This is a genomic window from Streptomyces sp. DSM 106670 (genome assembly GCF_055792845.1).
In genome coordinates, this window is the sequence record NZ_CM147704.1 from 3468314 (window position 1) to 3525303 (window position 56990).

52 protein-coding genes (2 of these 52 running past the window's edge) are annotated in these 56990 nt (G+C 71.8%); 29 read left to right on the forward strand and 23 right to left on the reverse strand.

Annotated features, from left to right (window positions below; genetic code table 11):
- The 3 genes from ACSMXR_RS15270 to ACSMXR_RS15280 form a co-directional block, all read left to right on the forward strand.
- On the forward strand, positions 1-1075 hold the 3' portion of the coding sequence (locus tag ACSMXR_RS15270) for a hypothetical protein (RefSeq protein WP_473172110.1). It extends 122 nt beyond the left edge of the window; 1075 of the gene's 1197 nt are visible here — the last part of the coding sequence; its start codon lies beyond the left edge, outside the window; it ends in the stop codon at positions 1073-1075.
- Positions 1076-1649: 574 nt separating this feature from the next.
- Positions 1650-2462, forward strand: coding sequence for a hypothetical protein (locus ACSMXR_RS15275; protein ID WP_473172111.1), 813 nt, complete (start codon positions 1650-1652; stop codon positions 2460-2462).
- Between the two features lie 100 nt (positions 2463-2562).
- Positions 2563-3582: a hypothetical protein gene (locus ACSMXR_RS15280; RefSeq protein WP_473172112.1), complete on the forward strand. Its 1020-nt coding sequence runs from the start codon at positions 2563-2565 to the stop codon at positions 3580-3582.
- A gap of 264 nt (positions 3583-3846) precedes the next feature.
- Here the strand turns inward: ACSMXR_RS15280 and ACSMXR_RS15285 are convergent, their stop codons facing one another.
- The 7 genes from ACSMXR_RS15285 to ACSMXR_RS15315 all read right to left on the reverse strand — a co-directional run bounded on the left by ACSMXR_RS15285 (position 3847) and on the right by ACSMXR_RS15315 (position 12670).
- Complete coding sequence (locus ACSMXR_RS15285) at positions 3847-5019, reverse strand: peptidase M16 family protein (RefSeq protein WP_137234191.1); 1173 nt, start codon at positions 5017-5019, stop codon at positions 3847-3849.
- Entirely contained in the window at positions 5009-6004 is a 996-nt protein-coding gene (locus ACSMXR_RS15290) for a hypothetical protein (RefSeq protein WP_473172113.1), read from the reverse strand. Before ACSMXR_RS15290 ends, ACSMXR_RS15285 begins: the two co-directional genes overlap by 11 nt.
- A complete protein-coding gene (locus ACSMXR_RS15295) occupies positions 5988-7247 on the reverse strand; it encodes an MFS transporter (RefSeq protein WP_473172114.1) in 1260 nt (419 codons plus the stop codon). The genes ACSMXR_RS15290 and ACSMXR_RS15295 overlap by 17 nt, the downstream gene beginning before the upstream one ends.
- The gene (locus ACSMXR_RS15300; RefSeq protein WP_137234255.1) at positions 7244-7951 is read right to left on the reverse strand and encodes a hypothetical protein; all 708 of its coding nucleotides are present in this window, start codon (positions 7949-7951) and stop codon (positions 7244-7246) included. The genes ACSMXR_RS15295 and ACSMXR_RS15300 overlap by 4 nt, the downstream gene beginning before the upstream one ends.
- Entirely contained in the window at positions 7948-8721 is a 774-nt protein-coding gene (locus ACSMXR_RS15305; protein WP_137234192.1) for a hypothetical protein, read from the reverse strand. The genes ACSMXR_RS15300 and ACSMXR_RS15305 overlap by 4 nt, the downstream gene beginning before the upstream one ends.
- A gap of 349 nt (positions 8722-9070) precedes the next feature.
- Positions 9071-11818 carry an AfsR/SARP family transcriptional regulator gene (locus tag ACSMXR_RS15310; RefSeq protein WP_473172115.1) on the reverse strand — a complete coding sequence of 916 codons (2748 nt, stop codon included), beginning with the start codon at positions 11816-11818 and terminating at the stop codon, positions 9071-9073.
- A gap of 207 nt (positions 11819-12025) precedes the next feature.
- A complete protein-coding gene (locus tag ACSMXR_RS15315; RefSeq protein ID WP_137234194.1) occupies positions 12026-12670 on the reverse strand; it encodes an MBL fold metallo-hydrolase in 645 nt (214 codons plus the stop codon).
- Positions 12671-13064: 394 nt separating this feature from the next.
- Between ACSMXR_RS15315 and ACSMXR_RS15320 the strand changes: the two genes are divergently transcribed.
- Complete coding sequence (locus ACSMXR_RS15320) at positions 13065-13415, forward strand: hypothetical protein (protein WP_473172116.1); 351 nt, start codon at positions 13065-13067, stop codon at positions 13413-13415.
- Here the strand turns inward: ACSMXR_RS15320 and ACSMXR_RS15325 are convergent.
- Positions 13339-13923 carry a TIGR03086 family metal-binding protein gene (locus tag ACSMXR_RS15325; RefSeq protein WP_473172117.1) on the reverse strand — a complete coding sequence of 195 codons (585 nt, stop codon included), beginning with the start codon at positions 13921-13923 and terminating at the stop codon, positions 13339-13341. The genes ACSMXR_RS15320 and ACSMXR_RS15325 overlap by 77 nt on opposite strands.
- 84 nt (positions 13924-14007) lie before the next feature.
- Between ACSMXR_RS15325 and ACSMXR_RS15330 the strand changes: the two genes are divergently transcribed.
- Positions 14008-14829, forward strand: a complete 822-nt coding sequence (locus ACSMXR_RS15330; RefSeq protein WP_473172118.1) for a DUF6597 domain-containing transcriptional factor — start codon at positions 14008-14010, stop codon at positions 14827-14829.
- Positions 14830-14925: 96 nt separating this feature from the next.
- On the forward strand, positions 14926-15660 hold the full coding sequence (locus tag ACSMXR_RS15335) for a Mut7-C RNAse domain-containing protein (RefSeq protein WP_473172119.1): 735 nt from the start codon (positions 14926-14928) through the stop codon (positions 15658-15660).
- 73 nt (positions 15661-15733) lie between these two features.
- Here the strand turns inward: ACSMXR_RS15335 and ACSMXR_RS15340 are convergent, their stop codons facing one another.
- Positions 15734-16348, reverse strand: coding sequence for a hypothetical protein (locus ACSMXR_RS15340; protein WP_473172120.1), 615 nt, complete (start codon positions 16346-16348; stop codon positions 15734-15736).
- 174 nt (positions 16349-16522) lie between these two features.
- Between ACSMXR_RS15340 and ACSMXR_RS15345 the strand changes: the two genes are divergently transcribed.
- On the forward strand, positions 16523-17281 hold the full coding sequence (locus ACSMXR_RS15345) for an SDR family NAD(P)-dependent oxidoreductase (RefSeq protein WP_030088106.1): 759 nt from the start codon (positions 16523-16525) through the stop codon (positions 17279-17281).
- Positions 17282-17356: 75 nt separating this feature from the next.
- On the opposite strand, the gene ACSMXR_RS15350 is transcribed toward ACSMXR_RS15345, so the two are convergent.
- The 5 genes from ACSMXR_RS15350 to ACSMXR_RS15370 are packed head-to-tail and all read right to left on the reverse strand — an operon-like array spanning position 17357 to position 22406.
- The gene (locus ACSMXR_RS15350; protein ID WP_376186760.1) at positions 17357-18346 is read right to left on the reverse strand and encodes an endonuclease/exonuclease/phosphatase family protein; all 990 of its coding nucleotides are present in this window, start codon (positions 18344-18346) and stop codon (positions 17357-17359) included.
- A 19-nt stretch (positions 18347-18365) separates the two neighbouring features.
- Positions 18366-19439, reverse strand: a complete 1074-nt coding sequence (locus ACSMXR_RS15355) for an ABC transporter ATP-binding protein (protein WP_473172121.1) — start codon at positions 19437-19439, stop codon at positions 18366-18368.
- Positions 19436-20293 (reverse strand): ABC transporter permease, encoded by an 858-nt coding sequence (locus tag ACSMXR_RS15360; RefSeq protein WP_137234201.1) that lies wholly within the window; start codon positions 20291-20293, stop codon positions 19436-19438. Before ACSMXR_RS15360 ends, ACSMXR_RS15355 begins: the two co-directional genes overlap by 4 nt.
- Entirely contained in the window at positions 20281-21255 is a 975-nt protein-coding gene (locus ACSMXR_RS15365; RefSeq protein WP_170994654.1) for an ABC transporter permease, read from the reverse strand. Before ACSMXR_RS15365 ends, ACSMXR_RS15360 begins: the two co-directional genes overlap by 13 nt.
- A gap of 2 nt (positions 21256-21257) precedes the next feature.
- Positions 21258-22406, reverse strand: a complete 1149-nt coding sequence (locus tag ACSMXR_RS15370) for an extracellular solute-binding protein (protein ID WP_376186756.1) — start codon at positions 22404-22406, stop codon at positions 21258-21260.
- Between the two features lie 323 nt (positions 22407-22729).
- Between ACSMXR_RS15370 and ACSMXR_RS15375 the strand changes: the two genes are divergently transcribed.
- The 4 genes from ACSMXR_RS15375 (at position 22730) to ACSMXR_RS15390 (ending at position 25985) form a co-directional block, all read left to right on the forward strand.
- A complete protein-coding gene (locus ACSMXR_RS15375) occupies positions 22730-23470 on the forward strand; it encodes a GntR family transcriptional regulator (RefSeq protein WP_137234203.1) in 741 nt (246 codons plus the stop codon).
- Positions 23471-23554: 84 nt separating this feature from the next.
- On the forward strand, positions 23555-24202 hold the full coding sequence (locus ACSMXR_RS15380; RefSeq protein WP_473172122.1) for an HAD family hydrolase: 648 nt from the start codon (positions 23555-23557) through the stop codon (positions 24200-24202).
- An 88-nt stretch (positions 24203-24290) separates the two neighbouring features.
- Positions 24291-24908 (forward strand): dihydrofolate reductase family protein, encoded by a 618-nt coding sequence (locus tag ACSMXR_RS15385; RefSeq protein ID WP_376186753.1) that lies wholly within the window; start codon positions 24291-24293, stop codon positions 24906-24908.
- Positions 24909-25091: 183 nt separating this feature from the next.
- The gene (locus tag ACSMXR_RS15390; protein ID WP_473172123.1) at positions 25092-25985 is read left to right on the forward strand and encodes a hypothetical protein; all 894 of its coding nucleotides are present in this window, start codon (positions 25092-25094) and stop codon (positions 25983-25985) included.
- A 54-nt stretch (positions 25986-26039) separates the two neighbouring features.
- Here the strand turns inward: ACSMXR_RS15390 and ACSMXR_RS15395 are convergent, their stop codons facing one another.
- Complete coding sequence (locus ACSMXR_RS15395; RefSeq protein WP_137234207.1) at positions 26040-27233, reverse strand: RtcB family protein; 1194 nt, start codon at positions 27231-27233, stop codon at positions 26040-26042.
- A gap of 172 nt (positions 27234-27405) precedes the next feature.
- On the opposite strand from ACSMXR_RS15395, the gene ACSMXR_RS15400 reads away from it, so the two are divergent.
- The 4 genes from ACSMXR_RS15400 (at position 27406) to ACSMXR_RS15415 (ending at position 31808) form a co-directional block, all read left to right on the forward strand.
- Complete coding sequence (locus ACSMXR_RS15400; protein ID WP_364889621.1) at positions 27406-28284, forward strand: DUF3558 domain-containing protein; 879 nt, start codon at positions 27406-27408, stop codon at positions 28282-28284.
- A 193-nt stretch (positions 28285-28477) separates the two neighbouring features.
- Positions 28478-29332, forward strand: a complete 855-nt coding sequence (locus ACSMXR_RS15405; RefSeq protein WP_137234209.1) for a DUF3558 domain-containing protein — start codon at positions 28478-28480, stop codon at positions 29330-29332.
- 202 nt (positions 29333-29534) lie between these two features.
- On the forward strand, positions 29535-30230 hold the full coding sequence (locus tag ACSMXR_RS15410) for a hypothetical protein (protein WP_473172124.1): 696 nt from the start codon (positions 29535-29537) through the stop codon (positions 30228-30230).
- 216 nt (positions 30231-30446) lie between these two features.
- Positions 30447-31808, forward strand: coding sequence for a DUF2637 domain-containing protein (locus ACSMXR_RS15415; protein WP_137234211.1), 1362 nt, complete (start codon positions 30447-30449; stop codon positions 31806-31808).
- An 88-nt stretch (positions 31809-31896) separates the two neighbouring features.
- On the opposite strand, the gene lysS is transcribed toward ACSMXR_RS15415, so the two are convergent.
- Entirely contained in the window at positions 31897-33660 is a 1764-nt protein-coding gene (gene lysS / locus ACSMXR_RS15420; RefSeq protein WP_381851961.1) for a lysine--tRNA ligase, read from the reverse strand.
- 135 nt (positions 33661-33795) lie between these two features.
- Between lysS and argS the strand changes: the two genes are divergently transcribed.
- Positions 33796-35568, forward strand: coding sequence for an arginine--tRNA ligase (gene argS, locus ACSMXR_RS15425; RefSeq protein WP_218525963.1), 1773 nt, complete (start codon positions 33796-33798; stop codon positions 35566-35568).
- Positions 35569-35648: 80 nt separating this feature from the next.
- On the opposite strand, the gene ACSMXR_RS15430 is transcribed toward argS, so the two are convergent.
- From ACSMXR_RS15430 to ACSMXR_RS15445, 4 genes are all read right to left on the reverse strand, one after another.
- On the reverse strand, positions 35649-36005 hold the full coding sequence (locus ACSMXR_RS15430) for an antibiotic biosynthesis monooxygenase family protein (RefSeq protein ID WP_473172125.1): 357 nt from the start codon (positions 36003-36005) through the stop codon (positions 35649-35651).
- Positions 36006-36066: 61 nt separating this feature from the next.
- Positions 36067-37305 (reverse strand): phospholipase D-like domain-containing protein, encoded by a 1239-nt coding sequence (locus tag ACSMXR_RS15435; RefSeq protein WP_473172126.1) that lies wholly within the window; start codon positions 37303-37305, stop codon positions 36067-36069.
- Between the two features lie 112 nt (positions 37306-37417).
- Positions 37418-38239 carry a GntR family transcriptional regulator gene (locus ACSMXR_RS15440; protein WP_218525960.1) on the reverse strand — a complete coding sequence of 274 codons (822 nt, stop codon included), beginning with the start codon at positions 38237-38239 and terminating at the stop codon, positions 37418-37420.
- A 244-nt stretch (positions 38240-38483) separates the two neighbouring features.
- Complete coding sequence (locus tag ACSMXR_RS15445; protein WP_218525959.1) at positions 38484-39110, reverse strand: ATP-binding cassette domain-containing protein; 627 nt, start codon at positions 39108-39110, stop codon at positions 38484-38486.
- 59 nt (positions 39111-39169) lie between these two features.
- Here ACSMXR_RS15445 and ACSMXR_RS15450 point away from each other — a divergent pair, with 59 nt between their 5' ends.
- From ACSMXR_RS15450 to ACSMXR_RS15485, 8 genes are all read left to right on the forward strand, one after another.
- Positions 39170-40261, forward strand: coding sequence for an ABC transporter substrate-binding protein (locus ACSMXR_RS15450; protein WP_473172127.1), 1092 nt, complete (start codon positions 39170-39172; stop codon positions 40259-40261).
- Positions 40254-41093, forward strand: coding sequence for an ABC transporter permease (locus ACSMXR_RS15455; RefSeq protein ID WP_473172128.1), 840 nt, complete (start codon positions 40254-40256; stop codon positions 41091-41093). The genes ACSMXR_RS15450 and ACSMXR_RS15455 overlap by 8 nt, the downstream gene beginning before the upstream one ends.
- Positions 41094-41210: 117 nt before the next feature.
- Positions 41211-42560 carry a hypothetical protein gene (locus ACSMXR_RS15460; RefSeq protein ID WP_473172129.1) on the forward strand — a complete coding sequence of 450 codons (1350 nt, stop codon included), beginning with the start codon at positions 41211-41213 and terminating at the stop codon, positions 42558-42560.
- 115 nt (positions 42561-42675) lie between these two features.
- Positions 42676-44670, forward strand: coding sequence for a CoA transferase (locus ACSMXR_RS15465; RefSeq protein ID WP_473172130.1), 1995 nt, complete (start codon positions 42676-42678; stop codon positions 44668-44670).
- Positions 44667-47783 carry an AMP-binding protein gene (locus ACSMXR_RS15470; RefSeq protein WP_473172131.1) on the forward strand — a complete coding sequence of 1039 codons (3117 nt, stop codon included), beginning with the start codon at positions 44667-44669 and terminating at the stop codon, positions 47781-47783. The genes ACSMXR_RS15465 and ACSMXR_RS15470 overlap by 4 nt, the downstream gene beginning before the upstream one ends.
- Positions 47780-48979 carry an acyl-CoA dehydrogenase family protein gene (locus ACSMXR_RS15475; RefSeq protein ID WP_473172132.1) on the forward strand — a complete coding sequence of 400 codons (1200 nt, stop codon included), beginning with the start codon at positions 47780-47782 and terminating at the stop codon, positions 48977-48979. Before ACSMXR_RS15470 ends, ACSMXR_RS15475 begins: the two co-directional genes overlap by 4 nt.
- Positions 48976-50037, forward strand: a complete 1062-nt coding sequence (locus ACSMXR_RS15480) for a methyltransferase (RefSeq protein WP_473172133.1) — start codon at positions 48976-48978, stop codon at positions 50035-50037. The genes ACSMXR_RS15475 and ACSMXR_RS15480 overlap by 4 nt, the downstream gene beginning before the upstream one ends.
- A 233-nt stretch (positions 50038-50270) precedes the next feature.
- Entirely contained in the window at positions 50271-50813 is a 543-nt protein-coding gene (locus tag ACSMXR_RS15485; protein WP_473172134.1) for a flavin reductase family protein, read from the forward strand.
- A 27-nt stretch (positions 50814-50840) separates the two neighbouring features.
- On the opposite strand, the gene ACSMXR_RS15490 is transcribed toward ACSMXR_RS15485, so the two are convergent.
- Complete coding sequence (locus ACSMXR_RS15490; protein ID WP_473172135.1) at positions 50841-52208, reverse strand: helix-turn-helix domain-containing protein; 1368 nt, start codon at positions 52206-52208, stop codon at positions 50841-50843.
- A gap of 195 nt (positions 52209-52403) precedes the next feature.
- On the opposite strand from ACSMXR_RS15490, the gene ACSMXR_RS15495 reads away from it, so the two are divergent.
- From ACSMXR_RS15495 to ACSMXR_RS15505, 3 genes are all read left to right on the forward strand, one after another.
- Positions 52404-53099 carry a DUF4232 domain-containing protein gene (locus ACSMXR_RS15495; RefSeq protein ID WP_473172136.1) on the forward strand — a complete coding sequence of 232 codons (696 nt, stop codon included), beginning with the start codon at positions 52404-52406 and terminating at the stop codon, positions 53097-53099.
- 156 nt (positions 53100-53255) lie between these two features.
- Positions 53256-54041, forward strand: coding sequence for a helix-turn-helix domain-containing protein (locus ACSMXR_RS15500; protein WP_473172137.1), 786 nt, complete (start codon positions 53256-53258; stop codon positions 54039-54041).
- Positions 54038-54280, forward strand: coding sequence for a DUF397 domain-containing protein (locus ACSMXR_RS15505; protein WP_137234227.1), 243 nt, complete (start codon positions 54038-54040; stop codon positions 54278-54280). The genes ACSMXR_RS15500 and ACSMXR_RS15505 overlap by 4 nt, the downstream gene beginning before the upstream one ends.
- A 19-nt stretch (positions 54281-54299) precedes the next feature.
- On the opposite strand, the gene ACSMXR_RS15510 is transcribed toward ACSMXR_RS15505, so the two are convergent.
- On the reverse strand, positions 54300-54866 hold the full coding sequence (locus ACSMXR_RS15510) for a dihydrofolate reductase family protein (RefSeq protein WP_473172138.1): 567 nt from the start codon (positions 54864-54866) through the stop codon (positions 54300-54302).
- Positions 54867-54897: 31 nt separating this feature from the next.
- Positions 54898-55584, reverse strand: coding sequence for a DNA alkylation repair protein (locus ACSMXR_RS15515; RefSeq protein WP_218525947.1), 687 nt, complete (start codon positions 55582-55584; stop codon positions 54898-54900).
- Positions 55585-55751: 167 nt separating this feature from the next.
- Here ACSMXR_RS15515 and ACSMXR_RS15520 point away from each other — a divergent pair, with 167 nt between their 5' ends.
- Entirely contained in the window at positions 55752-56645 is an 894-nt protein-coding gene (locus tag ACSMXR_RS15520) for a DUF4253 domain-containing protein (protein ID WP_473172139.1), read from the forward strand.
- Positions 56624-56990: the 5' end (the start) of a hypothetical protein gene (locus tag ACSMXR_RS15525; RefSeq protein WP_473172140.1), read on the forward strand. The gene runs 1673 nt beyond the window's last position; only the first 367 of its 2040 coding nucleotides appear in the window; its start codon is at positions 56624-56626; the stop codon falls past the right edge of the window. Before ACSMXR_RS15520 ends, ACSMXR_RS15525 begins: the two co-directional genes overlap by 22 nt.

The following is a 56990-nucleotide window of genomic DNA, read 5'->3' on the forward strand; positions in this document are numbered from 1 at the left end:
GTTTGATGAGTTCCGCCACGGCGTGCGCAAGAGTGTGGGGCCCAAGGCCAATGAGACGGATGAGGACGGAAATCCCTGGTGGCACGGCCGTCGAGGGGTAGCACTCCGCCTTGCACTGGCATCCCTGCTCATGTTCTACGGCTGGCTCGCGTACGACCGTTCCCTGGTCGGCCAGCTGGCCATGTTCGCGCCGCTCGCCGTCGCCGCGTGGTTCGTCGGCAACTGGTACACGAGCAACCAGCGCCGCCCCTGGCCCCTGCGCTGGGCGGCCGGGGCCTTGGTCCTCGTCGGCAGCGCAATGCCCGGGTACATGTGGCACCAGCAGAACCCTTACGGCGTCGCCGCGCAGATCAGAAGCGTTCTGCTCACGTTCGCCTGTCTGGCTCTGCTGTGGTACGTACCCCGAGGCTGCTGGTTCGCCGTTCGCCAAACCTGGATTAGCAGGCACGCCGTCGGCCTGCTTACCGTGCTCGTCCTGCCCCTGCCGTGGGTTCTGCCGTTCGTCGGCTCGTTCTTGCAGTTCCTGTACGTGGAGGACGCTTTCGGAATCCCCGCTGACTCGGCCTCCACCCCCGTCTATTGGACCGGTGCAGCTGCACTGCTCCCTACTCTCGGCTGCATAGGGCTACTCCTGCCGCCTCTGGCCCTCTACGGGTGGGCTCGCCACTTCCACTGGGCCTGGGAGAAGAGCATTGTGAGCGTCGTGTCCACTGGTGCCGCAGTCGCGCTCGTCGTCACTGGAGGAGTTGCGTTCATGAGCCGGACCTCCGATGCAGCCCACCGCGCCGCCCGTGACGTAGTGAACGCGACTGCACCGGATTCCTACTTCGGCATCCAGGGCGAGCGGATCTGTGTACAGCCGCTCAAAAGCAAGCTTTCCGTGCACAACGGACCACTCCCGACCGATCGTCCACTGCTCGCTTTCAGCACGGATGGCGATGTCCTATACCTGTGGGACCCGGCGCGCTTCCGGGAACATGGCGGACCCGATCCCGTAATGTCGGTGCGCTCGGCGGAAGTCTCGACATACGCAGTGAGCGACGGTGAGGGCCGCTGCCCCCCGAGCCGGACTTGAGGCGCAACAAGCAGAACACAAGACATCCCGGGACTGATCTCTCCTCGTCCAGATTCTGGAAGAAAATGGTCGGCAGTTTAATGCGCATGAACCGACGTGCGGACAGGAATCCGGACGAAGTAGTCACTGCACCGACGGAAAGCACACTGGTCAGACGATCGAGACGCGTGCGCGATGCGTGAGCGGACAACAGGGCGCCAGCCGGCACGGGCAGGCTCAAACGACATGCCGGATAGCGCTGGTCTGCAAGGACAGCACCGTCCGGCGCGTACGAGCACCCTCGATCAGGGATTCCGCCCACTCCTAAAGCGGGTGTCGCAGGTTCGGATCCCGGCGGAGACACAGGAAGAAGAGTCGGCTCAGGAAGGCTTTCCTCCCAGCCCTGGTCCTTCGTCGCGTTCGACACCGTGCCACCGGAGACCACGCAGTGTCCCTATCCGCTGAGTCAGCGGTCGCTGGCCCTGTGCTGGCGGACCAGCGCAACGTCAAGCTGCCCCGCTACTCTGAACTTGACGATTGACTCACAAACGTAAATACCGCGCACCCCCACGACCAGCCCCCATACGCTCATGCCATGGCAACCACCTCTGCGGAAGACCAATACCTCAGACGGACACTGGCGTTGCTGGACAGCGCCCGGCCGTACGAGAGTCTCACGCAATCGGACTCCAAGCAGTGGCAGGTCCAGCCCGGCAGCGTCCTGGCCGGGGACGACGCCAAGACCGACCCCTACCAGGTCTCCCACAGCGCCTGGAACGCGCTCGGTGTGGCCGTCGACCACCTCCACTGCTTCCGCTCGACGTTCGCGGGCGACCCGCAGGACAACTCGGTGTCAATCACCCTCCACACTCATGGGCAGTACTCGCTCCTGCGCGGCGCCTTCGAGAACAGCGCCCGCGCGGTTTGGATGCTCAGTCCCGCCCAGCGGCTCGAACGGATTCAGCGGCGGCTCTGCATCCAGGCCGGCGAGCACAAGAACGCCGACCGCATGACCGCCCTTCTCAAGCAGGAGCCCAAGCGTCCGCTGGACCTGCGGATGCAGCAGCTGACAGAGCTCGTGGTCAATGCGGGCACGGCACCGGACGACGCCAAGAAGGCCCTCAAGCCCGCACCGTACTCGGAAATCGTGCGGGAAGCAGGCGCACTGATGCCCATGGGTGCCGGCGAGGCCGAGGTCGTGTGGAGCAGCTGCAGCTCGCTGGCACACGGAGACTTCTACGGCACCCTCAGTATTCTGGAGCGCAACATCGTGGACACCCAGGGCCGCGTGCATCTCGCCCAGATCACCAGCTCTCCCAAGGTTCTGTTCTGGGTCACGGACCGGACCGTCGCGATGATGCAGCGCGGCTTCGAGCTCTTCAAAGCCCGGGCCACCTGCCACCGCTGACCGGCTCCTCTTACGCCGGGACGCCGCCGTACCCCCTCACCGGGTACCGCTCATCACACAGCCAGACGGCAGTGTCAGTGCAGAGGAGAACAATCAACTCATGGGCGACAACCGCAGATACAGAATGGCCGACGGCGTGAAACTCATCGGCCAGCAGGGCGACTCGATCCAGATGCAGGTCAGCATGCCCCCCGACGATCGGGGCTTCTTCGGCCGTCAGTGCCCTGAGTGTTCGTTGATCTTCCGCATGGACGGCCAGCAGTACAAGGCGCTGCCTGACGACCTCACCCTGTGGTGCGTCTACTGCGGCCATCACGCAGACCACTCGGAGTTCACGACCGAGCAGCAGATCGACCGAGCCCGAGAGGCCGCGAGCGACTTCGGCCACCAGCTGATCCACCATGAGCTGGAGCGGATGTTCAAGGGTCTATCCCGTGGCTCGCGACGTACCGGCCTCTCCTTCTCATTCACATCGCAGCCCTTCCACCCTCGACCGCTGCCCGGGATCGCCGAGGAGAAGCTGGTCCGCGTCCGCACGTGCTCGGGCTGCCACACCAACTACGCGATCTTCAGCGAACACCGGTACTGCCCTGTCTGTGGGCAGCTCCCGGCCACATCGGTCGCCTTCGACACGCTCCAGGCGGAGGCTGCTCGCCTGGACGCATTGGAAGCCCTTCCCTCGGAGGCGAAGGCGCTGCTCCGCGAGCAGGGGGTCTTCACACGCAACTGGGTCGACACCGTCGAGAACGTGGTGGGAGTCGTGGAAGCCCTGGCTTCGTCCCTCTTCCGAGCGGCCGTACCGAATGCGGATGCTCTCCTGAACGGCAAGGGAGCGATCTTCCAACGCCCCGACTCCATGGCCGAGCTGATCGCCAACGCCGGCTTCTCCGATGTGCGCTCCGCCCTCGGCCCGCAGACATGGCAGCGCCTCCTCGAAACCTGGGCGGCCCGGCATCTCTTCACCCACAACGACGGCATCGTGGATGAGAAGTACCTGATCCGAGTGCCCGGTTCATCTGCACGGATCGGCCAGCGCCTGGTGCTTACCGAGGACATGTGTCGCCAAGCCCTGGACGACGCGAAGACTTTGTGCGAGACACTCATCGACGTGGTGCGCTAGCCGTCCCCAGGGCGCATCCAGGGCACATGAGCTTGGGAAACAGCGTTGACCCGTGAGAACTACCGAAAGGGGTTTTCCCAGGTCAACGCACATTCCCTTGCGAAACCCCAGGTCAGCGCTTTCCCGTCACCAATCGCTCCACGAGTGGCAGGACTTCTCCCACCGCCTGCACGACGCGGGGCACCAGGCGTACTGCCTGGTGTGGCCCTGACCCCGAAGTCCACGCGTTCGGGGCGGGTCTGCGGGTCTGCGGGTCTGCCGGGATCAGAACGGATCGCTGCGGGCGGGGCGGGCGCCGACGAGCACCGACCGCTCCCATCCGGTCCCCACGATGTGCTGGACCTCGTCCACGTCCGGCCCGGTGGCGCCCGTCGGGCTGATGCCGTACCCGCACCGCCACGCGTCGACCGCCTCGGCCAGCGTCACGGAGGTGGCGGCGAGGGCACGGCGTCGCTCCGGCACCGCGTCCGCCAGCGCTCCGAGGACGGCCGGCGGGACACGTCCTTCGAGCTGCCTCACCGCGATGCCTATCGCCTCCCGCTGCCGGGAGTTCTCCAGGAGCCAACTGCCGGTGACGACGACGCAGCCGGCGGTGGGAACGACGGAGCCGCCCCGGAAACGAGCGCCGACACGGTCACCCACCTCGGCGAGCGGACCACGCCCGTGCAGCACGGCCTCGGCGGCGAGCTGGAGGGACTCGGCCTTCTCCGCGGTGCTCAGGGGCAACGGGATTCCGATGTAGACCCGGCGGTCCGCGCCGGGAACGCTTCCCCTCGACCCGAGACACCCCCACCCGGAGGAAGAGGTGACGTGCACGACCGGCGGGGCGAGCGGCCCCAGCAGGTTCGCCAGGGGCAGCCATTCCTCGGCCGGGCTCGGACCGACGATCACCAGCCGCTCCGGAGAAGCGGCGCCCTGCAGGGCCGCGTGCGCCTGCAGTTCCCGTGGCGCGATGGCCGCGCACGCCCCGGCGCGGCACTCGTCGAAGCGGGCCGGCTGAGTCCGCCGCGTGGCCAGCGCCGCCAGTTTGTGGCCGGCGACGAGCAGCGGGTTCCCGAACCATTCGGACAGTTCGACATCGATCGCACGGCACTCCCGCAGCCGGACGTCGTCGTCGATCGGTCCCGCGGCCAGTGTCCGGGGGGTGGCGGCCAGCGCCGCGATCAGCTCCTGCCCGGCCTCGGCCGGCACCGTGGCCGACACGCTCATGGTGTCCGCGTCGGTCTGGGCCCGAGCCATGACCGGCGCTGTCATGAGCGCGCGCAGCGTCGCCAGGAAGAGGTGCTCGTACAGGTGGGCCGTTCCCGGAGCATGGGTGGGGTCGAGGCCGAATCCGAGCGCGTAGGTGGCGATCACGGACGTCGTCGGCGAGCCCGGCCGATGCACCACGACGACCCTGCCGTCCTGGCCCGGCAGCCGGAAGATCTCACCATTCACGAACGATCTCCCGCAGTCGGGCGAGGGCCGCATCGGACGGTCGGCCCACCACGGCCACGGCGGGGGTGAACGGGCCGGCGGCCCCGGCGGGACGTTCCGCCCGGCACTGGAAGGGGTCGAGCGAGGGATTGACCGCCTCATGGAGTGCGGCGCCCGCCCGGAGGAAGGGCACCCGTGTGTCGGGCACCCCGGCGTCGAGGACGCGGTGCAGTTCGTCCCGCACGACGTCGAGCAGCGTGGCCACGTGGTCGGCCACGGTACTGAGCCCGATACGCAGGCAGTCGGCGCCGTGCTCCAGGACCGGCATCGTGGCCGCCGCGTAGTAGGGCACACGGTGCCGCGCGAGCGCCTGGACCAGAGTGCCGGGCGTACCGACACGTCCCAGAAGGACGGCCGCGAGCTGTACGGAATCGACCCCGCCGAACCCGTCGGGCCAGGGCAACTGCACACCCACGCCGATACGTTGCAGATCCCGGGCGCCGTAGTAGAAGCCGCCGCGCCAGGCGAGCGCGTCCGGCCGGCCCTCCGGCCGCGCCGGGGCGTCGAGGAGGTCCAGGATCTCGTGGGCATGTTCGACGATCTGCCGGTCGGTGATCGCGGCCGCAGCGGCCGCGTCGAGCCCGGTGTCGACGCAGGTCTCTCCCCAGCCGACCCGGTGCAGGGCGCGTTGGACCAGCCGGCCGCGGTCGTTCATCCGGACGGCTCGCCGCGTGACGAGCGTGCGCCGGAGCGCACCGAGATCGACGTCGCTCAGCAGCCGCTCCAGCAGGCCCCGGGAGACGTCCGGCGGCACGCCGAGCGCCGACCAGCGGTACCCCACCCGATAGGCGTCGATGCCGAAGAGAGCGGCGCAGGCGATGTCCGTCAGTCCGGCCGGCCGGGACGGTTCCGCGGCCGTGCCCAGGGGCACCCACCGCACCTCGACGGAAGGCGGCGGCGCGGCGGTCACCCGCCCCAGCGATACGAGGCTAGGGGGTGTCGTCACCGGTGCCGTCCATGCTCGCTCCGAGGTGTCGCAGCAACAGCCAGGTGGTGGCCGCCAAGTTGACCGCGCCCGCGACCAGGAGGACGTGGGCCGGATGTCCGGTGACATCCCCGACGAGCGGGATGCTGACGTAGGAGACGGTCATGAGCAGGTTCAGCGTGCCGCGGCGGAACGCGAAGATCCGCCCCATGAAGTCGTTCGGGGTCAGGGCCTGATAGACCACGGTCGCCGCCCCGGCGATCATCACGTTGCCGGCCCCGCCGAGAAGTCCGACGACCACGACGGCGGCCCAGCTCCAGGCCTGGCCGCTCAGCACCAGTGCGACCGTGGCGACGGTGGACACCGCGGCCCCTGCCCAGATGAGGAGCGGCTGCCGGTTGAACCTGCGGACGAACAGGTACGACCCGACGACCCAGCCGAGCCCGGCCAGTGTCTGGTACACGGCCGCCGCGGCGACGCCCACCGTTTCCTTGAAGACCGCCAGGGCGATGACCGTCTCCGCGCCGAGGAAGAGGAAGTACGACGCCTCGGCGACCGCCACGCGCCGCAGCCGCGGGTCGATCACGCTCCAGCGAAGGGGTTCCAGCCGAGTCTTCGGCCGGTCGGCCCCAGGCTTCTCCGCCCGGTCCCCGACCACCGCCGACGGACGCAGCGTCATCGCGATGAGCCCGGAGACGACGAACGACGAGAAGTTCACCCACAGGGCCGCTTCGATCCCGATGCCCGTCGAGAGCGCGGCGCCGATGATGGGCCCGAGGCTCATGGCGGCGCCGAAGATCACCTCGAACTTGGCGATGACCGGCCGGGCCTCCTCGGCCGAGATGCGCTCCTTCAACAGGGCCTGCACCGCCGGGATCGCGGCGCTGCCGACGGCCTTGAGCAGGGCCGACACCACGTAGACGACGGCGAGGCTCTCCGCCCGCACGCCCATCACGAGGACCACGACCAGCAGCGCGCAGAGCAACTCGCAGATGATCAGCACCCGCAGCCGGTTGAACCGGTCGACGATCCGTCCTGCCAGCGGAGCGCAGAGGACCACCGGCAGGGTGCCCACCGCGAAGGTGATGCCGGTGGCCGTGTAGGACCCGGTCACCGCCAGGACCCACAGCGGCAGTGCGAGGTTCTGGACGTAGTTCCCGAGCAGGGAGCACGCGTTCGCGAGCAGCAGGATGCGCCACCGCTGCCACGGCCCCGCCGGCCGGTCCCGCACGTCGGGCGCGGGCGCCCGGCTGTCGGTCGTCAAGGCCGGCTCCAGCCCAGGCGAGCAGCGGCGAACTGCGGTTTGGTCGTCTGCGCGGGAGCGGCCCCGAAGTGCGCCGAGAACTTCTCGGCGACTCCCGCGAGTTGGTCCAGGTCGACTCGGCTCGCCTGGTTCGTCTCCACCTCCACCACGGAGAACGTCTCCACCAGGCGTGACGCGGCGTCCCGCAGTTCGACGTCGTCGCAGCTGAGGGCGACGAGCGCCCCCTGGTCGGTGAACAGGGCTGCTTTGGTGCGGCGTTGGGAGAGATATCCGAACACGCGCAGCTCGCCCACCGAGGGCACCCTGCGCGCCACGTACTGCCCCGGCCTCCCCGCCAGCGCGCCGTCGCTGGACAGGGCCTTCATGTCGGGAACGTATTCCGACATCTCCAGCACATCGCGGCGGCCGTCGACCCAGTGGACGGTCTCCTTCGCCACCAGCCACGACGGTCCCCGGCCGGTGTTGACCAGCGCGGTCAGGGAGCAGTCGGCGGCCGACAGCGACCACGCGCCGTCGTCGAAGCACAGCGTGTGCTGAAGGATCGACGCCTGCTCGTCGAGGCGTAACCCGGAGACCTCGACCAGTTGGTCGCGCAGTCTGTCGTGCGCTCCCCTCTCGGCCGGCGAGAGGCCCGGCGACACCCACCGGTACTCGTGTTCCACCCCGACGCGCGGTATGCGCAGAATATGTTCAAGATCCATCATGATGTCGCTTTCACCAGTCGGTGGGTCGATCCCGCGTACTGCTGGTCGGTGAGGCCTCCCACGGTGAAGACATGGACACGCTGGGCCGGCACGCCGAACAGTTCGGTGCACGCCTCGCGTACGACAGCACCGGTGGAGGGCGGCGGCCGGAAGTGGCCGGACTTGGTGTTCGCCACCACCGCGTGCACCCGCGGTGCGCCGATCAGAACGATCTCGCCCGCCGTGCGTACGCGCAGCCGGTCCGGGACGAGCATCGGGTGGGCCACGGGAACGCCGTCGACCTGCGACTTCGCGCGCCCGAAGATGAGTTCGCGGAAGCTGAACCGGCGCCGCCAGACGAGGAGTCGTCCCTCGTCGTCGATCACGAACATGTGCGGCGCGCCCGTGGCGAAGTCGGCCGGAAGCTCGGCGGAGCGGACGTGCCAGGTCTCACGGCTCGCCGTCCGCGCCGCCACGGCATAGCGCTCCTGGAACACGGCGCGATCGAATTCGATGACGAGCGGATCCGCGCCCACCACACGGGTGGGGTGGTCATGACGTACCGTCAGTTCGCGTGCGTAGGCCGTACGGATGTCCTCGGCGGTACGGGCCAGTCGGTCGCGCAGACCGGGAACGGGCCCCGCGCCCAGGTGCGCGTGCCACAGCCGGATCAGCTCCTCGTACCGGAGGAAGACCACCGCCTGCGAGGACGGACCGTACTTCGCGGCTGCCCGCACGGCAGCGGCGTGCAACGCGTCGGCTTCGGCGAGATACGACGTGTCGGCGACCATTGCTCCAACCCTCCTTGGGCGGCAGAAGGGCACCCGGCCCCAGGTAGGGGCCGGGTGCCGGTGAGAGGCTACGTACGCCTGCTCGACGTGCCCGGGACCATCAGGTCCAGGTCTCGCCCGCCTGCACGGACGTCAGTGCGTCCAGGCCGTCCTCGGTCCCGTCGAGCGACTCGATGACCTCGATGATCTCCACGACCTGCTCCATGGTGACTTCCTCCCTCGAAATATGCGATTTCATCGGAAACGGAACCGATGGGGATGGAGGCGGTGAATCCCCCGTCGCGCTCCGCCCCTCCGGTCCGTCACCGGTCAGCTTCGTCAGAGCTTGCATCGCGCTGTCATCCACCTTTCATCCACCGGTGCGGCCGATCAGACGCGCCATCTCGGCCTCGCCCGTCGCGTCGCTGTTCCGGCGGTAGACCTCCTGCGCCTTGCGGAACCACTCGACGGCGGTGGCGGCGTCACCGGACCCCATGACCGCATGCCCGATGCGGGCGAGGGTGTCCGCCTCGGCCGTACGGAACCCGGACTTCCGCATCAGCACGAGCCCTTCGTGCAGATGGGTCAGTGCCCGCGGGTAGTCGCGCTGCCGGAGGAAGAGCGCACCGATGCTGCTGAGGATCGCGGCCTCGTGGTGCCGAAGGCCGTGCTCCTGGGCGAGTTCGCGTCCGGCCCTCAGCCGCTCCAGCCCTGCCTCGATGTCGTCGAGGGCCATCAGCGCGTCCGCCGAGTTGTTGAGCGCGTGCACGACGAGCGTGATGTTCCCCGCCGTCCTGGCGAGACCGAGCGCCAACTCGTGCTCGGCCAGAGCGTCCTGGTACCGGCCCTGCAGCTCATAGGCGAACCCGAGGCCCAGACGGGAACCGGCGGCCCCGGCCGGCTCCCCCTGGCCCTCGTAGAGCTCCGTCGCCAGGAAGAGCTGCCCGATCGCGGCGTCGAGGTCGTGCGTGACCACGAGCGCACCCCCCAGCGCATGGTGCAGATGCGCACGGAGCAGCGGATCGCGGACCCTGGACGCGTTGTCCCCGCAGTGCTTCCAGGCGTCCATATCGGCACTGGAGAAGCCGGTCCGAAGGAAGTAGCTGTGCAGGTGGTAGAGCAGTTCCACGGCCCGGTCGATGTCGTGGCGGACCGCGGCGGCTATGGCCGGCGCCAGATTCTCCTTCTCCTGGTCGAAGAACGTGATCGCGTCGACGTCCTTGGCGAACTGCTCGACGAAGGACTCGGTCCGTTCCCCGCGGCCGGCGAAGGCGTCGCGATCGGGCCGCAGCACACCGTTGGCCATGGCGGCCACCGACAGATACCAGTTCAGGAGGCGGTCCAGGGCTTCGGCCGGCCGGTCCTCCCGCGCCTGTGCGGCCAGGCGTTCAGCGGCGAAGGACTGAACCAGATCATGCATGGCCAGGTGGTTCTCACCGGCCTTGGTGACCAGGTGCAGCGCGAGCAGGTTGCCGAGGCCGCGCCGCACGGCCGGCAACGGGACCGCCGCCATGGCCGCCACCGTCTCGGCCCGCATCCGGCGTCCGGGGTGCACCGCGAGCAGCCGGAACAGCCGTGCGTCGTCCTCCGACAGCGTCGCGCAGGTGTTCGCCAGAACCGATCGGACGCTGCGGGTGTCGCCGTCGATGGCGAAGCCGTCGAGGGGCACACCGTCGCGGGCGAGGCCGGCGGCCAGTTGCTCGACCGTGAGGGAACGGTCCGCCATCATCCGGGCGGCGAGGATACGCAAAGCCAGCGGCATCCCGTCGCACAGATCGAGCAGCCGGTCCAGCGCCGCCCCTCGCCCCTGCCCCTCCGGCACCCCACCCGCTGCTCCCGAGGCTCCCGAGGCTCCGGTGATGATGGAGCGGCTCTCCGCCCGGCTGAGCCCGCCGAGGGCCACCCCCTTGACCGCGACACGGGTGTGGAGAGCGGCAAGGCTGTTGCGGCTGGTCACCACCAGTTGTGAACCGCCGCCGGTCGGCACGGCGGGCAGAATGTGATCGATCGTCCCGGCGTTGTCCAGAACGATCAGCAGCTTCTTGTCCGCCACAGCCGATCGGTACAGGGCGACGCGCTTCTCCGGCGGGACGGACGTGTTCGGCGGCGAGAGGTCCAGACTTTCCAGAATGTGTTCGAGCACGCTGTCCGCCGAACTACTGCTGTCCGCACTGTGACCGCGCAGATCGAGAAAGATCTGGCCGTCCGGGAAACGGTCCCGGACCCGGTGCGCCCACTCCACGACGAGCGATGTCTTTCCCATGCCCGCCGCGCCGGCGACCACGAGAACCTGAGCTTCGCCGCAGTGCTCCGAGAGCAGCGCCAATTCGTCCCGGCGTCCGGTGAAGGACCCGTCCGGCGGAGGAATCTGGCTCGGCGCCGGCGGCGCGTTCCCGACACCGGCCGCAGGCGCGGCGACTTCGGCCCTCCCCTCCGCCGTCGGCCCGAGGAGCGTCGGATCGCTCCGCAGGATCCTTGTGTGGAGCTCCTGCAACTCGGGGCCGGGGTCGATTCCCAGCTCGTCGTTCAACCGGGCGCGAGCCTGCTGATAGGTCTGCAGGGCGGCCGCCTGCCGGCCCGTGCGGTAAAGGGCCGTCATGAAGAGTCCGGTGAGCTGCTCGCGGAAGGGGAACTCCGCGACGAGGGAGGCGAGTTCGGTCACCACGCGGCCGTGCAGACCGGTCTGCAGCTCCAGCCGCATGCACTCCTCCCAGGCAGCCGGTCGCTCTTCGTCGATGAGCAGCGCGTTCCCCTGGATCACCTGGGTGTCGATACCCGCGAAGGCGGGCCCCCGCCACAGCGCCAGCGCCTCTCGCAGCTTCCCCGCCGCCGCTGCCGGATCGCCCGCATCGCTGAGACCGGCGGCCCGGGCGACCAGACCGCGGAAGACATGCAGATCGATGCGGTCCAGGTCGATGTCGAGGGAGTATCCCGCCCGGCCGGTACGCACGACCTCGTTGGCCTCGGTCACACCGGCGCCCAGCCACGCCTGACGCAGCTGCGACGCCACGTTCTGGACCTGCCGTTCCGCCGACGCGGGCGGCACACCGTCCCAGAGCGCCTCGGTGAGCGCACCGATCGACACGAGGGTGTTCGGACTCAGCAGCAGACGTGCCAAGAACCGTGTATGGCGGGGACGGAGAGAGGGAAGCCGACGCTCGGATGCTTCTACCTCCAGATGCCCGAGCACCTGAAATCTCATTGACCCTACCTTCGGCAGATAAACTCAACGACACTTTCACGAGGAGGAATCTGCCGCGTGGTCCGGTGGCCCACGATCCCGGCTCGGCGATGCCCCCCGCACTCGCCGAAATACAAGAAACGCCTACCAGCCGCGCGCCCGCCATTCAGGGAGCGAGGGCCGCTCGACGCCGATTTCCGTATCCTTTCCGTGCCCCGGGTAGACCCATGTCGAGTCCGGCAGCCTGTCGAAGATCTTCTCCTCCACGTCCTTCAGGAGGGAGGCGAATGCATCGGGGTCGCCGAAGGTGTTTCCCAGGCCGCCGGGGAAGAGCGAGTCGCCGGTGAAAAGGTGCGGATGGCCTTCCGGGTCGTCGTACAGCAGCGCGACGCTGCCCGGAGTGTGGCCGGTCAGCCGGATCACCCGCAGTTCGAACGCGCCGCAGGTGATGATGTCGCCGTCGTGCAGAGCAACGTCCGTGGGCACCTTGATGCCCGGCACATCGGGCTCCCCGGCGTAGGTCGTGGCGCCCGTGGCGTCGACCACCGCGGCGAGGCCGTTCTCCCAGTGGTCCCAGTGCTGATGCGTGGTCACGACGGCGTCCAGCCGTCGGTCGCAGAAGTCGAGCAGCACTTCCGGCTCATTCGCCGCGTCGATCATCAACCGCTTTCCGGTCGAATGACAGTGCAACAGATAGCAGTTGTTGTCGCCGGGTCCGACCGCGACCTTGCTGATGGTCAGCGCGGAAAGCTCGCGAACCCCCGGTGCCACACCCGAGTATGCCGTCATATTCACGATCCTAGACGGCTACGGGAGAGAGCGCGGGGTGTTATGGCCTGAAGTATTCGATGGGCGGCCCGGATTCAACGCAATTCGGAGGATTGCGAAGGAGTGGCATACACCGGCCCACCGACCGGCTTCACCGGATAGCAGGACCTTTTCCCCACGCTCATCTCGATATTCCCGGATCCGACCGAAGGGCTTCGGCCGGATCCGGGAGAACTGGCCGAATGTCCCTTGTGTACGGCCGTACAGCCGGTCGAACCGTTCAGACAGGCGCTCTCACGTGCACACATTCGGTCGGATCGAGCCATGTATCACGGCGAATTTGGCCGAAGCCGGTCTTCAGCGCCACCACCTCACACGCCGATGCACAGGACACCGACCATCGAGGAGGTCCGCCGTGGGCGACGTTCTGCTGGCCCTGTCCATCCCCGTGCTCGTCTTCGGCGGCGGCATCTACGCGGCCTGCGACTGCTGGTGGCGCCGCAGGCACCCGGCGCCACCGTCCCCGTACACCCACCGGGCCGCCCGGCTGGCGGAGCAGGACATGCTGGTCCTGGCCGCGGACGTCGTCGACGACGCGTACGCCGCCCTCGGCCCCCTCTACGACGCCCCGGCCACCACCCCGTGCCCCGCCGGACCGCCCGCCGGGCTCGGCGGACCGCCCGCCAGGTTCAGCCCCCGCCCGTCCCGGCCGGACGCCAGCCCGGATCGCGCCCCGTCACCGCCAGCAGCCGCTCGAAGGCGCTAGCCCCCTCACCCACCGGGAACGGCTCGCCGAACACCTTCATCGCGCGGGCCTGCGGGGCCATCGCCGCGAGCCCCGGGCCCACCTCGTCGAGCACGCTCCGGTCCGGCTCGAAGTCCGTGCCGGTCGCCCGCGCCAGGTCCCAGGCGTGCACGGTCAGGTCGCCGAGCACCATCAGCCCCACCGTCCGGGCCGGCAGCCCCATCTGCCCGGTCGTGCCCTCCTCGGCGCCCGGCGCGTCCCACGCCGCCGCCAGCCGGTCGGTCTCCTCGGCGAACCTCGCCCGCCAGTCGCCCGTCACGAACTCCGGCTCCTGGCCGAAATCCACCTCCTCACGGGCCGCGAGCGCCTGGAAGTTCACCACCACCAGGAACAGGTGGTTCAGCAGCGCCCGTACGTCGTACTCGGCGCACGGCGTACGGTCGCCCAGCCGGCTCTCGTCGATGCCCCGGACCACGGGCAGCGCCCGGGCCGCGGCGGCTTCCAGCAGTTCACTGATCTTCTGCGTCATGCCGTCCAGCCTGCGCCGCGCCCCACCCCACGTCTTGAAGAAACACGACAGGCGGCCACCGATCGGGAGTCCTAGGATCGTGGCATGGCCGCCGGACCCCGCCGCGACACCCGGGGCATCGTCGACGCCCCGGACCTCTTCGCCCACGTACGCTTCCGCCGCCGCGAGCCCGCCGCCGCGCTGCGCCCGTACCTGGAGCACTACTGGCTGATCGACTGGGACCTCACCGAGCCGTACGCCGCCCATGTCGTCCCGCACCCGTCGGTGAACCTGGTCCTCCAGCGGTACGAGGCCGGGGCGACGCCCGAGGAGCGGTCCGGGTACGCCGAGGTCGCGGGCGTCGACCCGGGGCTCTTCACCCGGAAGCTGGCCGGGCGCGGGCGGGTCTGCGGGGTGCAGTTCCGGCCCGGCGGCTTCCGCCCGTTCGCGCCGGAGCACGACGTCTGCGACCTCACCGGGCGCCACGTTCCCGCCGCCGAGGTGCTGCGGTCGCCGCCGCCCGTCGACGCGGTCCTGGGCCCGGACGACGAGGACGCGCGGGTCGCGGCGCTGGACGCCTTCCTGCTGGGCCTGGAACCCCGCCCCGACCCCCGGGCGACGCTGGCGATGACCGCCGTCGACCGGGTGCGCACCGACCGCACGGTGCGCCGGGCCGATCGGCTCGCCCAGGACACGGGGCTCTCCGCCCGCTCCCTGCAACGGCTCTTCGCCGCGTACGTCGGCGTCGGACCCAAGTGGGTCATCCTCCGCTACCGCATCCACGAGGCGCTGGAGCGCGCCGGATCCGACCCGGCCGTCGACTGGGCCCGGCTCGCGACGGACCTCGGCTACAGCGACCAGGCCCATCTGGTGCGGGACTTCACCGCGACGGTCGGCGTCCCCCCGACCGCGTTCGCCCCGCGCTGACGGCGCGCGGTCGCGCCCCCGCACGCCCCCGGGCCCCCCGCCCGCCCCCTGCCACATGCCTGGCCGCCCGTCCCGCCCCGGTGGCATCCTGGCCGGGTGAACGGACCCGAGATCACCCTCGAAGTAGCCCCTGAGCTGCGGCTCTTCGTCCCGCACGACCGCCGTGGCGGGCCCACGCCCCTCGTCACGGACGGCTCCTCGACCCTCGGCCATGTCATCGAGTCCCTCGGCGTCCCGCTCACCGAGGCCGGAACGCTGCTGGTGAACGGCGGTCCGGTGGCCCGCTCGCATGTGCCGGGCCCCGGCGAGCACGTCGAGGTGCGTGCCGTGGAACGCCCGCAGCGGGTGCCCGGCGCGCCGCTGCGCTTCCTCCTCGACGTCCATCTCGGCACGCTGGCCCGCCGGTTGCAGCTCCTGGGCGTCGACGCGGCGTACGAGAGCGAGGACATCGGCGACCCCGCCCTGGCCACCCTCTCGGCACGGGAGCGGCGCGTCCTGCTCTCCCGGGACCGCGGGCTGCTGCGCCGCCGTGAGATCTGGGCGGGCGCGTACGTCTACAGCGACCGCCCCAAGGAGCAACTCCGCGACGTCCTCGGCCGGTTCGCTCCGGTCCTGGACCCGTGGACCCGCTGCACCGCGTGCAACGGCACCCTGGCCGGGGCCGCCAAGGACTCCGTGAGCGCACTGCTGGAGCACGGCACGCAGCAGGCGTACGACGTGTTCGCCCAGTGCACGGAGTGCGACCGGGTGTACTGGCGCGGCGCCCACCACGGCCACCTGGAGACGATCGTGTCCGAGGCGGTCCGCGAGTTCGGGGGCGCGGCGGCGTAGCGGCATGACCGCGTGACGGCGAAGGCCCGCCACACCGAAGACGCCAGAAGACACCAGAAGATGTCAAAAGGCGTCAGAAGGCGTACGGGTCACCCGTCGAGGGCGCCAGCACCGTGTGCGTGTCGTTCCCGGAGTCCGCGTCGCGCGCCCCGCCGCTCCACACCGTATCGACCCGCACGACCACCTCGGCCGGGCGGCCGGCCAGCCGCAGGTCCAGCGCGGTCCGCCGGGTCTGCCCGCCCTTGGCCAGCGCGCCCGTCTCGCACAGCACCGCCGCCCTGCCGCCCCACAGGCAGCCCGGCGGAAGCTGCTGCCGTACGGCCAGCGGCTCGGAGAACCGCAGCCGCACCGTCGAGGCGGACACATCGGCGGGCCCCCGGTTCGCGGTCCGCAGCCGGATCTCCAGCTGGTCGCTCCAGAAGGCGACGTGCCCGTGATGGGCGATGTCCGCCTCGGACACGGCGGACGCGGCGGACGCGGCCGACGAGACGGACGCGGCAGGGGCGGCGGGAGCGGCCGGGGCCACCGGCTCGGCGGCGAAGGTGACGGGGTCGGTGTCCGCCGCCACCGCCGGCCGCGGCACCGGCATCCGCACCGGCACCGCCGTCGCGGCCGGCACGGTCGTCGCCGCGGCCACGGCGACGGCGACGGACAGCGGCATCAACAGTCTTCGGCTCAGCATCAGCATGCCCGGAACATACCGATCACACCGATTAGTCCGATGAACGTACCGCCCTGACGCGCTCTCCCCCACCCGCACAGCCCACGGCCACACAGCCCACGGCCGCCCCGCGCGCCCGGGTGCCCCGCGACGCCTGCCTATCCTTTCCCGGTACCCGATCAGCTGTCCGAGGAGATCGCCATGGCCGCCACCCCCATCGCCGTCATCACCGGCGCGAGCAGCGGCATCGGCGCCGCGACCGCCCGTACGCTGGCCGCCGCCGGCTTCCGGGTCGTGCTGACCGCCCGCCGCAAGGACCGCATCGAGGCACTCGCCGCCGAGCTCACCGAGGCCGGTCTCCAGGCGACGGCCTACGCGCTGGACGTCACCGACCGGGCGGCGGTCGACGAGTTCGCCACCGCGTTCCGCTCGCTCGCCGTCCTCGTCAACAACGCGGGCGGGGCGCTCGGGGCCGACCCGGTCGCGACCGGCGACCCCGCCGACTGGCGGCAGATGTACGAGACCAACGTCATCGGCACCCTCAACGTCACCCAGGCCCTGCTGCCCGCCCTCACCGCGAGCGGCGACGGCACGATCGTGATCCTCTCCTCGACCGCGGCGCTGTCCTCGTACGAGGGCGGCGGCGGCTACGTGGCGGCCAAGCACGGCGAACACGTCCTGGCCGAGACCCTGCGCCTGGAGATCGTCGGCACCCCGGTCCGCGTCATCGAGGTGGCCCCCGGCATGGTCAGGACCGAGGAGTTCGCCACCACCCGCTTCCGCGGCGACACCGAGAAGGCCGCCAAGGTCTACGCGGGCGTCGACGCCCCGCTGACCGCCGAGGACGTGGCCGACACGATCGGCTGGGCCGTCACCCGCCCCAGCCACGTCAACATCGACCTCCTGGTGGTCCGCCCGCGCGCCCAGGCCTCCAACACGAAGGTCCACCGCACCCTGTGAGCCGGTGAGCCGGTGAGCGAAGGGGCCCGGGACCCGGCGTACCGGTCCCGGGCCCCCGTCGGCCGCGCCTCGGCCTCAGCCCACCGTGAACGTCGTCAGGACCGCCGCGTGGTCCGTGGGCCACACGTTGCCCGCCTGGTCCGGGACCGGCTTCGGGTCGCCGTCGACGAAGGACACCGACTCCTTCACCGTGAGCTTGTCGCCCGCGTAGTCGATGAAGTCGATCCGGTCCTGCGGCTCGTCGACGCCCGTGGAGCCCTCGTGCTTCGGGTAGACGGGCGACCAGGTGGTGCCGGGCACCGCCGCCGGGTCCGGGTTGGCCTCCCGGAAGGAGTCCTTCAGACCGGCGCCCTCGAAGATCTTGGTGACGGGCCAGTCGACCTGTCCGTAACCGCAGTGGCTGTCCTTGGTCGCCTCGGTCCAGTCCAGGTGCGAGGGCGTGTTGAAGTCGCCGACGAGCAGCACCGGCGTCTCGTCCGCCGCGGCGATCTTCGGCGCGAGGTCCTTGGCGATGGCCTCGGCCTGCGGGGTGCGCCCGGACTGCGCCTCCCGCAGGAAGATCTCCTCGACCGGCATCTCGTCGAAGCAGGCGTCGTACGGGCCGTACGGGTCGTAGCCGAGGTGCGCCGTCCAGAGTTCGACCTCCTGGCCGGTGGCCTCGTCGATCCGGATGCGGACGCCCGCCGCCGCCTGGCTGGTCTCCACCTCCGAGCTGAACGGGAAGCGGCTGATGATGCCCAGGTCGGCATCGGACTGCCAGTGGTCCCAGCCCAGCTCCTCCGCCAGCTCCTTCGCGGAGTGCCCGGAGGTCTCCTGGAGTCCGACCACATCGGGCCGGTGCTTCTTGATCACGGCGACCTGCTTGGCCAGACCGTCGTCGACCTTGGCCCCGCCGTGCCACAGGTTCAGGGTCATGACGCGCAGCTCGCTCGCGGCGGCCGGCCGGCCGGGCTTCGTGGCCTCGTCGGGCCGGTCCGCCGGACCGGCGACCGCCACGGCCGCGGTCGCGGCGAGGGCGACGGCCGCTCCGGTGGCGGACAGGAACACACGGCGCTTGGCACTCACTGGTTGCTCACTCCTTCACTTACACCTTCGGGGACGGGAGGACGGCGCGCTCGGCGACGAGCACGGGGTTCTCGTGCGGGGTGATCGTGCAGCGTGCTCCCGGCGTCAGCGCGGTCGCCTCCCAGCTGGGCAGGTCGGCCTTGCACTCGACGCCGGAGTCGGTGGTGAGGTGCAGCCGGGTGGTGGGCCCGAGGAAGGTCGCCACCCGTACGGTCGCGGGGGTGCCCGCCGTGTCGTCGGCGGCTCCGACCGCCAGCCCCTCGGGGCGCAGCAGTACGTCGACCTCCGCGCCGGCGGCGGGGGTCGCGCCGTGGATGGGCAGCCGCCGCCCGAACAGCTCGACGATCCCGCCGTCCCGCACGGTGCCCGGCAGCCGGTTCATGGTCCCGACGAACTCGGCGACGAAGGGCGTGGCCGGGCGGTCGTACAACTCACCGGGCGCGGCGCACTGTTCGAGCCGGCCGTCCTTCATCACGGCGACGCGGTCCGCCATGGACAGCGCCTCCTCCTGGTCATGGGTGACGAAGACGGTGGTGATGCCGAGGTCCAGCTGGATGCGCCGGATCTCCTCGCGCAGATTCAGCCGCACCTTGGCGTCGAGCGCGGACAGCGGCTCGTCCAGGAGCAGCACCTTGGGCGAGATCGCCAGCGCGCGGGCGAGCGCCACACGCTGCTGCTGGCCGCCGGACAGCTGGTGCGGATAGTGGCCCTCGCGGCCGGGCAGGCCGACCAGCTCCAGCAGCTCCCCCGCCCGCTGCTTGCGCTCCGCGGCGCCCCGGCCCCGTACCCGCAGGCCGTACGCGATGTTCTCGGCGGCCGTCATGTTCGGGAAGAGGCTGTACGACTGGAATACCATGCCGATGTCACGGCGGTGGGCCGGGACCGAGGTGACGTCCTGGCCGTCCATCAGCAGTTCGCCGCCGTCGGCGCTCTCGAACCCGGCGATGATGCGCAGCGCGGTCGTCTTGCCGCAGCCGGACGGGCCCAGCAGAGCCACCATCTCGCCCGGGGCGATGTCCAGATCGAGTCCGTCGAGAGCGACCGTGGAGCCGAACTTCCGGCGCAGTTGCTTGAGTTGCACGGGGACGGTCATGACACGGTCTTCTTTCGGTTCTCGCGGTTCTCGCGGACGGAGCCCGGGCGCGTACGACGGCGGCTGCGGCCACCGGCCAGGGTGGTGAGCAGGAGCAGCAGCCCCCAGGTGATCAGCAGGCTGAGCATCGCGGCCGCCACCGACAGCTGGGCCTCGGAGTCCTTGATCTCCACCATCCACACGGAGAACGGGCGGTAGGAGAGCACGGAGGCGACGGTGTACTCGCCGAGCACCATGGCCAGGCTGAGCACGGCCCCGCCCACCACGGCGGTCCGCAGGTTCGGCACGATCACCTGCCACAGCGTCTGCAGGCGGGACGCGCCCAGGCTGCGGGCGGCCTCGACGAGGGTGCGCAGGTCGACGGCGCGCAGCCCGGCGTCCAGCGAGCGGTACAGGAACGGCAGGGACATCACCGTGTAGACGAGCACGAGGATCAGCGGGAAATCCTCGTCCCGCAGCACCTGGAAGGTCATGTACAGGGGCGTGTCGGCCAGGTCCTGTTCCCAGGACAGCACCGTGGTGACGCCCGCGACCAGCGCGATCGGCGGCACGACCAGCGGCATCATGCAGAGGATCTCGACGATCCGGCGCAGCCTCGGCAGATAGAGCGAGATCGCGACCAGCGTCGGCACCATCAGCAGCAGCCCGCAGACGATGGTGGCCAGCCCCAGACGCACCGAGAGCATCAGGCTGGTGGTCAGCCCCTCGGTGCCGAGACCCTTGGTGTACGCGTCGAAGCTGATGCCCTCGACCTCGTTGACGCTGAACCAGACCGAGGCCCCGATCGGAACCAGGAAATACAGCGCGGCGAGCGGCAGGACGACGCCCCGCGAGGTGAACTTCATCCGAGCCATCGGGTGCTCCTGCGCTGCAGCGGTATCTGTACGGCCATCACGAGCAGCGCGATCACGACCATGTTGAGGCTCATGGCGAGGGCGAGGTTCTCCTGGCCCACCAGGACGTTGCCGTTGAGGGCGTTGGCGATCTGGATGGTGATCAGCGGCTGCGAGGAGCCGACCATCACGGCGGCGGTGGCGTGCGAGGCGAACGCCGTGCCGAACATCAGCACCGCGCCGCCGAGCAGCGACGGGGTCAGCACCGGGATGCCGACGTGCCGCCAGTACTGCCCCCGGGTCGCCCCGCAGGACGCGGCGGCCTCCTGCCACTGGGAGCGCAGCCCGTCCAGCGCGGGCAGGACGGTCACCACCATCAGCGGCACCATGAAGTAGAGGTAGGCCAGCACCAGGCCGGTGAAGCTGTAGAGGCTGAAGCCCGTCCGGTCCAGGTGGAGCAGCTGGGTCACCGTGCCGGTGGTGCCGAGCGTCGCGATGAAGGCGAAGGCGAGCGGCGCACCGGAGAAGTTGGCGAGCACCCCGCTGGCCGAGACGACGACGCCCCGCAACGCCGGGCGCGGCGAGCTGACGACGGCCTGCGCGATCAGGGTGCCGATCACGGTCGCCAACAGGGCGGTCACGAGCGAGAGTTCGACGCTGCCGGTGAGCCCGGTCGCGTACGCCCCCGACAGCGAACCGCCGACGTTCTCCGTGGAGAACCGGCCCTCGCCGCTCGCCGGGTCGACGACGGTGAACGCCCCGTACACCATGGTCCCGGCGGGCAGCCCGAAGCACACGGCGAGGAACGCGAAGAAGGGAACGACGACGGGCCACCGGTGCCGCCGCGCGCCACGGCGGCGGCCGCCGCCGTCCCGTACCGGAGGCACGGAGCCGGCGGGGGCGGCCGGGCCCGCCGCGGGCGCGGAGGCCGCCAGGACGGCGGCTCCGCTGCCCGCGGGGGAAGGTGCGGTCTGATCGGCCATGCTCAGCTGACCGCCTTGCCCCAGCCCTGCACGACCGTCTCCTTGGCCTTGGCCTCCTGGTCCACGGTCGGCTCCTTCGGCGTTCCGTGGACCTCGGGAATCTTGGCCAGGGCGGCGTTGTCGGCGGTGCCGTCCTTCTTCATCGCGTCCAGGAGCGCCGGGCGGGAGAAGCCCTTGAGCCAGATGTTCTGGCCCTCGGGGCTGTAGATGAACTCCAGCCACAGACGGGCGGCGGCCGGGTGCGGGGCGTACTTGTTGACGCCCTGGTTGTAGTAGCGCGAGTACAGCCCGTCGGAGGGCACCGCGACCTGCCAGTCGACGCCCTTGGACGCCAGCTTCTGGCCGTACCCCAGGTTGAGGTAGTCCCAGTCGATCGAGATCGGCGTCTCGCCCTGCTGGATGGTGGCGAGCGTCGACTTCGCGGGCACGAAGTTGCCCTTCTTCTTCAGCTGCTGGAAGAAGTCGAGACCGGGCTGCGCGTCGTCCAGGGAACCGCCGTTGGCCAGCGACGCGGCGACGACCGCGGCCAGCGCGGAGCTGGACTCGGTCGGGTCGCCGTTGAGCGCGACCTTGTTCCGGTACTCGGGCTTGAGCAGGTCCGCGAACGTCTCCGGGCAGTTCTTCACGGCCTTGGCGTCACAGCCGATGGAGATGAAGCCGCCGTAGTTGTTCATGAAGGAGGCGTCCGGCTGCTTCTGCGCGTCCGGGATGCCCTTCCAGCCCGCGACCTTGTACGGCGCGAGCAGACCCTGCTTCTTGGCGTCCTGCATGTACGAGGTGCCCAGGTCCAGCGCGTCGACGGCCCGGTCCTGGCCCTTGCGCTTGGCCGCGGCGTTCAGCGCGCCCTGGCTGCTGCCGCCCGGATCCTCGTTGTTGACCTCGATGGCGTACTTCTTCTCGAAGGCCGCGATCATCTCGCCGTAGTTGGCCCAGTCCGGCGCGAGGGCGTAGACGTTGAGCTTGCCCTCCTTCTCCGCCGCCGCGACGAGCTTCTCCATACCGCCGAGCGCCGCGGCCGACTCCGCCTTCGCGGCCTTGCTGTTCTTCGCACCCTCGTCGTCGGGTGCGGAGCCACAGCCGGTGGCCACCAGGGCGGTGAGGCCGGCGAGGGCCGCGGCGGTCAGGACGCGGCGGGGATGGTGTGCCTTCACGATGCGTACTCCTGGGTCTGCGGCGAGCCACCTGTATGGACAAGCCATCGTCAGTAAGCCAGGTGAAGCTAGCAGCCAAGTGAGCGGCGGGTAAAGCTTTATGGAGGTAAAAAGTGCAGGTCAGAAGCGTTATCAAGACGTAGGTTTACCTACTCCCAAACCGGTTAGACGCAGAGTTCGCACTTCGGGCCCCAGCGACCGCGGACCACCGATTGCGCGCAGTTCCAAGATGCGTCGCACCCCGTGCGGATGACATGATCGTCCCTGCTCACCCGGACCGCACCGCGCGTCCGGCGCACCCCACGGAAGCCCCAAGGAGAGACGTGACCCGACGGCACCAGCAGATCGCCGAGGAGCTGCGCCGCGCCATCGCCGAAGGCATCCACCCCGTGGGCTCCGAGCTGCCGTCCGAGTCCGAACTCGCCCTGGCCCACGGCGTGTCCCGGGGCACCCTCCGCCAGGCCTTCGGCACGCTCCAGTCGGAGGGTCTGATCGGCTCCCGGCAGGGCGCCCGCCGGACCGTCCTGTCCACCACGCCCAGCCAGAGCTTCACCGAGCTGCGCAGCTTCGCCGAGTGGGCCAGGGCGGGCGACCGCACCCCCGGCGGCCTGGTGCTCCGCTCCCGCCGCGGAAAGGCCACCGAGGCCCAGGCCGCCCTGCTCCAACTCGCCCCCGGCGAACCGGTCCTGCACATCCTGCGGGTACGCACCCTGGACGGCGAACCGGCCCTCCTGGAGCGCACGGTGTACGCCGGGTGGGCGGCGGCCGCCGTCGAACGGCTGCCGGACGACTGCGAGTCGGTCACCCGGAGCCTGTACGAGGAGGCCGGCATCGTCATGAGCAACGGCGAGCACCACCTGGACGCGGTCGCCGCGGGCACCACGGACGCCCGCGAACTCGGCGTCCGGCGCGGCTCCCCGCTGCTGCGGGTGCGCCGCACCACGACCACCTCCGAGGGCCGCCCCGTGGAGACCTCGGAGGACCGCTACCGGCCCGGCTCGGTGGTCTTCACCGTCCGCAACTCGGTACAGGCCAACCCCCTGGTCCGCACCGCCGCCGACTGACCCGCCGCGGCCCGCCCTCCGGCCGCCCGAACGTCCCCTCCCTGCCCTTCCGGCGCAGCCCACCCCAGGAACAGCGAGCCCCGTATGCCCCCGCTCCCCCGCCCCGCCGCCCTGCTGTGCGACATGGACGGCACCCTCGTCGACACCGAGCACGCCTGGCTGGACACCGTCGCCGGGTTCCTGCGGACACAGGGCTCCCCGGCCGGCACCGGCACCCTCGCCCCGTTCGCGGGCGCCCCGGTGGCCGACGCGGCGGCCCGGCTCGTACGCGACGGCCTCACCGCCCTGTCGGAGCCGGAGACGGCCGCCCGGCTCGACCAGGAGTTCACCGCGCGGGTCGCGGCCGGAGTGGCCGTCCAGCCGGGCGCCCTCCGCCTCCTGGACCGGGCGCGCGCCCTCGGCGTACCGACGGCCCTGGTCACCGCGTCCGAGCGGCACGTGGCCGACCTGGTCCTCGAAACGCTGGGCCGGCACCGCTTCGACGCCTCGGTCGCCTCGGGCGAGACCGCACGCGGAAAGCCGCACCCCGACCCGTACCTGGCCGCCGCCGCCGCGCTCGGCGTGGCTCCGCAGGACTGCCTGGCCGTCGAGGACACCCCCACGGGCGCCGCCGCCGCGCTGGCCGCGGGGTGCCGCCTGCTCGCCGTCCCGTCGGTACCCGGCATCGAACCGGGCCCGCGCACGGTCCTGGTCACCTCGCTCACGGAGGCGGACCTGACAGGCGCGGCGTAAGGAGTACGGGTCGGGCCGCGCGTGCTAGGAAAGACGGCAAAGGCCCGCCGTACCGGTCGGAAGGCCCCCCACGCAGAGGAGTGCCGCGATGAAGCTGGTGGTGCAGGAGTTCCTGACGCTCGACGGCGTCTCCCAGGGCCCGGGGGCGCCGGACGAGGACACCAGCGACGGGTTCACCCGGGGCGGCTGGTTCGTGCCGCACCTGGACGAGGCGTTCGAGGCCCTGGCCGCCGAATGGCTGGCCGAGGCGGACGCGTTCCTCTTCGGCCGCCGCACCTACGAGAACTTCGCCCGGGACTGGCCGCAGATGACCGACCACCCCTTCGCCGCCATCCTGAACGGCCTGCCGAAGTACGTGGCCTCCACCACCCTGACCGAGGCCGGGGCCACCTGGAACCCGACCACGCTCCTCTCCGGCGACGTCCCGGCCCGGGTGGCCGACCTGAAACGGCAACCCGGCCGCGACCTCCAGATCCACGGCAGCGCCCGCCTGGCCCAGTCCCTCCTGGCAGCGGGCCTGGTCGACGAACTGCGCCTGGCCATCGCCCCGGTCGTACTCGGCGAGGGCCGCCGCCTGTTCCCGGACGGCGGCGCCCCGGCCGGCCTCCACCTGACCGAACAGCGGACGACGCCGGCCGGCGTCTCCGTCCACGTCTTCACGGTGACGGGAACGCCGGACTACGCGACGTACGGGGGCGGGGCGTAGCGGGGCCTGCGGACCTGCACTCCCCACCACCGCCCTCGATCACTCGTGCGGGTGACCGGACCGGATCACCCGCCCGGCCCTCGAACCCGCTGCCTAAGCTCGGTCGCGCCAGAACACAGCGCGGCCCCCGGTCAGGATTGCCGTCCCGGCCGAGGGCCTCACCATCAGGAAGTAGGGCTTCCCGTGGCTGAGCACGACACTAACGCGCCCCCGCTCTTCGAGATCGGCGATCTCCTGCCCGGCCCACCCGCCGGTCCCGCCTTCATGGATCTCCAACACCCCGACTACGCCTACCTGTTCGGCTTCCTCCAGGCCGACGGCCACCTCGCGCAGGGCACTGGCCGCAAGGGCCGCCTGACGGTGGAGATCAGCGTCCGGGACATCGCCGTACTGCGCGAGTTCCAGCGCCTGACCCCGTACAACACCAGCATCACCGAGCGCGTGCGGGCCACGAACTTCTCCGAGGAGCATCACTCGGCCACCTGGACCCTCTGCGATCAGGAAGCCAGGGCCAGGCTCAACGGGCTCGGCCTTCCCTACGGCCGGAAATCGAGGAAGATCACCCCGCCCCGGGTGGAGTTCTCCCGTCGCGACTATCTCCGGGGCGTCATCGACGCCGACGGCTCGGTCGGACACACGGGACAGGGGCTCCCGTTCGTCTCGCTGACCACCGCGAGTGCCGCTGTCGGCGCGTATCTCTGCCGGTACGCCAAGGCGGTGACGGGGGCCGCCCGGCAGATCGGACGCAATACGCGTGACGGGATCTACAACGTGGTCTACACGAAGGAAGCGGCGGTTCAGCTGGCCGGGCATCTGTACTACCCGGGCTGCCTGTCCCTGCCACGCAAGCAGACGGCGGCCGCCTCGCTGGCTTCCTGGGAGCGCCCGGCGGACATGCCCGTCCGCCCTCCGGGACGACGCTGGAAGGCATGGGAGGACGGTGTTCTGCTGGCTCACGACGATGCCGGAACGGCGGCCGCCGAACTGGGCCGCAGCGAAGCCTCCTGCTCCGTACGCCTGTGGCGGCTGAGGACCGGGAAGGTGCGGCACCCCGAAGACGCTCCGCCCGGCGCGTAGGCATCCCGGAAGGCCGGTGAGGGGCGCGCCGCCATCGGCGGCGACGCCCCTCACTCAGCCCTTGATGCAGATGACCTGCTTGAGCTTCGCGACGACCTCGACCAGGTCCCGCTGCTGCTCCATGACCTGCTCGATCGGCTTGTACGCGGCCGGGATCTCGTCCAGGACGCCGGAGTCCTTGCGGCACTCCACACCGCGCGTCTGCTCCTCCAGATCCCGCACCGTGAAGCGGCGCTTGGCCGCGTTCCGGCTCATCCGGCGACCGGCCCCGTGCGAGGCCGAGTTGAACGCCTTCTCGTTGCCGAGACCCTTCACGATGTACGAACTGGTGCCCATCGAGCCGGGGATGATGCCGTACTCACCGGAGCCGGCGCGGATCGCTCCCTTGCGGGTGACCAGCAGGTCCGCTCCGTCGTACCGCTCCTCCGCCACGTAGTTGTGGTGGCAGGAGATCTCCTGCTCGAAGACCGGCTTCGCCTTCTTGAACTCCTTGCGGACCACGTCCTTGAAGAGCGCCATCATGATCGCGCGGTTGTACTTGGCGTACTCCTGCGCCCAGTACAGATCGTTCCGGTAACCGGCCATCTGCGGGGTGTCCGAGATGAAGACGGCCAGGTCCCGGTCGACGAGGCCCTGGTTGTGCGGAAGCTTCTGGGCGATGCCGATGTGGTGCTCGGCGAGCTCCTTGCCGATGTTGCGGGAGCCCGAGTGCAGCATCAGCCACACCGCACCATCACTGTCGAGACAGAACTCGATCATGTGGTTGCCCGAGCCAAGCGTTCCCATCTGCTTCGTGGCACGTTCCTGACGGAATTTGACCGCGTCGGCGATCCCCCCGAACCGCCCCCAGAAGTCGTCCCATCCCGACGTCGGGAACCCGTGCAGCTTCCCCGGGTCCACCACGTCGGCGTGCATGCCCCGGCCGACCGGAATCGCCTGCTCGATCTTGGAGCGCAGCCGTGACAGGTCGCCGGGAAGATCGTTCGCGGTGAGGGACGTCTTGACGGCGGACATCCCGCAGCCGATGTCCACCCCGACCGCGGCCGGGCACACCGCGCCCTGCATCGCGATCACCGACCCGACCGTCGCCCCCTTGCCGAAGTGGACGTCCGGCATGACCGCGAGGCCCTTGATCCACGGCAGTGTGGAGACGTTGCGCAGCTGCTGCATCGCCCCGTCCTCGACCGACGCGGGGTCCGCCCACATCCGGATGGGAACCTTCGCTCCCGGTACCTCTACGTACGACATAACTCCTCGATTCCCCCGAAAAGACTGAAAGCGCAAAACCGGTGCCAAGGTCGGCAAACCTGTCGGCCGACCGGCATTCACAGCGGCGCGTGCGATACACATTGTGTCCATCGGCCGCCTTCGAGCGGCAACCCGTTTTCCGTACCGAAGGGAGCCTGGGACGGTGCGACACATGGCGTACGTACCCGGCGTCGCGCTTCTCGCAGCGCTCGTCGTCGGCTGCAGCGCCGACGCCGACAGCAGCGCGAACGGCGCCGACAGCAAGGCGGGCAGCCCGACCGTCACCCCCGCTCCTCCCGGCAAGTACCTGACGCTGCCCGCCCCCTGCCGTGCCGTGCCGCGCTCCACGCTGAAGGACCTGCTGCCCGGCGCCGCGGAGCTGCCCGGGGACCAGCAGGAGAAGGTGTTCCGGGGCACGGCGGCCGTCACGTACGACACCGACCGCAAGGTCGGCTGCAGCTGGAAGTCCGACGCGCCGGACGCCACACGGAGCCTGTCCATCGACCTTGAGCGCGTCGTCTCCTACGACCCCGCGGTCAGCGACGACGACCGGGCCGACACGGTGTACGCGAAGAAGGAGAAGGCCGCCGGCCTGTCGTCCTCGACGCCTCCCGGGCCGGACGCGGAGAAGAACTCCGGAACCCCGGACGAGAAGGCCGAGAAGGACGAGAAGGGGGAGAAGGGCGAGGGCGACACGGGCAAGGGGAAGGGCACCGCCTCCTCGGGGCCCTCGTCCACCGCCTCGCCCTCCAAGACCCCCGGCGGAGGCGGCAGCGCGAGCAGCAGCGGCAGCGGCGGGCCGGAGGACGTCCTCCCCTCGCGCATCCTCGACAACCTCGGAGATGCCGCATTTCTGCACGATCTGCCCAAACGGTCAGGTTCCACCGCACAGAACCACACGGTGAGCGTGGTATTCCGCACATCGAACGTGGTCGTGACCGTCCGGTACGCCGAGCAGCCGGCCCTCGTCACCCAGGAGCCCGACGGCGCGGAACTCCAGGAGAAGGCCCAGGCACTGGCCCGGAAGCTGGCCGAGACGCTCAGCGAGTAGACCCCGTCCGACGGGTCCCCGACCGGCCGGATTCCGGCCTCCGGGGGCTCCCGGCGGCGGCACATGCCGGCCGCCGCCCGTCGTACCGTGGCTGTCCGGAAGACGTACCGACCCGCGACCGAGCCCGCCCGTACACCCGCACGAACCGAGACCTCCCGCACCGAGAGCTCCGTGCCATCCGAGTGAAGGAACCATGCACCGATCTGCCCCGCGCCTGTCCCGCATCCTCGCCTGCGCCGCCGTTCCGGTGATGCTCGTAGCCGTCGGCTGCTCGTCGGACTCCGGCTCCGACGGCAAGAAGAACGCGGGCTCCTCGTCGTCCGGCTCCCCCAGCACCAAGCCCTCGGAGCCCACCGTCGAGCCGGCGAAGTTCGCCGATCTGCCCGACCCGTGCGGCTCGATCGCCAAGAAGACGATCGAGGACCTGGTGCCCTCGGCCAAGAAGAAGAACGGCACGGCCGGCCGGTCCAACGACCTGGCGGCCCGGAGCAGCTGCTCCTGGAACGGCCTGGACGACAAGGGCGTCAAGGGCTCGCAGTACCGCTGGCTGGACGTCGGCTTCACCCGGTTCGACTCGGACCAGTCGCTGGGCAGCGGCGCCAAGCGCGCCACCGACGACTACGCGAAGCAGATCACCAAGACGAAGGCCACCGAGGGCGCCGAGAAGCTCGCCGCGGAGCCCGCCGCCGGTATCGGCGAGGAGGCCACCCTCGTCACCTACGGCCTCAGCAAGACGGACGAGGACTTCGCGTACGCCACCGTCGTGGCGCGTACGGGCAATGTCGTCGTCACCCTGACGTACAACGGCGCGGGCTACGCCGGCGCGAAGACCCCCTCCTCCGCGGACATCGTCAAGGGCGCCCAGAAGGCCGCGAAGGAAGCGGTCGCCGCGGTCGCCGACACCGCCGGGGACGCCAAGGGCACGCCGTCGAAGGGTGACGCCGAGGGCGACAAGAAGGACGACGCCAAGGACGGCGAGGACGGCAAGAAGGACACGGCCAAGGGCACGTCCACGTCGAAGCCGAAGTCGAAGTTGAAGTCGAGCTGACGCCTGCGCGCGAATACGCCGACACCCCTTCCCAGCACCGCTTTTCCGGAACCCGGCCCTCCCCCGAGGGCCGGGTTCCGCGCGTTCGGCATGCCCCGGCGGCATGTGCCTGTCACCTTCCTGCCAACCCTCCCCCGGTTCCGTTCCGGGCCCCGCGAACGCCGTTACGCTCCACGGCGAACCCCGAGGAAAGGCAAGGGAATTGCGCAATCGAATCGCACTCGCCGCAGCGCTCACGACCGGCCTGTTCGCGCTCACCGCCACCGCCGCGACCACCGCCACCGCGGCTCCGGCCGAACAGCGGGCCGCGGGATCGGGCGACGCCCGCGCGTGCGCGGACGTGAAGCTGTCCGGCGCCCTGCCCGTACCGCCGGAGGGCATGGCCGTGCGGCAGGACGTCTCCATCGGCCCCGACTGCGAGCCGGTGCTCGGCCCCGCACGGCTGGTGGCGAAGGCCGGCCCGGCCGCGAACGCGCGGACGGCCGCTGCCGCCGCCCAGGGCGACCGTCAGGTCCGCAGCTGGTCCGAGATGTACGACTGTTGCAACATCCGGATGACCGGGCTCTACACGACCTCCGACTGGAGCTCCGACGGCACGGTGGTCACCGCCTCGTCCACCGACGCGACCCAGCAGTGGAACCGTGAGCCGTGGAACGCGGGCTGGTCGCTGAAGTCCTCGGGCAAGTCCGCCGACTGCGTGGCGAATTGCGCGGTCTCCACCAACGTGGCCGACGCCTCGTTCACGTACAAGGGGATCTTCGACCCGACGGGCAACGTGTACGCGAACACGCACCGCTCCACCGTGGCCCTCAAGGCCGACGGGACCGCGTCCTGCGAGTTCGAGGTCGACCTGAAGAACACGTTCATCGGCTGGAACTGGCAGCGCGGCTGCGAGTGACCCTCCGGCGGTGGCGGCCCCCTCGCCGCCACCGCCGAAAGCCCGCACCGGACCCGGAAACAGCCCCGCAAACAGCCCCACAACTCCGCCCCGCGCAACGAAACTCGCACACATGTGCCAGGCTGTGCCATCGCCGGGCCTCTCAGGCCTGGCCGAAAATCAAGGCCGGGCGCACACGCCGGGTCCGGGCAGCAGAGGTCGGGGAGGGGATCGCGCGTGGCCGCGATGCAGCTGACACGCACGCACCGCATACTCATCGGGGTCGTCGTCGCGGGTGCGGTGGTCATCGCCGCGATCGGGTTCGCGGGTTCCTACGCCGCCGTGCGCGAGCTGGCGGAGGAGAAGGGCTTCGGGTCGTTCTCGCTGGTCTTCCCGATCGGCATCGACGCGGGCATCTGCGTCCTGCTGGCGCTGGACCTCCTGCTCACCTGGATGCGGATCCCGTTCCCGATGCTGCGCCAGACGGCGTGGCTGCTGACGGCGGCGACGATCGCGTTCAACGGCGCGGCCTCCTGGCCCGACCCGCTGGGCACCGCGATGCACGCGGTGATCCCGGTGCTGTTCGTCGTCTCCGTCGAGGCCGCCCGGCACGCGGTGGGCCGGATCGCGGACATCACGGCGGACAAGCACATGGAGGGCGTCCGCCTCACCCGCTGGCTGCTCTCGCCGATCCCGACGTTCAAGCTGTGGCGGCGGATGAAGCTGTGGGAGCTGCGCAGTTACGAGCAGGTCATCAAGCTCGAACAGGACCGGCTGATCTACCAGGCCCGCCTCCAGGCCCGTTTCGGCCGCAGCTGGCGGCGCAAGGCCCCGGTCGAGTCGATGATGCCGCTGCGGCTGGCGAAGTACGGCGTACCGCTCTCCGAGACCGGTCCGGCCGGGCTGGCCGCCGCCGGGATCGAACCGGCCCTGCTGCCGCCGGTGCCCGTCGAGGCCGACCGCCCGAAGGCCGAGCTGGCGTACGGGCCCCGGCAGGGGTACGAGGGACACCAGGAGCACCAGGGGCACGGGCCTCAGCAGGGCCAGGGGCTGGACCAGGAACCGGCCCATTCCCACCCCCAGCAGCAACAGCCCCACCCCGGCTCGCTCCAGCAGCAGGTTCCGCCGGGCCCGCCCACCCACGACAGCCCCTGGTTCGCCGCCCAGAAGCTGCCGGACAACGTCCACGAGAGCGCGTACGACCCGCAGTACGTCGAGGGGCTCGAACCCACCCCGGTCCAGATCCCCGCGGGCCCCGGCCGCACCCGTCCGCTGGGTGACGTCGGCACCATCGGCGCGGTCCCGCACCCCCGCCACGAGGAGCCGTCGCCCGAGCTGCCGGAGGTTCCGGCCCCCGAGGAGGCCCCGCAGGTGGAGGAGTGGCCGATGGAGGACACCGACTTCGCCCGGGAGGCGTACGAGGTGTTCAGCGACTACACCGACGAGCAGGGGCAGCACCCGTCCCTGGAGGTCCTGGACATCCACCTGGCCGATACGCGCAACGTCCGCCACCCGCGCTCCACGCAGCTGCTCCAGCAGCTGATGCCGCAGTTCAGGGACGCGTACGCGCAGCAGGCGACCGCCGACCAGCCTGCCTGAGGCGCGGACGTACGACCTACGACGGACGGCGGAGGGCCGCCGCCCGGGAGTGATTCCCGGGCGGCGGCCCTCCGCCGTTGTCAGGGTGTTACGCGCCCAGCAGCCTGCGCACCCGGTCCGCCCCCACCGCGAGCAGCAGCGTGGGCAGCCGCGGGCCCGTGTCGCGGCTGACGAGCAGCCGGTAGAGCAGGGCGAAGAAGGACCGCTGGGCGGCCTTCAGCTCGGGCGTCGGCTTGGCGTCCGGCTCCAGGCCCGCCAGCACCTTCGGCACCCCGTAGACGAGCGTGGTGAGGCCGTCCAGCGACCAGTGCGTGTCCAGGCCCTCCAGGAGGAGGCGCAGCGACTCGCGGCCCTGGTCGTCGAGCGAGCCCAGCAGCTCCTTGTCGGGCTCGTCCCGGACGATGGTGCGGGCCTCGGCCGGGACCTGGGTGGTGATCCAGTTCTCGGCGCGGTCCAGGCGCGGGCGCGCCTCGTCCAGCGAGGTCAGCGGGTTGTCCGGGTCCAGCTCGCTGAGGATGCGCAGCGTCTGGTCCTCGGCTCCGGCGGTGATGTCGGCGACCGAGGCGAGCGTCCGGTACGGCAGCGGGTGCGGGGTGCTCGGAAGCTCCCCGGCGGCCGTGCGGACGGCCCGGGAGTGCGCGGCGGCGTCGGCGGGCAGCACCGTGCCGTCGGCGACCTTGCGGCCCAGCGAGTCCCACTCGTCGTACAGCCGCTGGATCTCCTGGTCGAAGGCGATCTTGAACGACTGGTTGGGCCTGCGGCGGGCGTAGAGCCAGCGCAGCAGCGGCGCCTCCATGATCTCCAGCGCGTCGGCCGGGGTGGGCACCCCGCCCTTGCTGGAGGACATCTTGGCCATGCCGGAGATGCCGACGAAGGCGTACATGGGCCCGATGGGCTGCACGCCGTCGAAGACCTCGCGGACGATCTGGCCGCCGACGACGAAGGAGGAGCCGGGCGAGGAGTGGTCGACGCCGCTGGGCTCGAAGATCACGCCCTCGTAGGCCCAGCGCATCGGCCAGTCGACCTTCCACACCAGCTTGCCGCGGTTGAACTCGCTGAGCCGGACCGTCTCGGCGAAGCCGCACGCCGAGCAGGTGTAGTTCAGCTCGGTGGTGTCGTCGTCGTAGGAGGTGACGACGGTGAGGTCCTTCTCGCAGTTGCCGCAGTAGGGCTTGTACGGGAAGTAGCCGGCGCTGTTGCCGCTGCCGTCGTCCTCGTCGGCGGCGCCGGAGCCCTCGGCGGCCTCCAGCTCGGCCTCGTCGACCTTCTTCTGCTGCGGCTTCTTGCCGCCGCCCTTGCCCTGGGCCGCCGGGTCCTTCTTGGTCCGGTAGCGGTCCAGGACGGCGTCGATGTCGGCGCGGTGCTTCATCGCGTGCAGGATCTGCTCGCGATAGGTCCCGGCGGTGTACTGCTCCGTCTGGCTGATGCCGTCGTACTCGACGCCCAGCTCGTCCAGGGCCGCCGTCATGGCGGCCTTGAAGTGCTCGGCCCAGTTCGGGTACGCGGAGCCGGCCGGGGCGGGCACCGAGGTCAGCGGCTTGCCGATGTGCTCGGCCCAGGTCTCGTCCACGCCCGGGACGCCGTTCGGCACCTTGCGGTAGCGGTCGTAGTCGTCCCAGGAGATCAGGTGGCGCACGGTGTGTCCGCGGCGGCGGATCTCGTCGGCGACCAGGTGCGGGGTCATGACCTCGCGGAGGTTGCCGAGGTGGATCGGGCCGGAGGGGGAGAGCCCGGAGGCGACGACGACCGGTTTGCCAGGCGCACGACGCTCCGATTCGGCGATGACATCGTCCGCGAAGCGGGAGACCCAGTCGGTCTCGGTGCTGGTCTGACTCTCGGCCACGGTCGGCACGTCCTTCTCTCGTCTGTCGTTTCCCGATGGGGTACGGACCATTCTCCCAGCTACCCCCCGCAGCGCGAAAACGGCTTTACGCCCCGTGGGATACTGGACCGATCCCTTGTACTTCTACGGAAACGGCAGCCAGACATGGCCTCGGTCCCTTCCCTCGCTTCCACGCTCCAGCAGCAGCTGGCGGACGCCCTGACGGCAGCTCTGCCGGATGCCGGCACCGCGGACCCGCTGCTGCGCCGAAGCGACCGGGCCGATTTCCAGGCCAACGGCATCCTCGCGCTCGCCAAGAAGCTCAAGGGCAACCCCCGCGAGCTGGCCGCCCAGGTCACCGCCGCCCTTCCGGCGGGTGAGCTGATCAAGGACATCGAGGTCTCCGGGCCCGGCTTCCTCAACATCACGCTCGCGGACAGGGCGATCGTCGAGACGCTGGCCGCCCGGGCCGCCGACGCCGAGGGCCGGCTCGGCGTGCCGCTGAAGGCCGAGGCCGGCACCACGGTCATCGACTACGCCCAGCCGAACGTGGCCAAGGAGATGCACGTCGGCCACCTGCGGTCGGCGGTCATCGGCGACGCCATGGTCAAGATCATGGAGTTCACCGGCGAGAACGTCGTCCGGCGGCACCACATCGGCGACTGGGGCACCCAGTTCGGCATGCTCATCCAGTATCTGATCGAGCACCCGGGCGCCCTGAAGCACGAGGGCGGCGCGAGCGACGGCGAGGCGGCGATGTCGACGCTGAACCGGGTCTACAAGGAGTCGCGGGCCCTGTTCGACTCCGACGAGGAGTTCAAGGCCCGGTCCCGGGACCGGGTGGTGGCGCTCCAGGCCGGTGACCCGGAGACGCTGGAGCTGTGGCAGGGCTTCGTCGACGAGTCGAAGATCTACTTCCACTCGGTGTTCGACAAGCTCGACATGGAGATCGTCGACGCGGACATCGTCGGCGAGTCCGGCTACAACGACATGCTGGAGGAGACCTGCCGGATCCTGGAGGAGACGGGTGTCGCCGTCCGCTCCGAGGGTGCGCTGTGCGTGTTCTTCGACGATGTGAAGGGCCCGGACGGCAACAAGGTCCCGCTCATCGTGAAGAAGACGAACGGCGGCTACGGCTACGCGGCCACCGACCTCTCCGCGATCCGCAACCGGGTCCAGGACCTCAAGGCCGACACCCTGCTGTACGTGGTGGACGCCCGGCAGTCGCTGCACTTCAAGATGGTCTTCGAGACGGCCCGGCGGGCCGGCTGGCTGGGCGACGGCGTCAAGGCCGTGCAACTGGCCTTCGGCACGGTCCTCGGCAAGGACGGCAAGCCGTTCAAGACCCGTGAGGGCGAGACGGTCCGGCTGGAGGACCTCCTCGACGAGGCGGTCGACCGGGCCACCGCGGTCGTCCGGGAGAAGGCCGGGAAGGTGGGCCTGTCCGAGGAGGAGATCGTCGAGAACGGCCGGTACGTCGGCGTCGGCGCCGTGAAGTACGCGGACCTGTCGACCTCCGCCGTACGGGACTACAAGTTCGACCTGGACCAGATGGTGTCGCTGCACGGCGACACGTCGGTCTACCTCCAGTACGCCTACGCCCGGATCCGGTCGATCCTGCGCAAGGCCGGCGACGCGGTCCCGGCCGCCCACCCGGAGCTGGAGCTGGCCCCGGCCGAGCGGGCGCTCGGTCTGCACCTGGACCAGTTCGGCGAGGTGCTCGCCGAGGTCGCGTCGGGCTACGAGCCGCACAAGCTGGCCGCGTATCTCTACCAGCTGGCCTCGCACCTGACCACGTTCTACGACCAGTGCCAGGTGCTCAGCCCGGACAACGCCCCGGAGGTCGTCGAGAACCGGCTCTTCCTGGTGGAGCTGACCGCCCGGACCCTGCACCAGGGGATGGCGCTGCTGGGCATCCGGACGCCCGAGCGGCTCTGATCCCGCACCCGGTTCGTACGTACGTCGGCCCCGGCACCTGTTCCGCAGGCGCCGGGGCCGATCGCGTACGGCAGACACCCTTAGGGTGCGGTGAGTTCCACGACGACGTCGTAGACGGCCGGGTTCGGGGTGACCGGCTGCTTCGTCTCCTCCCGCGCGGCCCGGGTCCGGGAGGCGAAGTCGGGGTCGGCGGTGGCGGCCTCCCACGCCTCCTGGCTCGCCCAGTGGGAGACGTTGACGAGCTGGAAGCGGGAGTCCGAGGAGCGGGCCCGGTGCATCCGGGAGTCGATGAAGCCGGGCTTGTCCCGCATGAGGCGGGCCCGCTGCTCCCACTTCGCGACGAACGCGTCGAGTTCATCGGCGGCTATCTCGAAGACGTTGATGAAGGTGACGGCCGAGTCCGGGGTGTCGGCGGTCAAACCGTTCTCTGTGGTCAAACCGTTCTCTGTGGTTAAGCCGTTCTCTGTGGTCATGCGGAAACCCTAGGAGGCCGTGAGCTCAGAGGAAGCGGCGGATCGGCGTCACGGCCGCTTCCCGGGCCCGCTGGAGGAGGTCGCGGCGCTTCCACCGGCCGCGCTCGATCAGCACGCTCTTCTCCCGGTCCTCCTCGAAGTGGCCGTCGAGCGTGGCGGTGAAGTCCTGGTCGAGGACGGCAAGCATGACCTCCTCGTCGTGGTCGAGGGAGCGCCGGTTGAAGTTGGTGGAGCCGATGAGCGAGGCGACCCGGTCGACGGTGAGGGACTTCGTGTGCATCATCGTCGGCTGGTACTGGTGGATCTTCACGCCGCAGGCGGTCAGCTCCTCGTAGTACCGCTGCCCGGCGAGCTGGCAGACCCGCTTGTCGGTGTGCGGGCCGGGCAGCAGGATCTCGACCTCCACCCCGCGCCGGGCGGCGGCGCAGAGGAGCCCGGTGAAGTAGGCGTCGGGGGCGAAGTAGGCGGTGGTGAGGCGGACGCGCTCCTCGGCGGACTCCAGGACGACCCGGATCAGGGTCTGCATGTCCTGCCAGCCGAAGGAGGCCGAGCCGCGCACCACCTGGACGACGGCGTCGCCGTGGTGCTCCTCCGCGATGAACCGGTCGCGCTCGTCGAAGAGTTCGTCGTGGCACTCGGCCCAGTTCTGGGCGAACGCGGCGGCCAGCCCGTCGACGGCGGGCCCGGTGACCTGGACGTGGGTGTCGCGCCACTCGTGCTCGTTGCGGGCGTCGCCGCACCATTCCTCGGCTATCCCGACGCCGCCGGTGAACGCGGTGCGCTCGTCGACGACGAGGACCTTGCGGTGGCAGCGGTGGTTCTGCTTGAGCGGCGAGAGGTAGAGGGGCTTGCGGAACCAGGTGACGGTGACCCCGGCCCGGTCCATCAGCTCCAGCTGGTCCTTCTCTATGAGCCGCGACCCGAACCCGTCGAGCATGAGCCGCACCCGGACCCCGGCCCGGGCGCGGTCGGCCAGCGCCTCGGCGAACGTGCGAGCGATGTCACCGCGCCAGTAGACGAACGTCATCAGGTCGACGGTGTGCTCCGCGCCCCGGATCGCCGCCAGCATCGCGCCGAAGATGGCGTCGCCGTTGCGGAGCGGGACGAGGGCGTTCCCCTCGGTGGCGGCGATCCCGATCAGCCGCTCCAGCCTGCGTCTGAGCCGCAGGGACCGCTCCTCGCAGGTGCGGTCCTCCGAGGAGTCCGGGGTGTCCGGGGTGTCCGGGGCCGTCGGGTCGGAGGCTTCGGCAGCAGTGGCGGACATGTCTCACCTGGTGGGTACGGGGGTGGGGCGGCCGTACACCGTCGTCGCACGGCGGCGGGGCTGCCGGGGCCCCGCAGACTGTACTCCCGGGTCCTGTCCGCGCGTACGGCTGCTATCGGTCGGCGGCGGGTACGGACCCCGGTCCCGGGGCGGCCGCCCCGGCGTCGCCCGTCTCCCCCTCGTCCAGCCGGAGCGCCCTGAGCCGGTTGCTCGCGGGGCGACGGCCGCCCCTGCCCCCGGCGGCCCGGTCCATGGCGGAGGGCACCACATTGCCGGGCAGCCGCAGCGCGTCCAGCACCTCGGCCAGGTGGCGGCTCATCTCGGCCGAGGCGGCGGCCCCGTCCCGGTCCGCCACGGCGTCGCGGAGCACCCGGTGCGAGGCCCAGCCCTCGGGCTCCGTCGTCATCACGATGGACACGAACGCCAGCATGGTCCGGTACTGGAGCGGCTCCAGGACCTCGATCAGCGTCGCGTGGCCCGACATCAGGGTCAGCACGCGCAGGAACTCGCGGTGCGCCCGGTTGGCGTCCGGCCGGGCCCGGCGTTCCAGCGCGTCGAAGCCCTGCGCCAGGGCCCGGTCCAGCGCGGCCAGCTGCTCCGCGTCGTGGAACGCGGCGGCGCGCTCGGCCGCCCACGGCTCCAGCCGGGCCCGGGCCTCCACGGTCTCGACGATCTGGTCGAGGTCCTCCGGCCCGAGGCGGGGGATGAACGCCCCCCGGTGCGCGTGCAGTTCGACCAGCCCACGGCCCGCCAGGCTGCGCAGCGCCTCGCGCACGGGCAGCCGGGAGACCCCGAGCGCCTCCGCCACGGCCTCGGTGACGATGTGCTCGCCGGGGCCCAGGCGCAGGCTAAGGATCTCCGCGTTGAGCAGGTCGAAGACGCGTTTCTCCAGCGTGGAGGCCACGCTGGGGCGGGCGGGACGGCGAGGCGGCATGGTCCTCAGTATCCGGTACGGGCCGGTGGGAGTCACCGGCGCCGCCGGGTACCGCACGGACGGCGGGCGGCCGCTCCGGCGCGCGGGGTCCGTGAGGCCCTCAGGGTCCGTGAGGCCCGCGAGGTCCGTGGGGCCCGCAAGGTCCGTGAGGCCCGCAAGGTCCGTGAGGCCCGCAAGGTCCGTGAGGCCCGCAAGGTCCGTGAGGCCCGCAAGGTCCGTGGGGCCCGCGCTCCGCCCGGCGCTCTCACCGCCGGGTCCCGCGCGGCGGCGGGAGCACCCGGACCACCTCGTCCGCGAGCCGCGCGGCCCGGGCCTCCTGGTGGGCGGCGAGCAGCACCGCCGTACCGTCGTGCGCGGTCTCGCGGAGCAGCGCCTCCACCTCGTCGCCCCACGCCTCGTCGAGGTGCGCGAAGGGTTCGTCGGCGATGAGCAGGCGCGGCCGGGGCAGCAGGGCCCGGACGAGCGCGGCGCGGCGGCGCATGCCGCCGGAGACCTCGGCGGGCCGGCGGTCGGCGGCCTCGGCGAGCCCCATCCGCGCCAGCAGCTCGGCCGACCGCGCGCGTTCCCGCGCCGAGGGGCCACGGCCGAGCGCGAAGAGCGCGTTCTCGGACAGGGTGCGCCAGGGCAGCAGCCGCGGGTCCTGGAACTGGACGGTGACCAGGCGTCCGGTGCGCAGCAGTTCGCCGCGGGTGGGCCGCAGGAGCCCGGCGGCGACGTGCAGCCCGGTCGACTTGCCCGCGCCGGACTCCCCGGTCAGGGCGACGACGCCGCCGGGCCGCAGCACGAGGGACAGTCCGGCCAGCCGGGTGCGGCCGTGCCGGCGCACCTCGATGCCTCGCATGGCGAGGACCGGCTTCTCGGGTTCGGCCACGATCTCTCCTCGATCGGCGGTCACTTGACGGGAATCGTTGAATCGGATCCAATCTAACTATGGTTAGCCTAACCTCAGCAAGAGGTCGCCTTCGCCTGCCCGTCGCCGCCTCCCGCACCCGGAGCACCACCCGGGCCCTCGGCGCTCTGGGCGCGCTGCTCACCGTCACCGTCGCGCTCGCCGGCTGCTCTGCCTCCGCCGACGCCACGGGCAAAGCCGATGCCGGCGCCACCGCCGACGCGGCCCCCGCACCCCGCCTGCGCATCGCGGCGGCGGGCAGCCTGGCGCTGTCCGTCCCGCTGACCGGTCTCGCCGAGTCCCCCGAGGTCGCCCGCCTCACCGACGGCGTCGCCACCACGCAGGTCGCCACCCCGGACGCCTTCCGGGCCCTGCTCACCTCGGGCCGCGCCGATGTGGCGACCCTGCCGACGCTGGCCGCCGCCAACCTCGCCAACCGCGGTGTCGGCGTGCGGCTGCTCGGCGTGGTCGACGCGGACCTGGTCAAGGTCATCGGCCCGGCCGGGGCGAAGGGCTGGCCCGCGCTGCGCGGGAAGACGGTCCACGTCCCGTTCAAGGGCGACGCCGCCGACGTGACGTTCCGGGACCTGGCACAGCGGGCCGGGCTCACGCCGGACGAGGACTTCACCGTCCGCTACGCCACCGGCCTCCCGGAACTGGTCGGCGCGGTCGCCTCCGGCAAAGCCCAATTCGCCGTCCTGCCCGAGCACTTCGCCACGGCGGCCCGGCAACAGGCGCCGGGCGGCGTCGAGAAGACCGCCGAGGTGCTCGACCTCCAGGACGAGTGGGAGCGCACGACCGGCGGCGCGATGCTGGCCCAGTCCGCCGTCATCGTCCGGACGGAGTTCGCCACCGCCCATCCGGACCTGGTGAAGGCCCTGCGCACGCACTTCGCCCGCACCGGCGAACGGCTCTCCTCCGGCGAGGCGACCGACGCAGAGCTGACGGCCCTGGCGAAGACCAGCCACGCGCCCGAGCCGCTGGTCTCCGCCCTGCTGCCCGCACTGGACGTCCGCTTCGTCGAACCCGGCCCGGCCCGCGCCGACATCACCGCCCTGCTGGAACGGGCGCTGGAGTCCGCTCCGCGTGCGGTCGGCGGGAAGCTGCCCGGCGACGGGTTCTACGGTGACTGACCTCGTACGGCGGCCCCCGGCACCGGCGGCGGACGACCGGCCGGACCGCCCGGCGGACCGGCCCGGCGCCTTACGGCCGCGGCGCGCCGCGGCGGCCGGGGCGACCGTGGTGCTGCTGACCGGCGCGTGGTGGTGGTCGGCCGACGGACTGCCGGCCGTCGTGCTGCCGTCGCCCGCCGACACGGTCCGCGCCATCGGGGCGCTCGCGGCGGACGGCACGCTCTTCACGGACCTGAGCACGACGCTGACCCGGGTGGTTCTCGGCACGGTGACCGGGGTGCTGCTCGGCGTGGTGATCGGCGCGCTGACCACGCTCTCGCCGGTCGTCTCCGACGCGTTCGCTCCCGTACGGGTGCTGCTGACGGGCATGCCGCCGGTCGTCGTCGTGATGATGCTGATGATCTGGCTCGGCCCCGGCACCGCGACCGTCGTGCTGACGGTCATCACGGTGGTGCTGCCGCAGACGCTGGTCGCCACGCACGACGCGGTACGGGGGGTGGATCCCGAACTCCGCGAGATGAGCCGGAGCTTCGGCGTACCGCTGGCCTGGCGCGTCCGGCACGTGATCCTTCCGGCGGCCGCTCCGCCGGTGGTCGCCGCCACCGCCGTGACGCTCTCGGGCGGACTGCGGCTCGGGCTGATGGCGGAGGTGCTGGCCGCCGACTCGGGCATCGGCGCGTCCGTCGCGACGGCCCGGGGCTATCTGGAGACGGCGACCGTCTTCGCCTGGGCGGTGGTGGCCGTCGCCTTCGCCGCGCTGATCGACCTGCTGGTCCTGCGGCCGGTCCGAAAACGCTCCTCCGCCTGGCTGACCGCCGCGACACCGCACTGAGCCCGACCGGCCACCGCCGCGGCCCACCGCCCCAGCACGGCACCGCGCACCGCCACCACCGCACCAGCCCGAACCCGCCTGTCCCGAACGGCCGTTACCCCTGACCAGGAGACGCCCATGCACCTCCCGGACACCGCGCATCCCCCCTGTCGCCCGACCGACCGCCACCTGCCCGCCGTGGCGCGGTCCGCCGGGCCCCCGGCCCGCGCCGAACCCCTGACCACCGCCGACCGCGAGACCGCGCTGCACGGCCTCCTGGTCCGCACCCGCGCCCTCCACACGGAGAGCACGGAGAGCGGGGACAGATATCCGCTCTACGCCGACCGCGGCCGCTGGACCTGGTCCCGGCGCGGCTCCTGGACCCCCGGATTCTGGTCCGGGCTGCTGGACCTCGCCACCCGTACCGGCGTGCTGCCCGCCGGCACCGCCGAAGCCGCCGCGGCCCGGCTCGCGCCCCGCCTGGTGGACGACACGGTGACCCGCGCCATGACGTTCTGGTACGGGGCGCGGACGGCGGGCACCCTGCGGACCGCCGCCGCCGAACGGCTGCTGGACTCCCGGATGGTCTCGACCCGCCTCGTCCCGGTCGGCTCGGCCTGGGGAGCCGGGGCGCGCGGCCGGGCCACCCTGGAGGTCGACTGCTGGGCCCCGTTGATCCGGCTGCTCTGCCGGACCGGGAGCGGCGCGCTGCCGGAGGGCCGGGACACCGCGGCGGCCCTGGCCCGGCACGCGCTGAGCAGCGCCCTCACGGAACGGCCCGACGGCCGGATCGCCGTCTTCGGCCGGCTGCGGGCGGACCGGTCGGGCGCGCTCCTCCCGGACGCCCCGCCCACGCACGGCGACCGGGCGTTCGCCTGGGCCCTGCTGGGGCTGGCCGAGGCCGCCGCGCACCTCCCCCCGGCCGGGGAGACCGGCCTGCTCGCCCGGCACTGCGCCGAAGCGGCCCTGCGCATGTCCAGGCAATGGCCGGACCCGGCCGACACCGACACCGGCACCGGCCTCGGCACCAGCACCAGCACCAGCACCAGCACCAGCACCGACATCACGACCGGCCCCGGCACCCGGCCCACCGCCACCGTCACCCGGACCACCGGCCCCCACACCACCACCGGCACCGGCCCCGGCCCCGGCCCAAGCGCCCCGCCCCCCGACACCTCCGCCGACGCGATCGTCGCCGTGGCCCGGCTGAAGCTCGCCGCGCTCGGGCACCCCGGCTGCCTCGACGCGGCGGACGGCACGCTCGCCCGTCTCGTCCGGCACCACGTCACCCCCGCCACCGGGCCCACCGCCCCCGGCCTGCCCACCGGCGGGGCGGCGTTCACCGGCACCCGGTACCGCATCCGCCCCGGCCCCGGGCCCGGATCCGGCCGCGCGCGAACCGCGTCCGTGGAATCGGTCTGGGGGACCTTCTTCCTCGCGCACGCCCTGGCCGTCCGGCTGGGCGTGCTGCCCGCGGCCGAACTCTGACGCCCCGCGCCGCCCTCACCCCGCCGGCTCACGCCCCGCACGGCACCGCACACCCCGGCACCGCACACCCGGCACTCCACCGACACCGAACGCTTCCGACCACCCGGAGGATCCCTTGAGTTCCGCACCACCCCTCACCCCGCTCACCACCGGCGACGCCCTGCCCCTGGACGGACGCCTGGTCCATCTGCCGCCGTCCCCGCCCGCCGGACTGGCCACGGCGACCGACGTCGTACGGGACCACCTCACCCGGCTCGGAGCCCGGTTCGGGCCCGGCGGGCCCGCGTCCGCCGCCCCGTACGCCCCGACCGGCCCGGAAGCCCTCATCGGCCTCAGCGGACCGCATCCCGGCCAGAGCGCCGAACTGACCCTGCGCGGCTGGCCGGTGGGCGACCCGACGCCCTTCGACGAGACGGCCGCCCAGGCGGCCTGCGGGCTCATGGCGATCCACGGCCGGGCCACCGGCGGCCCTCGCCCGCTCGGCCTCGACTACCTCGGCACCGTCGCCGGGGTCGCCGCCACCCAGGCCCTCCTGGCGACCGCGCTCGCCGGTCTGCGCGGCGTCCCGGTCCACCGGGCCCACGTGAGCGTCGCCGAGGCGGCCGTGTTCTCGCTCGGCCAGTACGCGGCCGCCGCGACGGCGGAGGAGGAGCCCGAGCACGTTCCCACCCCGCCCTACCGCCGCACCGCACGGCCGCCGTTCGTCTCGGCGGACGGGGTCCGCTTCGAGGTCGAGGCGCTGGACGTCGGTCCCTGGCGCGACTTCTGGAAGGAGCTCGGGGTCCCCGCGAAGGACATCGCGACCAGCTGGCGGCACTTCGTGGGCCGGTACGCACGGGCCGCCGCCCCGCTGATCACGACGCTCGCCCAGTGCGCCGCCCGGCACCGGTACGCCACCCTGTGCCTGGTCGCCGAGCGGACCGGGATGAGCATCTGCTCGCTGCGGACACTCGCCGACCGGCGGGCCGACCACGACGTCAGGTACGACGACGACCCGTGGGAGCTGCGCGAACTCGCCCAGGACCCGCTCACCGGGGACCGGCCGCCCTACGCGGGCGGGGGCGACGGCTTCGTCCCCCGGGCGCTCCCCGGCGCACCCCGGCTCCCGCTCGCCGGGATCCGCGTCGTCGAGTCCACCCGGCGCATCCAGGGGCCGCTGGCCACCCGCCTGCTCCAGGCCCTCGGGGCGCACATCATCCGGATCGAGCCGCCGGGCGGCGATCCGCTGCGCGGGGTGCCGCCGATCGCCGGTGACATGTCGGCCCGGTTCGCCGTGCTCAACGCGGGCAAGGAGGTCCGCGAGATCGACATCCGTACGGCGGCGGGCCGCCGGGCCGTCGCGGAGACGGTGGCCGACGCGGACGTCTTCCTGCACAACTGGGCCCCGGGCAAGGCCGCCCAGCTCCGGCTGGACGACGAGGACCTGGCCCGGGTCAACCCCCGGCTCGTCTACGCCTGGGCGTCCGCCTGGGACCGCGTACCCGGCGGGTCACGCCCGCTGGGCACGGACTTCATGGTGCAGGCCTGGTCCGGCGTGGCCGACCGCGTCCGCACCCCGGAGGACACCCCGGCCCCGTCCCTGGTGACGCTGCTCGACGTGCTCGGCGGGCACATCGCGGCCGAGGGCATCCTCGCGGCGCTGCTGGCCCGCGAGTCCGGCGCGACGGCGGGGCGGCTGCGCGTCGACTCCTCGCTGCTCGGAGCCTCCCGGGTGCTGCTGCGGCCCCTGCTGCGCGGCGTGGGCAGGGGGCCCGCGGGCCCGCCCGCCACCGCCGCGACCGGCTTCGTCGCGCCGACCTCCGACGGCCTGATCGCGGTCGGCGGTACGGGCCGGAGCGCGGAACACGCCCTGGCGACCGGCACGACCGGCGTAACTGGCGCGACCGGTACGACCGGTCGGCGTCCGGCGACCGCCCCGCAGTCCGGCGACCCCGCACCCGATCTCTCCTCGGCCCCCTCCGCCACCTGGCTGAAGCGGTTCCACGAGGCGGGCGTGCCCGCCCGCGAGGTGGTCACCGACATCGCCTCGCTGCCCGAAGACCCCGCCTTCTCCGCCCTGTTCACCCACCACGGATGTGCCCTTCCCACACCCCCCTGGAGGTTCTCGTGAGCGCCGCGACCCGCTACCCCGACCACGTACCGGCCGCCCTGCGCGCCGAGTGGACCGAACGCGGTCTGTATCCGGGCGTGCCCGGTTTCGAGCTGTTCCGGCGGCAGGCCGGGCACCAGCCGGACGCCGTGGCCGTGTTCGACGAGAGCGGGGAGACGACGTACGCCGCCCTCCTCGACGCGTCCCGGCGGATCGCCGCGGGGCTCCGCCGCCTCGGCGTGGGCCCGGGCGAGACGGTCGCCTGCCAACTGCCCAACTCCTGGCAGGCGGTGGCGGTCGACCTCGCGCTGGCGGCGCTCGGCGCGGTGTCGCTGCCGTTCCCGGTCGGCCGGGGCGACCGGGACGTCCGCGCGCTGATCTCCCGCTCCGGAGCCACGACGCTGATCGTCCCCGCCCGCTACCGCGAGGTGGACCTCGTCGCGCTGGTCGCGGGCATCGCGCCCGAACTGCCCTCCCTGGAGCGGCTGGTGGTGCTGGACGAGCAGCCCGCCGCACCCGGCTCGCGGCACCTCGACGCCCCGGCCCCCGAACGGCCCGGCGTGACCGCCACCTTCGCCGCCCTCCTGGCCGAAGAGCCGCTGACCGACGCCGAGTTGCCAGAGGTTCCGGCGACCGCCATCGCCCGGCTGCTGGTCTCCTCCGGCACCGAGTCGGACCCGAAGATCGTGGCGTACTCCCACGACGCCCTGATCGGCGGCCGGGGCCGGTTCCTCGCCCGCCTCCAGGTGGACGGCCGCCCCATGCGGGCGATGTACATGATGCCGCTCGGCTCCTCCTTCGCCTCCGGGGCGACCCTGTGCGTACTGGCCCTGCTCGGCGGCTCCCTGGTCCTGCGGCGCGGCTTCGAGGCCGGGGACGCCCTGGAGGCGATCGGCCGATGTCGCCCCACCCATCTGCTCGGGGTGCCCACCATGTACCAGCACCTGGTGGGGCACTCCTCGATCGACTCGACGGACACCTCGTCCGTGGAGTGCGTCATCACCGGCGGCGCGCTCATCGACCCGGCGACGGCGGAACGCTGCACCCGCCTGCTGGGCCGCACGATGGTCAGCCTCTACGGCTCGGCGGACGGCGTGAACTGCCATACCGCCGTGGACGATCCGCCGCACATAGCCCAGCTGTCGGTCGGCCGCCCCGACCCGGACGTGTGCGCGATCCGGATCCTGGACGAGAGCGGCGCGGAGTGCCCGCAGGGGGCCGTGGGCGAGGTGACCGCGCTCGGCCCGATGTCCCCGCACTGCTACGTCAACGCCCCCGAGCTCAACGAGCGTTACCGGCTGCCCGGCGGCTGGGTCAGGACGGGCGACCGGGGCTGGATCGACGAGGACGGACGGCTCTGCCTGGCGGGCCGGGCCAAGGACGTCATCATCCGGGGCGGCGGCAACATCAGCCCCGCCGAGCTGGAGACCGTGTCCACCGGCCACCCCGGCGTCCTGGGCATCGCCTGCGTGCCCGTCCCGGACGGTGAGCTGGGCCAGCGGGTCTGCGCCTGCCTGGTCCCCGACCGGGCCGACGCGCCGACCCTCGCCTCCCTCGTCACGTTCCTCCGCGAGGAGGGCATGGAGCCCCGCAAACTCCCCGAGTACCTGCTCGTCCTGGACCGCCTCCCGCTGGGCGCGGCGGGCAAGGTCGACAAGAAGGCGCTGGCCGCCCTGGCCGAGGAGCAGTTCGCGGAGCTGTCCCGCACCGGCCGCCGCAACGGGGTGGTCCCCGGCTGCGAACGCGACCTGCGCGGCACCGCCGCCGCCCTGCCCCGCCCGCGCCGTACGGGGACGGGCCGGGCCGATCCGACGGCTCTGGCCCACGCCGTACGGGAATTCGTCGAGCAGGAGATCCTGCCCGCCGAGCACCTCCTGCGGGCCGACACCCACGGAAAGACGGTGCGCGCCCTGCGCGAACGGGCCCGGGACGCCGGGCTGTGGGGCCTCGGTTTCCCGCGTGACCTCGGCGGGGCCGGTCTCTCGCTGGCCGGATATCTGCTGATCGCCGAGCAGGAGGGGCGCTCCGAGTTCGGCCCGCCGGTCCTGGGCGGCGACGCCATCGTCGACGTACGGATGCTGCACACCCACGCCAAGGGCCGGCTGCGCGAGCGGTATCTCGAACCGCTCGTCCGGGGCGACCTGCTGGCCAGCTTCGGGATGACGGAGCCGGGCTCGGCGGGCTCCCATCCCCGGGCGCTGCGTACCGCCGCCGTCGCCGACGGGCCCGACTGGGTGCTGAACGGCCGCAAGTGGTTCGTGTCCAACGCGGGCCGCTCCGACGTCACCCTCGTCGTCGCCCGCACCACCACGGGCGGCGAAGGAGCCACAGGCGGTGAAGGAGCCACGGGCGGTGAGGGCGCACCGCCCTCCTTCTCGGTCTTCCTGGTCCCCACCGAGGCCCCCGGCTTCGTCCGCGTCCGGCCGCTCCCGGTGCTCGGGCAGCACGCCGGCCAGTGGGAGATCGCCTTCGAGGACCTGCGGCTGCCGGGCCACCACCTGCTGGGCGAACCGGGCGCGGGCATGGAGGTCGCGTCCGAACGCCTCGGCATCGGGCGCACGCTGCGATCCATGCACTGGCTCGGCACCGCACAGCGCGCGTTCGACCTGATGTGCCGCAGGCTGCGCGAACGGGAGGTGCACGGCGGCCTGCTGGGCGACCAGCAGCTGATGCGGGAGCACGCGTTCACCGCCTACAGCTCGATCACCGCCGCCCGCGAACTGGTCCTGGGCGCGGCCCACGCCCTCGACCGGGGCGGCGACGCCCGGGTCGCCGTCTCGGCGGCCAAGGTGACCGCGTCCCGGGTGGCCGTGGACGTGGTCGACCGGGCGGTCCAGGTGTTCGGCGCGGAGGGGCTCGGCGACGACCAGCCGCTGTCCGCGATGGCCCGGCGGCTGCGGGCCACCCGGATCCTCGACGGCCCCGACGAGGTGCACATCACCAGCGCGGCGGGCCGGCTGCTGCGGACGTACGCGACATCGGCCACGTTCGACTTCTCCCGCCCCCCGGCGACCGCGGCCGCCGCACCGCTGTCCGCCCGGACGGCCACCTCCACCGCCGATCCGGCCGATTCGGCCGCTCCGGCCGCTCCGGCCGCTCCGGCCGCTCCCCTGACCGAAGCAGGTATCGCATGACCACCACCACCGCACCACCCCCGTCCGCACCGGCCGGCGGTCCGCGACCGCCGCTCACCCACGAGGAGGCCGTCGCCGCCGCCCGTGCGCTCGCCCCGCGCCTGCGCGACCACGCGCCGGAGGCCGACCGGCTGCGCACCCTGCCGGAAGCCGCCGTACGGCTCCTCGACGAGGCCCGCCTCTTCGACGTCCTGACACCGCGCGTCTGGGGCGGCAGCGGGCTCGGCTTCGACACCGCGCTCCTGGTCACCGAGGAGCTGTCGCGCGGCTGCGCCTCGGCGGGCTGGGTCCGCGCGGTGATGGGCGGCAACACCTGGGCCGTCGCGCAGATGTCCGTCCAGGCCCGCCAGGAGGTCTTCTCCGCGCCCTCCACCCGTATCGCCCTGCAACTGCGGCTCGACGGGCCGCCCGCCGAACGGGTCGCGGACGGCTATCTGTTGCCTCCGGTGCGGGGCCGGTTCTGCTCCGGCGTCGACCACGCCGAGTGGATCTTCGCCGGGGTGAGCGCCCCGCGTACGGCCGGAGCCGAGCCGGAACCGCACGTCGTGCTCCTGCCGCAGCGCCGGACCGAGGCCGTCGACGACTGGCACACGGCAGGGCTGCGCGGCACGGGCAGCCGTTCCTTCACGACGCCCGAACTCCTCGTCCCGGAACACCGCGTGCTGCCCCTGAGCGCCCTCGACCCGCTCAACGCCTCGCCCCACGGCCGCCCGGATACCGCCCCGTACCGGATGGCGTTCACCGCCGTCGGCACGGTGGCCCTGGCGGGCGTCCTGCTCGGCACGGCGCGGGCGGCCCTGGACACCTACGCGGAGCGCGGCGGGACCGGCGGACCGGCGCTCGACGTGCCCGCGCTCACCGCAGCCGTCGACGCCGCACGCGCCCTGCTCCTGGCCGATCTGACGGCCCTCGCCAATTCGTCCACCCCCGGCGGCAGTCCGGAGGAGCGGGCCCGCACCCGCCGGGACATCGCCTTCGCCGGTACGCGCTGCCGCCAGGTCGTCAACGCGGTGTACGAGGCGTCCGGTTCGGGCGCGATCTACGACACCGCGCCCGTCCAGCGCATCTGGCGGGACGCCAACGCCGCCGCCCAGCACCCCACGTTCGACCTCCGCCGCTGGGGCCCGCCCCACACGGCGGCCCTGTCCGCCGCCGCCTCCACCACCTCCACCACTCCCCGGGAGACCTCCGCATGAGCAGCACCACCGCCCCCGCCGCATCGCCGCTCGACACGATGGCGGACATCGTCACGCCGTACGCCGTCCGCATCGCCGCGACCCTCCGCGTCGCGGACCGCATAGCCGACGGCCACACCACCCCCGACGACCTCGCCCGCGCCACCGGCCTGCGGGTCCGCCCGCTGTGCGCCCTGCTCGACTACCTCGCCTGCCGGGGCGTCTTCACCCGTACGGAGAACGGGAGTTACGCGCTCAACGCCGAGGCGGAGCGGCTGCGCGACGGCCACCCCGAAGGGCTGCGCTTCCGCCTCGACCTGAACGAGATCGCCTCCCACGTGGAAACCGCCCACCTGTCCTACCTCGCCTTCGCCCGCGAGGGCGCCGACGCCGGGTCGGCCTACGCCGCCCACTACGGCGACACGCTGTGGGCGGCCCTGGAGAAGGACCCGCACCTCGCCGCCTCCTGGGACCTGTTCATGAGCCGCGTCACCCACGCGGCCACCGATCAGGTCGTCGAGCAGGTCGACTGGTCCGGTTTCCGGCACCTCGTCGACGTCGGCGGCGGCAGCGCCACCCTCAGCACGGCGCTGCTCGCCGCACACCCCCACCTCTCGGCGACCGTCGTCGAGGTGGCCCCCGCCTCGGAGGCCGCCCGGAAGGCGCTGGCCGAGGCCGGTCTCAGCGCGCCACGGGCCGTGGTCGAGGAGCAGAGCTTCTTCGACGCGCTCCCCACGGCAGGCGACGTGTACCTCCTCTGCCAGGTCCTGCACGACTGGGACGACGCCCAGGCCGTACGCATCCTGAGCCGCTGCGCCGAGGCGGCCGGACCGGGCGGCCGCGTCCGGCTCATCGAGCGGCTTCCGCACCTGGACGCGACGGGCCGGGAGGCGACCTGGATGGATCTGCGGATGCTGATGCTGTTCGGCGGGGGCGAGCGGACGGCGGAGCAGTACCGCGAGCTGATCGGCCGGGCGGGCATGTCGCTGCACGGCACGGCCACGGTCGGGTCGGGAGCGATCGGCGGGGACATGGTGCTCTTCGAGTGCACGGTGAACGCCCCGGCGACCACGGCCTGACCCGAGCCCCCTTTCCCCACCGTCCTTCACCCACCCCTCAGACCGGGGAGCGCGCCCGTTGCCACGGACTGCGGCCGCGCTCTCCCTGACGGAGCCGCCCGCCGCCACGGAAGGCGGGCGCTCCGCCCCGGGGGCCGCCGCCACCATCCCGCGCGGCCGGCCCCGCCGTCCCGGGGGCCGGCCGTTGCCACGGACTGCGGCCGGCCCCCCAACCACGCGCTGCGAGGCCCTTCATGCCCCATCCCCCGCCCCCGACCACCACCAAGACCGAGACCACGGCCGTCGCGGAAGGCCCGGCCGCCGCCGACCTCCTGCGCCGCACCCTGCGCGGCCACGCGGCGGGCGTCACCGTGATCACCGTGCCGGGACCGGCGGGCTTCACGGCCTCGTCGTTCACCTCGGTGTCGCTGGAACCCGCACTGGTCTCGTTCTACCTCGACGCCCGGACCTCCGCCGCGCCCGCCGTCCTGCGCGCCGGCCACTTCGCGGTCCACCTCCTCGGCACCCCGCACACCGACCTGGCCCGCACATTCGCCCGCTGGACCCCCGACCGGTTCGACGCCCCGGGCTGGACCCGCCACCGCCTGGGCCCCCCGCTGTTCCCCTCGGCGGCCGGCTGGCTGGTGGCCCGGGTCGAACTGCGGCAGCGCATCGGGGACCACTGGCTGATCGTGGGCGAACTGGCGGACGCGGCCCCGCCCGACCCCTCGGCGTCCACCCCGCTGGTCCACTGCAACGGCTCCTTCGCCGGAGCCACCCCGATCCCCCCGGAGTGAGGGGCCTTCCGCCAGGAGCACCTCACATCAAGGCTGACCGGCGGGCTCCCAGCCGTAACCGGGACCGCCGTACACATACTCCGGCCGCCCCTTCATCCCGCTCAGCCGGAACGGCTTCCCGTGGTCGTCGATCCGTAGCGTCCCCTCGTTCCCGCCGCTGCTCCACTCCAGCTCCAGGAACCAGGTGACGTCGTAATTCACGGCCTCCATATCGAGGTTGAAGACCTCCACGTCCTCGGACGTCACCTTGTACGGGAAGTCCACGGCCGGCACCTCGACGTCCCCCTGCGTCCCCGGCACCGGCCGGAGGGTGGGGTGCCCGGCGTCGAGGTGGGCCGCGAAGGTCTGCGGCGTGATCCCGCTGCCGCAGCCGTTGCCCATCTTGTACGCCGACCAGGGCAGCGGAGCGTTACGGGAGAGCACGCGGACGTTCATGCCCTTCAGGACGACCGCCTCGCGCGAGGTGCCCTGCACGGTGAGCTGGAGCAGCGCGTTCCCCGCCTCGACCCCGCCGTACGACTCCGCCCAGCCGCGCCGGTCCTGCGGTGCGGGCGGCGGATCGAGCTTGTCGGGGCCCTGGTTGACCAGATAGTGCTGACCGCAGGGTTCTTCCCAGTTGTACGAGCTGATGGTGACGGTCGGCGGAGCCCCGAGGCCCGTACCGCCGCCGCCCCCGCTCTGGGACTGACCGGGCCCGGAGCCGCCACCCGCCGGGGGCTTTCCGGACGGCGGCCCGGACGCGGACCCGGATGCGCTCGCCGAAGAACCCGACGGGCTCGGGCTCGCGGAGGGCCGGGGCGTACCGGAGGCGGAGCCGTCCGGGGCCGCCGCGAGGTCCCCGCCCGCGTCCTCCACCCGGTCCGCGACGCTCCCGCCGCCCTCCTTCCCCGACCCGACGAGATCCACGGCGACGACGGTGCCGGGCACGAGGAGCGCGGCGACCCCGGCGGCGGCGATGAGCACCCGCGTACGCCGGGAGAGCCGGGACCACCGGGAGCCGGGGCCCGGCCGGTCGCCACCGCCGACACGGCCTGACGTGACGGACAGCTCGGGTTCCCCGGATACCGGGGGCGGCTCACTCGCCTCTCCCCCACCGGGAACGGCGTCAGGCACGACAACAGGTTCGGCGGCCCCCGCCGGAGGCCGTCGCCGGGCCGCGTCCGCCACGATCCACCGCCGGTGCACCTCCACCAGCTCGTCGCCGCTCGCCCCGCACAGCCGCGCGAACCGCTCGATCGGCGCGTACTCGTTCGGCACGGCGTCCCCGTTGCAGTACCGATGGAGGGTCGACGTACTGACGTGCAGTCTCCCGGCCAGAACCCCGTAGCTACGCCCCGAACGGTCCTTCAGTTCCTTCAGCAGGGCCGCGAAATGCTCGGCCTCAGGCGTCGCCACGACGGCGTTCCCCTTCCTCGTGCGTCCCGGAACGGCGTTCCAGGGACGCGGAATTCCCGCAGGTCACCGTACGCGTAGACGTTCCAGCATCCCCAATGGTTCTGCGGGCGTTGCGGCCGGAATCCGCCACCCCGCAAGCTCGGACCAGACCACAGCAGCACCGCTGATCAACCGAGTACGGGGAGTACCACCGACATGCGCATCAACCGCATCCGCACCACCGCCGTCGCCGTCACCGCCCTCGCGGCCGCCCTCTCGCTCACCGCCTGCGGCGGCGAGGACAAGGCCATGGGCACCAAGCCGGCCGGCGCCGCCGAGACGGCGGCCCCCGCGGCGTCGAGCACCGACGGCGGGGCACAGCAGGACACGCCGGAGGCCGGCGCACCCGAGACGCAGACCGTGCCCGCCGGGGGCAAGCACGCCGGGGGCAACGGCAAGAAGCCGGAGACCGTGCCGAACGCGGAGGCGGCGGCCTCGATCCCGACGTGCACGCCCAAGAACTCCACGGTCAAGGTCTCCAAGGTGAGCCGCCCGATCAACCACCTGCTGCTCACGGTGACCAACACCGGCTCCAAGGACTGCGCCGCATACCACGCGCCGTTCCTCCGCTTCGACGACGCGCAGGCCGTCTACCCGATCCTCGACGACAGCAAGCCGCAGGCCGTCGTCGTGCTCTCTCCGGGCGAGAAGGCGTACGCGGGCATCGGCCTGCTCGGGCAGCCCGGCGAGGGCGAGCCGGTCAGGAGCGACAACCTCGGCGTGATCATGGTCGACAAGAACAACAAGTCCAAGGGCGAGGCCACGCTGAAGCTCCCGGCGGAGACCTACACGGACAGCCTGGGCTTCGTCACCTACTGGCAGTCGGACATGGAGACCGCACTGACGTTCTGAGCCGACGGAGCAGCCCGGGCCAGGGCCTGACGTGCCGTAACCATGCGCGACCCGTACAGATTTGTTGTACGGGTCGCCCATGCGTGAAGTGGCTTCCGGGGTGGGAGTGGGAACCGTATGCACCCCAGAAAGCGACAGCGTAAGAACGCGTCGACGATGAAGCTCGTGGGCAAGCTCCTGGCCCGGTTCCGCACCGAGGCGGGCATGACCCAGGTCGAACTGGCCCTGGCCGCGGGCGTACAGGAGGACACGATCGCCTCCATCGAGCAGGGCAGGCGCTCGCTCGTGCCGGACCTGGCGGAGACGATCGACGATCTGCTGGACACCAAGGGCGCGTTGTCGGCGGCGGTCGACAACATGCCGGAATACGACCTGATTCCGCTGTGGGCCGAGCACTACCTCAACATGGAACACGAGGCGCTGGCGCTGTCCTGGTACGACAACCAAGTCATCCCGGGCCTGCTCCAGACGAAGGCGTACGCGGAGGCGGTGTTCAGCAACAAGATCCCGGTCTACAGCCCGGAGGAGATCGAGACACAGACGGCGACGCGACTGCAACGCCAGCAGATCCTGGACCGGAAGAAGCCGCCGACGATCAGCATGGTGATCTGGGAGCCGGTGCTGATGATGAAGCTGACGTCGGACGAGGACCACCAGGAACAACTGCGCCACCTCTACGCGATGGCGCAACTCCCGGGCGTCTGCCTCCAAGTACTCCCGCTGGACAGCAGGGCCCACGCAGGCCTCAACGGCCCCTTCATTCTCCTCGAAACACCGGACCACCAACACGCCGCATACTCCGAAACCCAGCGTGGCAGCCACCTGATCTCGGACCGGAACGAGATCAGCATCCTCGCCCAGAAATATGCGATGCTGCGAGCCCAGGCGCTCACCCCTTTCGAGACCCTGCGCCTGCTGGCCCGTTTACTGGGAGAGACATGAGCACCGCACTGAACTGGTTCAAGTCGAGCTACAGCGGCGACGAAGGCGGCGCGTGCCTCGAAGTCGCCTACGACTGGCGGAAGTCGAGCTACAGCGCCAGCGAAGGCGGGGCCTGCGTCGAGATCGCCGCGCACCCCGCCGCCGTCCACGTCCGTGACTCCAAGGACATCGAGGGCCCGACCTTCACCGTCGCACCCACCGCCTGGTCGGCGTTCGCCGCCTACGCGGCCACCGCCTGACCCCTCGTCACCGTAAGCCTCACGCCCGGACCGTCTCGTAACGGAGCAGGACGACTCCGTTCCCGAAGGTCCGGGTCTCCAGCAGCCGGAGCATCTGTCGCTCCTCCGTGTCCCGGAAGAAGGGGTGGCCCCGGCCGAGGATGACGGGGTGGATGTAGACCCGGTACTCGTCGATCAGATCGGCCTGCCGGAACGACTCCAGCAGATCCGCCCCGCCGACCACCAGATCCCCCGAGGCGGCGTCCCGCAGGCCGCGCACCTGCTCGGGGTCGAGCTCGTGCAGCAGGGTCGCGTTCGGCCCCACGCTCTCCAGCGTCCGCGAGAAGACGAACTTCGGCATGTCCCGCCAGATCCCCGCGAATTCGGCCATCGGGCCCTCGTTCTCCGGGTCCTGATCGGCGGTCGGCCAGAACTCCTCCATCAGCTCGTAGGTGACGCGCCCCTCCACGAAGCCGCCCACCAGCCGCAGGTAGTCGTTGAAGTGCTGGTGCACCTCCTCGTCGACCGTGTGCCAGTCGATGTCCTGGTCGGGCCCTTCGAAGAAGCCGTCGAGGGAGAGCGAGATGGACGTGACGATCCTGTTCACGGGGACTCCTGGGGGCTCGTTGGGGGGCGCGTCAGGTGGCTCGCGGGGTGGCTTCTTCCTGCCGTCGCACCATCTCGGCGATCCAGGCGGGCGCGTACGGGGACGTGCAGTTCGGCGGGGTCGGGTAGTCCTTGAGGACTTCCAGACGCTCGCCGACGGCGATCGCGCGGGCGCGGTGTTCGGGGTGCTGGATGCCGATCTGGGCCAGGCAGTGGTTCATCGCCCACTGGAGCCGGTCCGGGGCGTCCTTCATCTCCGCCTCGACGGTGTCCAGCAGCCCGGCGAGGTCCAGCCCTTCGGGCTTCTTCGCCACCCGCTCGGTGGTCAGCGCCCACCCGGCGCTCGCGACCACGGGGTCGGGGTCCTCGGTCCAGGCGAGGCGCAGTTCCTCGGCGTGCGGGCTCTTCTTCACGACGTAGTTGACCAGCCAGTCGTGCACCTTGGGGGCGCGCGCCTCACGCAGCATGGCGTCCAGCTCGTCGCGCTCGAAGGCCTTGGGGCGGCAGATCAGGAGCGCCAGCAGCCGGGCCGCCGTGTCGTCGGTGGCCCAGAGGTCGCGGGCGAGGTCCTGCTGCGTCTTGAGCCGCTTGGCCAGCGCGCGCAGCTTGCCGAGGTTCACGCCGTGGTCGTCGCCGTGCCGCTCGTTGACCGCGCGCATCTTCGGGTCCTCCAGCCCGGCCAGCTCCTCCATGACCTGCGCCGCGGTGGTCCCGGTCATCGCGGTCTCCTTCCCGTGGCTGTGGTCGTGGTCGTGGCCGTGGCCGTGGCCGCGTCGCACGGCAGTTTTCAGCCTATGACCGACGGAGGCAGCCCGCTCCCGCTCGGCACCCGGTCGGCACCCGCCGTCCGTACCCGTTGTCAGTGCCCCGGCCTAGAGTCACCTCCATGGCGACGCTCCCGAATCCTCTGCCCTCCCTGGCCTCCTCCGGCCTGGACCTCCCGCCAGGCTCCCTGGTGGACGCCACGCTGGACGGCCCCTGGCACGAGCCGCTGCTCTGGTACGCGGACGGCCCGGCGGACCAGCGCGGCTGGTCGGCCCTGCGGACGTCCGGGCGGCGGCTCGGGCTGCTGCCGGTGCTGGTCACCGGCGGCTCGCGCGACCAGTGGCCCGAGGACTGGGACCTCTGCCCGGACGGCACCTCGTATCCCGGCGACCACGACGCCGACGAGGTCCTCGCGGGCTACTGGACGGACTACGCGGACGACGAGATCGGCGACGGCCCGGCGGCCGACGGGACCGGCGGGACCGGCGAGGCGAGCGGGAAGGACGGGGAAGACAGCGGGGAGGACAACGGGGAGGACGGTGAACAGTCCGGCGGTGCCGGCTCCTGGCCCGGCCTCGCGCCCGTCCCCGCCCGGGAGGCACCCGAGGACCCGGACGCGGTGGCCGCAGGGCTCGTGGGCGTGATCACCGCCAACGCGGACGAGTGGCTCGGCGGAGCCCGCATCGCCCTCGTCCCGGCCCGCCGCAGCGCCGACATACCGGCGGCGATCGGCTGGTCGGGCCCGATGAACCACGAGAACGACGTGGCCCGGCTCTGCGCGGTGCTCCGCTCCTGGGAGGACCGCTACGACGCCCGGGTCGTGGCGCTCGGCTTCGACACGATGATCGTCTCCGTGGGCCGCCCGCCCGCCACGATCGAGGAGGCCCGCGCCCTGGCCGCCGAGCACTACGCGTTCTGCCCGGACAACATCGACCAGTCTCCGCCATATGACCTCGACGTCTACGCGGAGAAGACCATTCTCAACCAGGAAGCGTGGTCGTTCTGGTGGGACTGAACACGGACCTCAGCAGGATCAAGGCCTGGTGGCGCACGCTCGGCGGAGACCGCTTCGCCGTCCTGCCTCCGCCCACCCGCGGCCGCTACACCCAGTCGGACGGCCACGAGGACGCGGCCGAGATGTTCGCGACCCAAGGCATCGCCACCGACACCTCCTTCGCCTACTGGCACTGGCAGTCCCATGACGCCTTCGCCCGCTCCGGCGAACTGACCGGCGTGCTCTACCTGCACTGGGGCGGTGACCACGCCACGGTCGCCGCCGGTCTCGGGGAGGGCCCGCCCGGCTACCGGATCGTCGACAACGGTCCGCAGGGGGCCTTCCAGCTGGACAAGGTCACGGCGA

Coding starts and splice junctions, on each gene's coding strand:
- ACSMXR_RS15275 (WP_473172111.1), top strand. CDS start 1,650: ATGGCAACCACCTCTGCGGAAGACCAATACCTCAGACGGACACTGGCG.
- ACSMXR_RS15520 (WP_473172139.1), top strand. CDS start 55,752: ATGGCGACGCTCCCGAATCCTCTGCCCTCCCTGGCCTCCTCCGGCCTG.
- ACSMXR_RS15500 (WP_473172137.1), top strand. CDS start 53,256: ATGAAGCTCGTGGGCAAGCTCCTGGCCCGGTTCCGCACCGAGGCGGGC.
- ACSMXR_RS15315 (WP_137234194.1), bottom strand. CDS start 12,670: ATGACGGCATACTCGGGTGTGGCACCGGGGGTTCGCGAGCTTTCCGCG.
- ACSMXR_RS15360 (WP_137234201.1), bottom strand. CDS start 20,293: ATGGCTCGGATGAAGTTCACCTCGCGGGGCGTCGTCCTGCCGCTCGCC.
- ACSMXR_RS15345 (WP_030088106.1), top strand. CDS start 16,523: ATGGCCGCCACCCCCATCGCCGTCATCACCGGCGCGAGCAGCGGCATC.
- ACSMXR_RS15450 (WP_473172127.1), top strand. CDS start 39,170: ATGGTTAGCCTAACCTCAGCAAGAGGTCGCCTTCGCCTGCCCGTCGCC.
- ACSMXR_RS15340 (WP_473172120.1), bottom strand. CDS start 16,348: ATGCTGATGCTGAGCCGAAGACTGTTGATGCCGCTGTCCGTCGCCGTC.
- ACSMXR_RS15475 (WP_473172132.1), top strand. CDS start 47,780: ATGACCACCACCACCGCACCACCCCCGTCCGCACCGGCCGGCGGTCCG.
- ACSMXR_RS15460 (WP_473172129.1), top strand. CDS start 41,211: ATGCACCTCCCGGACACCGCGCATCCCCCCTGTCGCCCGACCGACCGC.
- ACSMXR_RS15365 (WP_170994654.1), bottom strand. CDS start 21,255: ATGGCCGATCAGACCGCACCTTCCCCCGCGGGCAGCGGAGCCGCCGTC.
- ACSMXR_RS15435 (WP_473172126.1), bottom strand. CDS start 37,305: ATGTCCGCCACTGCTGCCGAAGCCTCCGACCCGACGGCCCCGGACACC.
- ACSMXR_RS15280 (WP_473172112.1), top strand. CDS start 2,563: ATGGGCGACAACCGCAGATACAGAATGGCCGACGGCGTGAAACTCATC.
- ACSMXR_RS15325 (WP_473172117.1), bottom strand. CDS start 13,923: ATGACGCAGAAGATCAGTGAACTGCTGGAAGCCGCCGCGGCCCGGGCG.
- argS (WP_218525963.1), top strand. CDS start 33,796: ATGGCCTCGGTCCCTTCCCTCGCTTCCACGCTCCAGCAGCAGCTGGCG.
- ACSMXR_RS15405 (WP_137234209.1), top strand. CDS start 28,478: ATGCACCGATCTGCCCCGCGCCTGTCCCGCATCCTCGCCTGCGCCGCC.
- ACSMXR_RS15480 (WP_473172133.1), top strand. CDS start 48,976: ATGAGCAGCACCACCGCCCCCGCCGCATCGCCGCTCGACACGATGGCG.
- ACSMXR_RS15505 (WP_137234227.1), top strand. CDS start 54,038: ATGAGCACCGCACTGAACTGGTTCAAGTCGAGCTACAGCGGCGACGAA.
- ACSMXR_RS15440 (WP_218525960.1), bottom strand. CDS start 38,239: ATGCCGCCTCGCCGTCCCGCCCGCCCCAGCGTGGCCTCCACGCTGGAG.
- ACSMXR_RS15515 (WP_218525947.1), bottom strand. CDS start 55,584: ATGACCGGGACCACCGCGGCGCAGGTCATGGAGGAGCTGGCCGGGCTG.
- ACSMXR_RS15395 (WP_137234207.1), bottom strand. CDS start 27,233: ATGTCGTACGTAGAGGTACCGGGAGCGAAGGTTCCCATCCGGATGTGG.
- ACSMXR_RS15355 (WP_473172121.1), bottom strand. CDS start 19,439: ATGACCGTCCCCGTGCAACTCAAGCAACTGCGCCGGAAGTTCGGCTCC.
- ACSMXR_RS15300 (WP_137234255.1), bottom strand. CDS start 7,951: ATGATGGATCTTGAACATATTCTGCGCATACCGCGCGTCGGGGTGGAA.
- ACSMXR_RS15495 (WP_473172136.1), top strand. CDS start 52,404: ATGCGCATCAACCGCATCCGCACCACCGCCGTCGCCGTCACCGCCCTC.
- ACSMXR_RS15305 (WP_137234192.1), bottom strand. CDS start 8,721: ATGGTCGCCGACACGTCGTATCTCGCCGAAGCCGACGCGTTGCACGCC.
- ACSMXR_RS15380 (WP_473172122.1), top strand. CDS start 23,555: ATGCCCCCGCTCCCCCGCCCCGCCGCCCTGCTGTGCGACATGGACGGC.
- ACSMXR_RS15400 (WP_364889621.1), top strand. CDS start 27,406: ATGGCGTACGTACCCGGCGTCGCGCTTCTCGCAGCGCTCGTCGTCGGC.
- ACSMXR_RS15385 (WP_376186753.1), top strand. CDS start 24,291: ATGAAGCTGGTGGTGCAGGAGTTCCTGACGCTCGACGGCGTCTCCCAG.
- ACSMXR_RS15330 (WP_473172118.1), top strand. CDS start 14,008: ATGGCCGCCGGACCCCGCCGCGACACCCGGGGCATCGTCGACGCCCCG.
- ACSMXR_RS15485 (WP_473172134.1), top strand. CDS start 50,271: ATGCCCCATCCCCCGCCCCCGACCACCACCAAGACCGAGACCACGGCC.